55 protein-coding genes and 1 riboswitch (1 of these 56 cut by a window edge) are annotated in these 56311 nt (G+C 70.4%); of the genes, 21 read left to right on the plus strand and 34 right to left on the minus strand.

Annotation, left to right across the window (positions count from 1 at the left end; translation table 11 throughout):
• Positions 1-201 precede the first annotated feature (201 nt).
• A complete protein-coding gene (locus tag Pth03_RS33880; RefSeq protein WP_203948602.1) occupies positions 202-834 on the minus strand; it encodes a response regulator in 633 nt (210 codons plus the stop codon).
• A 122-nt stretch (positions 835-956) separates the two neighbouring features.
• Between Pth03_RS33880 and Pth03_RS33885 the strand changes: the two genes are divergently transcribed.
• Entirely contained in the window at positions 957-1166 is a 210-nt protein-coding gene (locus tag Pth03_RS33885) for an EF-hand domain-containing protein (protein ID WP_203948548.1), read from the plus strand.
• Here the strand turns inward: Pth03_RS33885 and Pth03_RS33890 are convergent.
• Positions 1126-2253 carry an NAD(P)/FAD-dependent oxidoreductase gene (locus Pth03_RS33890; RefSeq protein WP_203948549.1) on the minus strand — a complete coding sequence of 376 codons (1128 nt, stop codon included), beginning with the start codon at positions 2251-2253 and terminating at the stop codon, positions 1126-1128. The two genes, Pth03_RS33885 and Pth03_RS33890, sit on opposite strands and share 41 nt — an antisense overlap.
• 27 nt (positions 2254-2280) lie before the next feature.
• On the opposite strand from Pth03_RS33890, the gene Pth03_RS33895 reads away from it, so the two are divergent.
• From Pth03_RS33895 to Pth03_RS33920, 6 genes are all read left to right on the plus strand, one after another.
• Complete coding sequence (locus Pth03_RS33895; protein WP_239119571.1) at positions 2281-2937, plus strand: helix-turn-helix domain-containing protein; 657 nt, start codon at positions 2281-2283, stop codon at positions 2935-2937.
• Between the two features lie 87 nt (positions 2938-3024).
• Positions 3025-4197, plus strand: a complete 1173-nt coding sequence (locus tag Pth03_RS33900; RefSeq protein ID WP_203948550.1) for a homogentisate 1,2-dioxygenase — start codon at positions 3025-3027, stop codon at positions 4195-4197.
• A complete protein-coding gene (fahA, locus tag Pth03_RS33905; protein WP_203948551.1) occupies positions 4194-5303 on the plus strand; it encodes a fumarylacetoacetase in 1110 nt (369 codons plus the stop codon). Before Pth03_RS33900 ends, fahA begins: the two co-directional genes overlap by 4 nt.
• Positions 5304-5339: 36 nt before the next feature.
• Positions 5340-5675: an Ig-like domain-containing protein gene (locus tag Pth03_RS33910; RefSeq protein WP_239119572.1), complete on the plus strand. Its 336-nt coding sequence runs from the start codon at positions 5340-5342 to the stop codon at positions 5673-5675.
• Between the two features lie 80 nt (positions 5676-5755).
• Positions 5756-6205, plus strand: coding sequence for an NfeD family protein (locus tag Pth03_RS33915; RefSeq protein ID WP_203948552.1), 450 nt, complete (start codon positions 5756-5758; stop codon positions 6203-6205).
• Positions 6190-7287 carry an SPFH domain-containing protein gene (locus Pth03_RS33920; protein ID WP_203948553.1) on the plus strand — a complete coding sequence of 366 codons (1098 nt, stop codon included), beginning with the start codon at positions 6190-6192 and terminating at the stop codon, positions 7285-7287. Before Pth03_RS33915 ends, Pth03_RS33920 begins: the two co-directional genes overlap by 16 nt.
• Here the strand turns inward: Pth03_RS33920 and Pth03_RS33925 are convergent.
• From Pth03_RS33925 to Pth03_RS33965, 9 genes are all read right to left on the minus strand, one after another.
• Complete coding sequence (locus Pth03_RS33925) at positions 7248-8825, minus strand: GTPase (RefSeq protein WP_203948554.1); 1578 nt, start codon at positions 8823-8825, stop codon at positions 7248-7250. The genes Pth03_RS33920 and Pth03_RS33925 overlap by 40 nt on opposite strands.
• Positions 8822-10537, minus strand: a complete 1716-nt coding sequence (locus Pth03_RS33930; RefSeq protein ID WP_203948555.1) for a P-loop NTPase family protein — start codon at positions 10535-10537, stop codon at positions 8822-8824. The genes Pth03_RS33925 and Pth03_RS33930 overlap by 4 nt, the downstream gene beginning before the upstream one ends.
• Positions 10538-10616: 79 nt before the next feature.
• Positions 10617-11165: a hypothetical protein gene (locus tag Pth03_RS33935; RefSeq protein WP_203948556.1), complete on the minus strand. Its 549-nt coding sequence runs from the start codon at positions 11163-11165 to the stop codon at positions 10617-10619.
• Positions 11166-11174: 9 nt separating this feature from the next.
• Complete coding sequence (locus Pth03_RS33940; protein WP_239119573.1) at positions 11175-12605, minus strand: sensor histidine kinase; 1431 nt, start codon at positions 12603-12605, stop codon at positions 11175-11177.
• Positions 12589-13278, minus strand: coding sequence for a response regulator transcription factor (locus Pth03_RS33945; protein ID WP_203948558.1), 690 nt, complete (start codon positions 13276-13278; stop codon positions 12589-12591). The genes Pth03_RS33940 and Pth03_RS33945 overlap by 17 nt, the downstream gene beginning before the upstream one ends.
• Positions 13275-13862, minus strand: coding sequence for a hypothetical protein (locus Pth03_RS33950; RefSeq protein ID WP_203948559.1), 588 nt, complete (start codon positions 13860-13862; stop codon positions 13275-13277). Before Pth03_RS33950 ends, Pth03_RS33945 begins: the two co-directional genes overlap by 4 nt.
• A 16-nt stretch (positions 13863-13878) precedes the next feature.
• The gene (locus Pth03_RS33955; RefSeq protein ID WP_203948560.1) at positions 13879-15165 is read right to left on the minus strand and encodes an ABC transporter permease; all 1287 of its coding nucleotides are present in this window, start codon (positions 15163-15165) and stop codon (positions 13879-13881) included.
• On the minus strand, positions 15162-15911 hold the full coding sequence (locus Pth03_RS33960; protein ID WP_275413266.1) for an ABC transporter ATP-binding protein: 750 nt from the start codon (positions 15909-15911) through the stop codon (positions 15162-15164). Before Pth03_RS33960 ends, Pth03_RS33955 begins: the two co-directional genes overlap by 4 nt.
• Positions 15908-17092 (minus strand): efflux RND transporter periplasmic adaptor subunit, encoded by a 1185-nt coding sequence (locus Pth03_RS33965; RefSeq protein ID WP_203948561.1) that lies wholly within the window; start codon positions 17090-17092, stop codon positions 15908-15910. Before Pth03_RS33965 ends, Pth03_RS33960 begins: the two co-directional genes overlap by 4 nt.
• Positions 17093-17224: 132 nt before the next feature.
• On the opposite strand from Pth03_RS33965, the gene Pth03_RS33970 reads away from it, so the two are divergent.
• Complete coding sequence (locus Pth03_RS33970; protein WP_203948562.1) at positions 17225-18994, plus strand: efflux RND transporter periplasmic adaptor subunit; 1770 nt, start codon at positions 17225-17227, stop codon at positions 18992-18994.
• A 116-nt stretch (positions 18995-19110) separates the two neighbouring features.
• Here Pth03_RS33970 and Pth03_RS33975 read toward each other — a convergent pair whose 3' ends face one another.
• From Pth03_RS33975 to lhgD, 4 genes are all read right to left on the minus strand, one after another.
• On the minus strand, positions 19111-19470 hold the full coding sequence (locus tag Pth03_RS33975) for a hypothetical protein (RefSeq protein WP_203948563.1): 360 nt from the start codon (positions 19468-19470) through the stop codon (positions 19111-19113).
• A 313-nt stretch (positions 19471-19783) separates the two neighbouring features.
• The gene (locus Pth03_RS33980) at positions 19784-21352 is read right to left on the minus strand and encodes a HAMP domain-containing sensor histidine kinase (RefSeq protein WP_275413267.1); all 1569 of its coding nucleotides are present in this window, start codon (positions 21350-21352) and stop codon (positions 19784-19786) included.
• Positions 21353-21357: 5 nt separating this feature from the next.
• Entirely contained in the window at positions 21358-22068 is a 711-nt protein-coding gene (locus Pth03_RS33985) for a response regulator transcription factor (protein WP_203948564.1), read from the minus strand.
• Between the two features lie 13 nt (positions 22069-22081).
• Complete coding sequence (gene lhgD / locus Pth03_RS33990) at positions 22082-23272, minus strand: L-2-hydroxyglutarate dehydrogenase (RefSeq protein ID WP_203948565.1); 1191 nt, start codon at positions 23270-23272, stop codon at positions 22082-22084.
• Positions 23273-23400: 128 nt separating this feature from the next.
• On the opposite strand from lhgD, the gene Pth03_RS33995 reads away from it, so the two are divergent.
• Positions 23401-23763, plus strand: coding sequence for a hypothetical protein (locus Pth03_RS33995; protein ID WP_203948566.1), 363 nt, complete (start codon positions 23401-23403; stop codon positions 23761-23763).
• A 7-nt stretch (positions 23764-23770) separates the two neighbouring features.
• Here Pth03_RS33995 and Pth03_RS34000 read toward each other — a convergent pair whose 3' ends face one another.
• A complete protein-coding gene (locus tag Pth03_RS34000; protein WP_239119574.1) occupies positions 23771-24820 on the minus strand; it encodes a hypothetical protein in 1050 nt (349 codons plus the stop codon).
• Between the two features lie 56 nt (positions 24821-24876).
• Between Pth03_RS34000 and Pth03_RS34005 the strand changes: the two genes are divergently transcribed.
• Positions 24877-25848 carry an aldo/keto reductase gene (locus tag Pth03_RS34005; protein ID WP_203948567.1) on the plus strand — a complete coding sequence of 324 codons (972 nt, stop codon included), beginning with the start codon at positions 24877-24879 and terminating at the stop codon, positions 25846-25848.
• A 106-nt stretch (positions 25849-25954) separates the two neighbouring features.
• Here the strand turns inward: Pth03_RS34005 and thpR are convergent, their stop codons facing one another.
• From thpR to Pth03_RS34020, 3 genes are read right to left on the minus strand one after another with little or no spacing between them, the layout of a single operon-like run.
• Positions 25955-26530 carry an RNA 2',3'-cyclic phosphodiesterase gene (gene thpR, locus Pth03_RS34010; protein WP_203948568.1) on the minus strand — a complete coding sequence of 192 codons (576 nt, stop codon included), beginning with the start codon at positions 26528-26530 and terminating at the stop codon, positions 25955-25957.
• A complete protein-coding gene (locus Pth03_RS34015; RefSeq protein ID WP_203948569.1) occupies positions 26493-27746 on the minus strand; it encodes an MFS transporter in 1254 nt (417 codons plus the stop codon). The genes thpR and Pth03_RS34015 overlap by 38 nt, the downstream gene beginning before the upstream one ends.
• Before the next feature lie 5 nt (positions 27747-27751).
• A complete protein-coding gene (locus tag Pth03_RS34020; protein WP_203948570.1) occupies positions 27752-28192 on the minus strand; it encodes a MarR family winged helix-turn-helix transcriptional regulator in 441 nt (146 codons plus the stop codon).
• A gap of 181 nt (positions 28193-28373) precedes the next feature.
• Between Pth03_RS34020 and Pth03_RS34025 the strand changes: the two genes are divergently transcribed.
• A complete protein-coding gene (locus Pth03_RS34025) occupies positions 28374-28943 on the plus strand; it encodes a TetR/AcrR family transcriptional regulator (protein WP_203948571.1) in 570 nt (189 codons plus the stop codon).
• A gap of 26 nt (positions 28944-28969) precedes the next feature.
• Complete coding sequence (locus tag Pth03_RS34030; RefSeq protein ID WP_203948572.1) at positions 28970-29440, plus strand: hypothetical protein; 471 nt, start codon at positions 28970-28972, stop codon at positions 29438-29440.
• A 49-nt stretch (positions 29441-29489) separates the two neighbouring features.
• Here the strand turns inward: Pth03_RS34030 and Pth03_RS34035 are convergent, their stop codons facing one another.
• On the minus strand, positions 29490-30953 hold the full coding sequence (locus Pth03_RS34035) for an NCS2 family permease (protein WP_239119575.1): 1464 nt from the start codon (positions 30951-30953) through the stop codon (positions 29490-29492).
• Between the two features lie 121 nt (positions 30954-31074).
• Here Pth03_RS34035 and Pth03_RS34040 point away from each other — a divergent pair, with 121 nt between their 5' ends.
• Entirely contained in the window at positions 31075-31287 is a 213-nt protein-coding gene (locus Pth03_RS34040) for a DUF2530 domain-containing protein (RefSeq protein ID WP_203948574.1), read from the plus strand.
• A gap of 8 nt (positions 31288-31295) precedes the next feature.
• Here Pth03_RS34040 and Pth03_RS34045 read toward each other — a convergent pair whose 3' ends face one another.
• Together Pth03_RS34045 and Pth03_RS34050 are read right to left on the minus strand one after the other, a co-directional pair.
• On the minus strand, positions 31296-34220 hold the full coding sequence (locus Pth03_RS34045; protein WP_203948575.1) for a sacsin N-terminal ATP-binding-like domain-containing protein: 2925 nt from the start codon (positions 34218-34220) through the stop codon (positions 31296-31298).
• Between the two features lies 1 nt (position 34221).
• A complete protein-coding gene (locus Pth03_RS34050) occupies positions 34222-35019 on the minus strand; it encodes a DUF3027 domain-containing protein (RefSeq protein WP_239119576.1) in 798 nt (265 codons plus the stop codon).
• 107 nt (positions 35020-35126) lie between these two features.
• Here Pth03_RS34050 and Pth03_RS34055 point away from each other — a divergent pair, with 107 nt between their 5' ends.
• A complete protein-coding gene (locus Pth03_RS34055; RefSeq protein ID WP_239119577.1) occupies positions 35127-36395 on the plus strand; it encodes an MFS transporter in 1269 nt (422 codons plus the stop codon).
• Here Pth03_RS34055 and Pth03_RS34060 read toward each other — a convergent pair.
• Together Pth03_RS34060 and Pth03_RS34065 are read right to left on the minus strand one after the other, a co-directional pair.
• Positions 36392-36790: a cold-shock protein gene (locus Pth03_RS34060; RefSeq protein ID WP_203948609.1), complete on the minus strand. Its 399-nt coding sequence runs from the start codon at positions 36788-36790 to the stop codon at positions 36392-36394. The genes Pth03_RS34055 and Pth03_RS34060 overlap by 4 nt on opposite strands.
• 122 nt (positions 36791-36912) lie before the next feature.
• On the minus strand, positions 36913-37755 hold the full coding sequence (locus Pth03_RS34065; RefSeq protein WP_203948577.1) for a hypothetical protein: 843 nt from the start codon (positions 37753-37755) through the stop codon (positions 36913-36915).
• Between the two features lie 75 nt (positions 37756-37830).
• Between Pth03_RS34065 and Pth03_RS34070 the strand changes: the two genes are divergently transcribed.
• Positions 37831-40197 carry a helicase C-terminal domain-containing protein gene (locus Pth03_RS34070; RefSeq protein WP_203948610.1) on the plus strand — a complete coding sequence of 789 codons (2367 nt, stop codon included), beginning with the start codon at positions 37831-37833 and terminating at the stop codon, positions 40195-40197.
• Positions 40198-40248: 51 nt separating this feature from the next.
• Entirely contained in the window at positions 40249-41928 is a 1680-nt protein-coding gene (locus tag Pth03_RS34075; RefSeq protein ID WP_203948578.1) for a DNA repair helicase XPB, read from the plus strand.
• A 192-nt stretch (positions 41929-42120) separates the two neighbouring features.
• On the opposite strand, the gene Pth03_RS34080 is transcribed toward Pth03_RS34075, so the two are convergent.
• Positions 42121-42411 (minus strand): hypothetical protein, encoded by a 291-nt coding sequence (locus Pth03_RS34080; protein ID WP_203948579.1) that lies wholly within the window; start codon positions 42409-42411, stop codon positions 42121-42123.
• A 127-nt stretch (positions 42412-42538) separates the two neighbouring features.
• Here Pth03_RS34080 and Pth03_RS34085 point away from each other — a divergent pair, with 127 nt between their 5' ends.
• On the plus strand, positions 42539-44521 hold the full coding sequence (locus tag Pth03_RS34085) for a HelD family protein (RefSeq protein ID WP_203948580.1): 1983 nt from the start codon (positions 42539-42541) through the stop codon (positions 44519-44521).
• A gap of 9 nt (positions 44522-44530) precedes the next feature.
• Positions 44531-44953 (plus strand): GNAT family N-acetyltransferase, encoded by a 423-nt coding sequence (locus Pth03_RS34090; RefSeq protein WP_203948581.1) that lies wholly within the window; start codon positions 44531-44533, stop codon positions 44951-44953.
• Positions 44954-45016: 63 nt separating this feature from the next.
• Here the strand turns inward: Pth03_RS34090 and groL are convergent, their stop codons facing one another.
• The 5 genes from groL to Pth03_RS34115 form a co-directional block, all read right to left on the minus strand.
• Positions 45017-46642: a chaperonin GroEL gene (gene groL / locus Pth03_RS34095; RefSeq protein ID WP_203948582.1), complete on the minus strand. Its 1626-nt coding sequence runs from the start codon at positions 46640-46642 to the stop codon at positions 45017-45019.
• Positions 46643-46915: 273 nt separating this feature from the next.
• Positions 46916-47116 carry a cold-shock protein gene (locus tag Pth03_RS34100; RefSeq protein WP_066373698.1) on the minus strand — a complete coding sequence of 67 codons (201 nt, stop codon included), beginning with the start codon at positions 47114-47116 and terminating at the stop codon, positions 46916-46918.
• Between the two features lie 254 nt (positions 47117-47370).
• Positions 47371-47646: a MoaD/ThiS family protein gene (locus tag Pth03_RS34105; RefSeq protein WP_203948583.1), complete on the minus strand. Its 276-nt coding sequence runs from the start codon at positions 47644-47646 to the stop codon at positions 47371-47373.
• Positions 47647-47691: 45 nt separating this feature from the next.
• The gene (gene thrC / locus Pth03_RS34110; RefSeq protein WP_203948584.1) at positions 47692-48942 is read right to left on the minus strand and encodes a threonine synthase; all 1251 of its coding nucleotides are present in this window, start codon (positions 48940-48942) and stop codon (positions 47692-47694) included.
• 14 nt (positions 48943-48956) lie between these two features.
• A riboswitch (SAM riboswitch) is annotated at positions 48957-49095 on the minus strand.
• Between the two features lie 104 nt (positions 49096-49199).
• A complete protein-coding gene (locus tag Pth03_RS34115) occupies positions 49200-49751 on the minus strand; it encodes an RNA polymerase sigma factor (protein ID WP_203948585.1) in 552 nt (183 codons plus the stop codon).
• Positions 49752-49820: 69 nt separating this feature from the next.
• On the opposite strand from Pth03_RS34115, the gene Pth03_RS34120 reads away from it, so the two are divergent.
• A complete protein-coding gene (locus Pth03_RS34120; protein WP_203948586.1) occupies positions 49821-51251 on the plus strand; it encodes an alpha,alpha-trehalose-phosphate synthase (UDP-forming) in 1431 nt (476 codons plus the stop codon).
• A 56-nt stretch (positions 51252-51307) separates the two neighbouring features.
• Positions 51308-52489 carry an MFS transporter gene (locus Pth03_RS34125; RefSeq protein ID WP_275413268.1) on the plus strand — a complete coding sequence of 394 codons (1182 nt, stop codon included), beginning with the start codon at positions 51308-51310 and terminating at the stop codon, positions 52487-52489.
• On the opposite strand, the gene otsB is transcribed toward Pth03_RS34125, so the two are convergent.
• Together otsB and Pth03_RS34135 are read right to left on the minus strand one after the other, a co-directional pair.
• Complete coding sequence (gene otsB / locus Pth03_RS34130; protein ID WP_203948588.1) at positions 52464-53285, minus strand: trehalose-phosphatase; 822 nt, start codon at positions 53283-53285, stop codon at positions 52464-52466. The two genes, Pth03_RS34125 and otsB, sit on opposite strands and share 26 nt — an antisense overlap.
• A gap of 7 nt (positions 53286-53292) precedes the next feature.
• A complete protein-coding gene (locus Pth03_RS34135) occupies positions 53293-53583 on the minus strand; it encodes a DUF3263 domain-containing protein (RefSeq protein ID WP_203948611.1) in 291 nt (96 codons plus the stop codon).
• A gap of 95 nt (positions 53584-53678) precedes the next feature.
• Here Pth03_RS34135 and Pth03_RS34140 point away from each other — a divergent pair, with 95 nt between their 5' ends.
• A complete protein-coding gene (locus tag Pth03_RS34140; protein ID WP_239119578.1) occupies positions 53679-54494 on the plus strand; it encodes an SAM hydrolase/SAM-dependent halogenase family protein in 816 nt (271 codons plus the stop codon).
• Positions 54495-54527: 33 nt separating this feature from the next.
• On the opposite strand, the gene Pth03_RS34145 is transcribed toward Pth03_RS34140, so the two are convergent.
• Both Pth03_RS34145 and Pth03_RS34150 read right to left on the minus strand, forming a co-directional pair.
• Positions 54528-55544, minus strand: a complete 1017-nt coding sequence (locus tag Pth03_RS34145) for an ABC transporter ATP-binding protein (protein ID WP_203948590.1) — start codon at positions 55542-55544, stop codon at positions 54528-54530.
• Positions 55528-56311, minus strand: the 3' portion of a protein-coding gene (locus tag Pth03_RS34150) for an ABC transporter ATP-binding protein (RefSeq protein ID WP_203948591.1). The gene runs 263 nt beyond the window's last position; the window shows 784 of its 1047 coding nt (coding positions 264-1047); the start codon falls outside the window, past its right edge; it ends in the stop codon at positions 55528-55530. The genes Pth03_RS34145 and Pth03_RS34150 overlap by 17 nt, the downstream gene beginning before the upstream one ends.

A 56311-nucleotide genomic window follows, 5' to 3' on the forward strand; every position in this document is an offset into this window, starting at 1 on the left:
GACGCCGCCGGACACCCACCACCGGAACGACCACCACCGGACCGCCCCACAGCGGAGACCCACCCTGACGGCACCCCCAAGGCGGGCAAAGAGGTCATCGGCGCAGCCAACAAGGGCACCGGTGCCGGACGGACGCGCTCGACCATGATCCTGGCCGGCCCCGCGGCCGCAGGGCCTTCCGTCGTGCTGGGCAGCGCCCGTCTACGGCTGGAAGCGGTAGCCCATTCCAGGCTCGGTGAGCAAATGCTCTGGACGACCGGGGTTGGGCTCCAGCTTGCGGCGCAACTGGGCCATGTACTGCCGGAGGTAGTTGGTCTCCTTGTGGTACATCGGCCCCCACACCTGGCTCAGCAGTTGGCGCTGGGTGATGAGCTTGCCGGGATTGCGCAGCAGGATCTCCAGCAGATGCCACTCGGTGGGCGTCAGCCGTACACCGCTGGAGATCGTCTTGTTGGCCAGGTCGATCTCGAGGTCACCGAGAGTGATCTTCGCCTCGCCCGCCTCGTGGACGGTGGTCCGGCGGGTGACGGCCCGGATCCTTGCCAGCAGTTCATCGATGCCGAAGGGCTTGGTGACGTAGTCGTCGGCGCCGGCGTCGAGCGCGTCGACCTTGTCCGCGCTCTCCGGCCGCCCGGACAGCACGATGATCGGGACGCTCGTCCAGCCGCGCAGTCCGTGGATGACGTCGACGCCGTCCATGTCCGGGAGGCCGAGATCGAGCACGACCAGGTCAGGGCGCCAGTCGGCGGCCAGCCTGAGTGCGGCGGCACCGTCGGGCGCCACCTCGACCTCGTAGTGGCGTGCGGCCAGGTTGATGCGCAGCGCCCGCAGCATCTGCGGCTCGTCGTCGACGACGAGCACGCGAAACGAGCGGGTCGAAGGTTCACCCACAAGTTCAAGGCTACGACGTCTTTGATCGGCTATGGTGCTGAGCGCAAATCACCCGGGAGGACGATATGAGCGACTACACCACGACTTTTGATTTCATCGATGGAGACAACGACGGGCTGATCTCGGCCGCCGAACTCGTCCGCCTCATGGACGTGCTCGGCCAGCCGATCACCGCCGACGGCGCCCAGGAGGCGATCGCCAAGGTCGACGCGGACGGCGACGGCCGGATCAACTTCAAGGAGTTCGGCGTGTGGCTGGAAGGCCGCTCGTCCTGAGACCGCGGGACGCCTGCCGCTCGTGCAGGCCGAACCTCGGATCGGGCTCTGCCACGCCCTCGACGATCTCCGCGACGTAGGCGGCCAGCGCCGGGGCGTGCTTGAAGCCGTGACCGGAGTCCCCGCCGAGCAGCCAGACCCCGTCGGACACCTCTGCGATGATCCATTCGGCGTCCTTGGTCAGCGCATACTGGCAGACCTGGGTGAACAGGACGGGAGCGCCGGTGAGCGCGGGGAAACGCCGAGCGATGTAGTCGCGGGCCTGCTGCTCGGTGCGGGCCAGCACATGGCGGCTGCCCGTCTCCGGGTCGTACGGCTCGCCCTCGAGATCGCTGGTGACCTTCATCCCCGCGCCGCCGATGTCGCCGTGGCCGTACGCCGACAGGTCGTAGTCGCAGAAGGCCGGCAGGGGCGGAGAGGACCATTCGCGGGGCACGGCGAAATGGAACGTGTCCTGCCGGGTCACCTCCATCGGCACGTCGAACAGGCCGGGCAGCCAGGCTCCGCACGCCCACACGACCCGGTCCGCCGTCAGCACCTGCCCGTCGGCCACGACGCCAGTGGCCTCGCCGTACGGCACGGCCTTGGCGCGCACGAACGTGACGCCGGCGCCCCGGGCGAGCCTGGCGGTCGCGAGCGTGGCGTCGCGCGCCCGGACGACACCCGCCTTGGGCTCCCAGAGCACGAAGGCGAGGTCGTCGACCCTCATGCCGGGAAACCGGCTGGCCGCGTCGGCCGGCTCGAGCAACTCATGAGGTATTTCTAGATTTTTCAGTGCTTGGGCGCTTTGTCGTTCCCAGCCGTCCTCGCGATAGGCGAACCACATCAGCCCCGACTCCACCAGGAGTTCTTCGCCTGCCCGCTCGCCCAGAGCACGCCACCCGTCGCGGGCCTGCCAGGCCATGCGGGCGTACCACTCGTCAGCCCCGTGCGAGCTGCGCAGCAGGCGGGTGTGCCCTGAGCTGGCCTGGCGGACGTGGCCGGGGGCGTACTGCTCGACGAGCGTCACCGCCCAGCCGCTTTCCGCCAGCCGCAGGGCGACCGACAGACCCCAGATGCCCGCACCGACCACGATCACCGACTTCACGGTCTCATTGTGGCGATAATCGGGACCATGATGGCGGCCGAGTCTGCACAGACCCTTGAACGCGGATTGCGGCTGCTCAGGCTGCTCGCGGAGGGGCATCGGGGGCGCACGCCGACGGAGCTGGCCCACGAGCTGGGCTTGAGCCGGCCGGCCGTCTACAGGCTGATCACGACCCTCCAGGAGGAGGGTTTCGCCCGCCGCGACGCGGAGGGCAAGGTGCATCTGGGCTTCGGGGTGCTGGTGCTCGCCCAGGCCGTGCAGCCGCTGTTGCGGGCGGCGGCCCTTCCCGCCCTGCGCACGCTGGCCGAGCGGGCCGGGGCCACGGCCCATCTCACGGTGGCCGAGGGAGGCGACGGCCTGGCCGTGGCGGTGGTGGAGCCCTCCTGGACCGACTTCCACGTGGCCTACCGGGAGGGCTCCCGGCATCCCCTCACGCGCGGCGCGGCGGGCCTCGCCCTGCTGGCGCTGCGCTCGGGGAGCGAGGAACCGGCGCTCCACATGACCAGGGATCAGCTGCAGGAGGGCGCCCGGGGCCTGGCCGCGCCCGTGCGCGGACTGTCCGACCTGGAGGCGTCCGTCGGCGTGGTGTCCTTCGGCGAGATCGACGTGGATCGGATCGGCCCGCTGGTGCTCACGGCCGCCGCGGACATCGCCGCCACACTAAATCCGGATTTTCACCCATAGGCAATGGTTTGACATCTGGTGCCCATTGGCGGATCGTCGTACGTATAGAGGACGCTAGCGTCCGATATCCGGACATGGAGGGTCGCCATGCCGTACTACCGTGTCGTCGGAGAGGTACCGGAGAAGCGCCACGTGCAGTTCCGCAGGCCTGACGGCGGCCTCTATCAGGAAGAACTCATGGGCGAGGAGGGGTTCTCCTCCGATTCCTCGCTCCTGTACCACCGATATGCACCGACCGCGATCGTCAAGGCGGAGACGGTCGACGTCGGCCCCTCGGGGCTGACCCCGAACCTGCCGCTGTCGCCGCGCCACTTCCGGACGCAGGACCTGCGGCCCGACGGGGACCTGGTCTCCGGCCGCATGCTGCTGGCCGGCAACTCCGACGTCCGCATCTCGTACGCCGCCACCAGCGTGCCGAGCGAGCTCTACCGCGACTCGATGGGCGACGAGTGCGTCTACATCGCGAGCGGGCGGGCCCGTTTCGAGTCCGCGTACGGCGCCATGGACGTCGGCGAGGGCGACTACGTCGTCGTGCCGACCGGCGCGATCCACCGCTGGGTGCCCGACGGCCCGGTGACCGCGCTGGTCATCGAGGCGTCCGGGCACATCCGCCCGCCGAAGCGCTATCTGTCCCAGTACGGCCAGTTCCTGGAGCACGCGCCCTACTCCGAGCGCGACCTGCGGGCCCCGTCCGAGCCGTTCCTGGTGGACGGCGAGGAGGTCCCGGTGCTCGTGCGCACCCGCGGCGGGCTGACCAGGCTGACCTATGCCCGGCACCCCTTCGACGTGGTGGGCTGGGACGGCTACCTGTACCCGTACGTCTTCAACATCCACGACTTCGAGCCGATCGTGAAGCGCACGCACGCGCCGCCGCCCGTCCACCAGACGTTCGAGGGGCCCGGGTTCGTGATCTGCTCGTTCTGCCCTCGGCCGCTGGACTTCCACCCGGAGGCCGTGCCGATCCCCTACAACCACCACAACGTGGACTCCGACGAGTTCATGTTCTACGTAGGCGGCGACTACTCCGCCCGCAAGGGCTCGGGCATCGACATCGGGTCGATCTCGCTCCACCCGGCCGGTTTCACGCACGGCCCGCAGCCGGGCGCGGTCGAGGCGGTCGTCGAGGCCGTACGGCAGGGCCTGTCCACGACCAGCGAGATGGCCGTCATGCTCGACACCTTCCGCCCACTCGACCTGGGCCCGGCAGCCCTGGCGTGTGAGGAGCCCGGATACGCCTGGACGTGGGCGGTGCAGGCGTGACCTTCGGGGTGGAGAACCTGCCCTACGGCGTGTTCTCCCTCCCCGGTCAGAGCCCTCGTGTGGGTGTGCGGATCGGCGACGACGTGCTCGACCTCGCCGCCGCCCTCGGCGACGAGGTCTTCGCCATGCCGTACCTCAACCCCTTCATGGCGCTCGGCCGTACGGCATGGCGGGAGGCACGGGAGCGGGTCAAGGAGGCGGCGCCGACCGGCGGTCACCGCGTGCCGCTCGACCAGGTCACCCTGCACCTGCCGATCGAGGTGGCCGACTACGTCGACTTCTACGCGTCGCTGGAGCACGCGACCAACGTCGGCCTGATGTTCCGCCCGGGCGAGGAGCCGCTGAAGCCGAACTGGCGCCATCTGCCGGTGGGCTACCACGGCCGGGCGGGCACCGTCGTGGTGTCGGGCACGCCCGTGCGGCGGCCGTGCGGGCAGCGCCTCGTCAACGGCCGGCCGGAATTCGGGCCGTCGCTGAAGCTCGACGTGGAGGCGGAGATGGGCTTCGTCGTGGGCGTGCCCACAGCGCTCGGCGAGCGCGCCGGGGCGTTCGAGGACCACGTGTTCGGGGTGACGCTGGTCAACGACTGGAGCGCCCGGGACATCCAGTCCTGGGAGTACGTGCCGCTGGGGCCCTTCCTCGGCAAGTCGTTCGCCACCTCGATCTCGCCGTGGATCACCCCGCTGGAGGCCCTGGAGGAGGCCCGGGTCGACGGTCCGGCCCAGGATCCCGTGCCCCTTCCCTACCTGCGCAGGGCCGCCCCCTGGGCGCTGGACCTCACGCTGGCGATCGAGGTCGACGGCGAGCCGGTCTCGGCCCCGCCGTACCGGGAGATGTACTGGACGCCCGACCAGATGCTGGCGCACCTGACGGTCAACGGGGCGTCGTTGCGCACCGGCGACCTGTTCGCCAGCGGCACGGTGTCCGGCGGCGGGCAGCGGGGCTCGCTCCTGGAGCTGACCTGGAACGGAGCCGAGCCGATCAAGCTTTCCGGCGGGCAGACCCGGACCTTCCTGGAGGACGGCGACATCGTGACGATCAGCGCGGTGACCCGGGGCGGCCTCAGCCTCGGTGAGGTCTCCGGACAGATACTTCCCGCTACATAACGTGTTCTTGTCGTCACCCGTCGCTACTCTGGGGCGGTGCGTCACGCCGTAACGATCACGATGTTGCTTTTACTGGCGGCATGCGCGCGGGTCGTTCCCCCCGCTCCCCGCATCGCCGTGTCTGCCGCCGTGTCCCCCGCCGAGTCACAGGGCCTGTCGGTCACGGCAGACGGAGGAAGGCTGACCAGCGTGCTGGTCTACGCGGGCCGCGACCCCGTGCCCGGCTCCTTCGACGCCTCCCGCACGCGATGGCGCTCGTCCGGGTCGCTGCGGCCCGGCACCGACTACGTCGTGGACGCGATCGCGACGGGTCGTGACGGCGTCACCGCGCATACGGCCACCACGCTTCACACCGCGCCGGTTCGGGGGTAGCGCATCAGGCGGGCGGAGTTACCGTAAAAAGGAGGAACCCTGCCCGATCGGGATCCGTTCATTGCTATGGAGGCGAGGCAATGGACTCGTGGATCATCTGGCTCATCCTGGCCGCGGTGTTGGGCGTGGCCGAGATCTTCACGCTGACCGCCGCACTCGGGATTCTCTCTGTCGCGGCACTCCTCACCGTGGGGGTGGCCGCCGTCGGATTCCCGCCCGCTCTTCAGCTCGTCGTCTTCGCCATCGCCTCCGCAGCCGGGCTTCTCGGTGTGCGGCCGATCGCGATGCGGCACATCAAGCAGCCTCCGTCCCAGCGCTTCGGGGTGTCCGCGCTGGTCGGCAAGCCGGCATACGTGACCAAGGAGGTGACCGGCCGGGACGGCCGGGTTCGCATCGGGGGCGAAGAGTGGTCCGCGAGGTCCTACGACGAGACGCTGGTCATCCCGCCGGGGGCAACGGTGGACGTCATTGAGATCGAGGGCGCCACCGCCCTCGTCTATCCACGGGAGCAAGCATGGACACAGCCGTGATCGGCCTGATCGTTCTCGTCGTCGTCGTGGTGTTCACGGTGTTGCGAGCGGTCCGCATCGTGCCGCAGGCCAGAGCCGCGAACATCGAGCGCCTGGGCCGCTACTTCCGCACACTGGCGCCGGGGCTGAACTTCGTCATCCCCTTCGTCGACCGCGTCCGGCCGTTGATCGACCTGCGCGAACAGGTCGTGTCGTTCAAGCCGCAACCCGTGATCACCGAGGACAACCTGGTCGTCGACATCGACACGGTGCTGTATTTCCAGGTCACCGACCCCAGGGCCGCCGAGTACGAGATCGCCAACTTCATCCAGGGCGTGGAACAGCTCACCGTGACCACCTTGCGCAACGTGGTGGGCGGGATGGACCTGGAGAGCACCCTGACCTCTCGCGACACCATCAACAGCCAGCTGCGGGGTGTGCTCGACGAGGCCACCGGCAAGTGGGGCATCCGGGTCAACCGGGTCGAGATCAAGGCGATCGACCCGCCGAAGACCATCAAGGAGGCCATGGAGAAGCAGATGCGGGCCGAGCGGGACAAGCGTGCCGCGATCCTCACGGCCGAGGGCCAGCGGCAGTCGCAGATCCTGACCGCCGAGGGCGAGAAGCAGAGCGCGATCCTGCGGGCCGAGGGTGAGCGGACCTCGCAGATCCTCAAGGCCGAGGGCCAGTCGCAGGCGATCGACGAGGTCTTCCAGGCCGTGCACCGCAACGACCCCGACCCGAAGCTGCTCGCCTACCAGTACCTCCAGGTGCTGCCGCAGCTCGCCCAGGGATCCGGCAACACGTTCTGGGTGATCCCGAGCGAGGTCACCTCCGCTCTGCAGGGGGTCTCCAAGGCGTTCACCGAGGCGCTGCCCGCCTCGCCGGCCACCCGCGAGCGTACGGCGAGCACCGCGGGGAGCACCGCGGGGAGCGAGGCGGTGGCCGAGGCCGAGCGCGCAGCGGCGGAGGCGAAGGCGGAGGCCGAGGACAGCGAGACTCTCGGGCCCCGCGAGATCGGCCCCGGGCAGGCGCCTCTCAGCGACGCCGCCAAGACGGCCGCTCAGCCCGCCGAGGTCACCCGCTCGACGAACCGGGCATAACGCGACCGTTCCTCGAAGGCGGGGGTGACCACCAGCTCTTCGCCGACCTGGCCGATGGCGGCCCGCAGGGCTCTGGCGGCCTTGCGGGCCCTGCGCCGCCCGCCGATCCATGCCGCCAGCCGTGACAGCAGCGCGATGAGCACCCCGGCCGCCGCACCGCCGACGAGCAGCAGGGTCGGCCAGGGGACCCGCCCGGCCGTGGGGGTCGGCGGCTTCGGCAGCAGCAGGTAGTCGAGGGCGAACAACGCCAGCAGCCACAACGCGCCCGCCGCCATCACCGCTGTCACGAGCCACTGCAGTACCCCGACCGCCTTCCACCAGCGGGGCGGCTTGGACGCGCCCAGCGAGGCGTGGGCCACCGCACGGTCCAGCGCGTCTCCCAGCTCCGCGGCGCGTGAGCGTGCCGCATGCCGTACGGCGGAGGCCCACGGCTCGGGCACGCCGCCGCCGGCCGCTTCCCCCACGTCTCTCACCGCGGTGTCGACCGCCGTGAGCTGCACGGCCGTGGGCGGCGGCAACGACGTGCGGGCCGTACCCGGCCCGCGGGTGAGGTGCAGGCGGCGCAGCGGGTCGGGGCGCAGGCGTCTCAGCCACCGGGTGAGCGGCCATCCAGTGGCCGCGACCGCGCGGTGCCGGTGCGCCTTGGCGACGGACTCCACCACCAGCGGGACGGCGGCCGCCTGCGACAACGCCCTCGACAACGGCCGGGCCAGGTCCGCCCGCGAGACGGAGGCGGGAGCCGTACCGGCGGACGGCCCCGCCAGGGCGTCGGCGGCCGCTCCGGCGTCGGCGGCCAGCCGGGAGGCCCACGCGGCCCGCCGGGAGACCTTGCGGTCGAGCGCGACCCGCAACTCGGACAGGCCCTGGCCGGTACGCGCCGACACGCCGACGACCGGAACGCCCTCGAGCCCGTCGTCGGCCAGCAGGCCCCGCAGGTCGTCGAGGCAGCGTTTGACCGCCCGCTCGGGCAGCCGGTCGATCTGGTTGAGCACCACGAGCACGACGTCGCGGTGGCGGCCGAGGGCTTTGAGGTAGCGCTCGTGGACCGCCGCGTCGGCGTATTTCTGCGGGTCCAGCACCCAGACCAGCAGGTCGACCACCCCGACGAGCCGGTCGACCTCCAGCCGGTGGGCGGACACGATCGAGTCGTGGTCGGGCAGGTCGAGCAGGACCAGCCCGGAGCCGTCGCCCACCACGTGACGCAGGGGCACGTCCAGCCAGTCCAGCAGCGGACCCGAGCCGTCGGGCCCCCACAATGCGGCCTGGGCCGCGGACGTGGTGGGCCGGGTGGGGCCGACCTCCGCGAGATCGCACCCGGCCAGGGCGTTGAACAGCGACGACTTGCCACTGCCGGTGGCCCCGGCGAGGGCGACCGCCGTGTGGTCCACCGACAGGTTGCGCCGCGCGCCCGCCCGCTCGGCCACGGCCCTGGCCCGCTCGACGAGCTGCCGGTCCAGGCGGCCCTCGGCCAGGTCGGCCGCCTCGGACAGCGCGGCCAGCCGCTCGTCCAGGGACGCGGCCGCCTTTGCGAGCTTCACCGCACGCCCCTTTCCTGTACGGCTTTCGCGTCGTCTCTCAGGAGCGCGGCCGTGTCGTCGGCCGGCCCGATGCCGTCGAGCATCGAGGTGAACCGGGTGAGCTCCTGGTCGAAGATCTCCCTGACTCTGCGCCGCAGGTCGTCGCGGGCGTTCTGGGTGAGCGCGCGGACAGCCTGGTCGCCGAAGATCGCCTCGAGCAGCTTCTGGCTCAGCACGCCGGTGCCGCCGGCGATGCCGATCTCGAGGCCGGTGATGCCTCCCGTGGACGAGAAGACCGCGAGCATGACCAGCACGCCCAGGCTGTTGACGCCGAAGGAGGCGGCCCTGGCGATCGAGCGCCGGTCGGCGCCCTCCGACCTGACCAGGTCGAGCACGTATCCCTGCCAGGCCCGGACCGCGCCACCCACCCGCTCCTGCAGGTCGGCGGAGGCGCGCCCGATGCGCCCGCTGACCGCGACACCCGACCGTTCGAGCAGGTCACGGCCGGCGGGCATGGCCAGCCACGACTCCATGGCCCGGTCGGCGGCCCCGTCGGCGGTGGAGCGGATGAGCGACTCGATCCCGCTCTCCAGGGCCGAGCGCAGCTCGCGCTCCGGCGCGGGCCGCCCGGTGATGATCGCGGTGATGCGGTCGCGGAGCCGCCCGACACGCGACTCCAGCGAGCGCATCAGGTCGCCGGTGCCGACGAAGTCCTGCCAGCGGGCGAGGACCTCGCCGCGCAGGAGCAGGCCGTCGCGCATGCCCTCGTCGAAGGCCGACAACCCCGAGTCGTAGGACCGCTCGGCCACGGCGCGCAGCTCCGCGATTCCGGCCCGCTGCCGGTCGACCCGGTCGGCGAGCGCGGGCACTCGCGTGCCGAGGCTGTCCAGCGCCCCGGTCAGCGTGCGCCGTACGACGTCGGCGCGGGAGCGTGCGTCGGCCGACAGCCGGCCGAGCCAGGTGGCGATCGGTTGTACGGCATGGGCCGGAAGCCGGGCACGCTCGGACGGCAGTTCGAGCTCGGGGACGACGAACAGCGGGGTGCCGCCGAGCCCGTTCTCCTGGAGCAGGCGGGTGAGGTCGGCGGTGACCGGGTCGCCCGCCTCCGCCGGCACCCGCTGCAGGATGACGGCGAGGGCGGTGCTGCGCTCGCGGGCCAGCCGCAGGAACCCCCAGGGCACCTCGTCGGCGTAGCGAGCGGCCGTGGTGACGAACAACCACAGGTCGGCCGCCGCAAGCAGTTGCGCGGCCAGTTCGCGATTGGCGGTGACGATCGAGTCGATGTCGGGGGCGTCGAGCAGGGCGAGCCCCTCCGGCAGGCAGCCGGCGGTCGCGATGCTGAGGGTGCCCGGTTCGCCCCGGCCGTCGCCGGTCACGCGGGGCAGGCCGGGCAGCACGTTCGCCGAGGTGAACCAGGCCACGTCGGCCGGGTTGGCCACCAGGGTCGGGGCGAGCGTGGTCGGCCGGAGCACCCCCGGCTCGGTCACGCTGTCCCCGACGAGCGAATTGACCAGCGTCGACTTGCCTGCCCCGGTGGAGCCGCCGACCACCGCGAGCAGCGGCGCGTCGACGGCGGCGACCCGGGGCAGCAGGTAGTCGTCGAGTTGCCCGCGCAACTCTTTCAGGGCACGGCGGTCGGCCGCGACGTCACCGATCGCCAGGGGGAACAGATCGGGATCGAGGTGCTGCCGCAAACTCTGGAGAGCCGCGAGGAGCCCTTCGTTTCCCTCCATATCCCCGGCTTTCCCGTGGCCGGGCCCCTCCAACGCCGCACATGCCGACAATTTTCGGCGAAGAGGGACGAAACCGGCCTCAGGCGCTCGGCGAGGGGGCCGGGCTGGGCAGCAGCAGGCTGCACTTCTTGTACGCCTTGGCCACCTTGGGGTCGCTTTGGTCGAGGTTGCGGAAGTTCGTGCCCTGGGCCATGTCGACCCCGTTGTCCTTCATACACGTGCGGAAGGCCGTCAGCGCGGCGCCGAAGTTGCCACCGCCTCCGCCGTTCCGGTTGCCGCCGCCGAACCCGCCCTGGGGCATCAGAGAGCGGCAGGCCTCGTACGCCTTCTGCATCTCCGGCGACATCGAGCGGAAACCCCCGCCGAAGCCACCGCTGGGGCGCCCGCTCGGCCGTCCGCTCGGCCGTCCGCTCGGCCGTCCGCTGGGGCGCACGCCCGGTGCGCGGCTGGGGAGGGTGACCCCGTTCTTCTGGAGGCAGGCGGTGAAGGCCGCCATCTGGTTGCCGCTCGACGCGCCGGAGGGCGCAGCCGAGGGCGCGGCGCCGGCCGCGTTCGTGTCACCGCCTCCACCGCATGCGGAGACCGCGAAAGCGAGGGCCGCGAGCACCACAACCTGGGCGTAACGCATGAGATCTACCTAGCCTTTCGTTACGGACGAACTGGACGGGAGGCGGACGCGGAAGACCGCGCCGTGGCCCGGTTCGCTCTCCGCCGTGATGGTGCCGCCGTGGGCGTGGACGAGTGCGGCGACGATGGACAGGCCGAGACCTGTTCCGCCCGAGTCCGCACGGCTGCGGGCCGGGTCGGCCCGGTAGAAGCGCTCGAAGACGCGCTCGACGTCCCCCGGCGGAAGGCCGGGCCCGTCGTCGGCCACTTCGAGCACCGCGACCGGGTCGGCGTCAGGGACGACCCCGACGCCGACCCGGAAGGCCGTGCCCGGCGGCGTGTGCCGCAGGGCGTTCTGCATGAGGTTTCCGATGACCTGGCGCAGCCGCGCCTCGTCACCGAGCACCCGCACCGGCTGGTCGGATCCGTCCAGCCGATGGAGGTCGATCTCGCGGTCGGGGGCGAGGGTCTGCGCGTCAAGCACCGCCCCGGCGGCCAGGCTGAGCAGGTCGACCGGCTGCCGGGCAAGGGGCCGCTGCTGGTCGAGCCGGGCGAGCAGCAGCAGATCTTCCACGAGCAGGCCCATCCGGGCGGCCTCGTCCTCGATCCTGCGGACGAGCTTGACCGGGTCGGCCGACCCCTGCTGCCGGTAGAGCTCGGCGAACCCGCGGATCGAGGTGAGCGGGGTGCGCAGCTCGTGAGAGGCGTCCGCCATGAACCGGCGCATCCTCTCCTGCGACGCCTCCCTGTCGCGGAAGGCGGCCTCGATCTGGGCGAGCATGCCGTTGATCGAACGGCCCAGCCGGCCCATCTCGGTGCGGGGATGCCGCAGCGGCACCCGCCGGGACAGGTCGCCCGACGCGATCGCCTCGGCGGTCCGCTCGATCTCGCCCAGCGGGCGCAGGCTTCGCCGTACGAGCAGGTAGCAGGCGGCGCCCAGGGCGGCCAGTACGGCGAAGCCGACGCCCGACACAATGATGACCAGACGCGAGACCGTGCCGTCGATCTCGTTCAGGTTCATGGCGACGACCCGGAAGCCGCCCGCACCGTCGTCCACCGAGATCGCCCGCCATCGTGAGCCGGACGGAGACTCGGCTGTGAACAGCTTCTTCGCCCCGGCCGCGGGCTTGGGCAGCGGCGGCAGGTCCGCGGTCGGAGGGGCCTGGATGACCCGCAGGACGGCACCGCTCGCGTCCAGCTGGACGATGTAGAACGAGCCGACCAGCCGGAGGGGCCCGAACTGCTCGACACCGCGCGGCACCCCGTCGAACCCCGGCGGCCTGCGGCCCATCGTCAGCAACTGGGTGTCGACCCGCTGCACGAGATAGCCCCGCAGCAGCAGGGCGGCGAACCCCCCGGTCAGCGTGATGGCCAGCGTGACCAGCAGAAGCGTGCCCCCGACGAGGCGGAGCCACAGCGGGGTGCGTGCCGCCCGGCGTTTGAGTTCACTGACGTGGAGCACGGAGAACATAGCCCACGCCGCGAAGCGTGTGGATGAGCTTGGGGTCAGCCGTGTCGATCTTGCGCCTGAGATAGGAGACGTACGACTCGACGACGTTACGGTCGCCGCCGAAGTCGTAGTGCCACACGTGGTCGAGGATCTGCGCCTTCGACAACACCCTGCCCTGGTTGGTCATGAAGTAGTGCAGCAGCTTGAACTCGGTCGGCGACAGCCGTACCGGCCTGCCGCCGCGCCACACCTGGTGGGCGTCCTGGTCCAACTCCAGGTCGGCGACGCGCAGCCGGGGCGGGGTGGCTGCTTCGCCGCGGGTACGGCGCAGCACCGCCCGGATCCGGGCGAGCACCTCGTCCAGGCTGAACGGCTTGGTGACGTAGTCGTCGCCGAGCGCCAGACCGGTGATCTTGTCGTCGGTCGCGTCCCTGGCGGTGAGGAAGACGGCCGGGATGCGCCGCCCCGCCGAGCGCAGCCGGCTGGCGACGGCGAAGCCGTCCATGTCGGGCAGCATGACGTCGAGCACGATCAGATCCGGCCGGGCGCGCTCGGCGAGTTGCACCGCCTCCTTGCCGTCGGAGGCGGTGACCACGTCGAATCCGGCGTAGCGCAGGCTCGCCGACAACAACTCCCTGATGTTCGGCTCGTCGTCCACCACGAGCAGACGCGCCTCCGGGCTCATGATCCCGCCCCCCTGCCGCCGAGGGCGGAGCTCTGGGTGACGGAGGTCGCGTCCACGATGCCCTGGGAGTCCTTGTCTCCGGCGACCACGATGACGCTGCCCGTCTTGAGGTCCTTGGCCTTACCCGCCTTGCTCACCTGGATCTTCGTGGATGAGGTGGTCTTCACGGTGACGACGTCGCCGGCCACGGTCTGGACGTAGATCTTGTCGCCGTCGACGAGCTTGACCGTCCCGAAGGTCGCGTTGGCCCCGGCTGCTCCGCCGAAGCCTCCACCGCCTCCTCCGCCTCCTCCGCCTCCTCCTGCGAAGCCTCCCCCGCCGCGGCCGAAGCCGCCGCCCTGGCCTCCCGCTTGCCGCCCGGCGGCCTGCCCGGACAGCAACCCCGAGGGCACGTCGTGGGACGAGCCGCCGGCGGCCTTCTGCACCTGGACGCCCCCGAGGAACCCGGCCACGAGCACGACGCCGGCGGCGAGTGTCAGGGTCAGTTTCGAGGGCCCGCGCCTGACCGGCCCGGCGAGCTCGGCCTGGAGATCGTCGTCGAACGGCGAGACCTCCAGGAGATCTTCAGCCTTGTGCCTGCTCACATTCATCTCCTGGCTGTCACTCGAACCGAAGGGCTTCGATCGGCCGCAACTTCGCGGCCCGGTTGGCGGGATAGCTGCCGAAGAACAGGCCGATCGCGACCGACACCGCCAGCGCCAGCACGATCGAGGCCGGCACGAGCACCGGCTTGACCCCCGCGATCGTGAACTGCGCCCCGATCACGGCGATGGCCACCCCTAATAGGCCGCCCACCAGGCTCAGCACCGTCGCCTCGACCAGGAACTGCCCGAGGATCGCCCCCCGCGGCGCACCGATGGCCTTGCGGATGCCGATCTCCCTGGTCCGCTCGGTGACGGTGACCAGCATGATGTTGGTGATCCCGATGCCTCCGACCAGCAGGCTGATCGCGGCCACCGCGCCCAGCAGCACCGTGAACGTCCCGGTCGCGGCGCTGACCGTCTCCTGCAACGTCGCCTGATTCAAGATCCGGTAGTCCGCGCTCGCCGTCCCGGTGATCCCGTGCCGCTGATTGAGGATGTCGGTCACCTCGGCCTGCGCCTCGTCCACCTCTGCGGCGCTCTTGGCCTGCACCAGGACCTGGCTCAGCTGCCCGAATCCGGTCAGGCTCTGCTGCACCGCAGGCAACGGCGCGATCGCCAGGTCGTCGGCGTCCTGGAACCCCGACGACCCGGCCTCCTTGAGCACCCCCACGACCGTGAACGGCACCCCTGACACCACGATCTGCTTGCCCACCGGATCGGCCGCGCCGAACAGGTCCTGCGCCACCGTGTTCCCGATGACGACCACCTTGCGCGCCGCCAGCACATCGGCGTTGTAGAAGTAGGTGCCCTTGACCACCGGCTTGTTCGACGCCTCGAAATAGCTCGGATAGGTGCCGACGAACTGCTGGATGGCGTGGCTGGCCCCCTCATAGGTGGCCGTCTGCGACGACGCCGTCACCACCGGCGAGACGCTCTTCACCGACGGCGCGCTGGTCGGGTCGGCCAGTGCCTTCGCGTCGGCCACCGTAAGCTGCTTGGCCTGGGTGCGCGGCCCCGAGCCCTGCTGACCCGCCGCGCCGCCGCCGAGCAGCCGGGCGAACCCGCCGCCACCGCCGCCGCGCCCGCCACCGCCGCCGCCGCTTGTGGACGGCGAGATGGTCAGCGAGTTGGCGCCCAGCCGCTGGATGTTGTCCTGGATCTGCTGCGACGATCCCTGACCCACCGCGACCAGCAAGATCACCGCACCGACGCCGATCAAGATGCCCAGCATCGTCAGCGCGCTGCGCAGCTTGTTGGCCGTCAGCCCGCGCAACGCGAACCGCACCACCTCCACCGGGTTCACGCGCCCACCTCGGCCATCCGCGGCGGAAGACCGCCCACCGGCGCCCGGCGCACGTCCTCGACCACCTGACCGTCCACCAGACGGACCACCCGCTTGGCATGCTCGGCCACATCGTCTTCGTGGGTGATCAACACGATCGTCCGGCCGCTCGCCGACAACCCGTCGAAGATCCGCATCACGTCGTCACTCGACCGCGAGTCCAGCGCACCCGTCGGCTCGTCGGCCAGCAGCAATGTCGGCACCGTCACCAGCGCCCGCGCCAGCGCCACTCGCTGCTGCTGACCACCCGACAACTCGTTCGGCTGATGAGCGACCCGCTCGGCCAGCCCCACCTCATCCAGCGCCGCCAAAGCCCGCCGGCGCCTCTCGGCCGCCTTCACGCCCCCGTACGCCAGCGGCAACTCCACATTGGCCAGCGCGCTCATCCGCGGAATCAGGTTGAACGACTGGAACACGAACCCGATCTTCCGGTTCCGCACGATCGCCAGCCGGGCATCGTCCAGCACACCCACATTCGTGCCGTCCAGCAGGTAACCCCCCGACGACGGCACATCCAGGCACCCGATGATGTTCATCAGCGTCGACTTGCCCGACCCCGACGTCCCCATGATCGCCACATAGTCGCCCCGCTCCACCCGCAACGACACCCCGCGCAAGGCGTGAACCGCCGTCTCGCCCTCGCCGTAGACCTTGGCCACGTTCCTGATGTCCAGGACCGGTGGCCGTGCCTGTGTCATCTCGGTCATCCCCGGCCTCCTCGGAAACCGCCGCCACCGCCGCCGCCGAAGCCGCCTCCGCCACCGAGGCCGCCTCCGCCGCCGCCGAACGGGAGTCCCCCGCCGGTGCCCGTCGTCGTGGGCAGGTTGCGAACCACCTGGTCACCCTCCTGGAGCCCCGACTTGATCTCGGTGGTGGTGTCGCCCTTGATGCCGATCTGCACGGGCTTCACGACCTGCTTGCCGTTCTCCAGGACCTTGACCGTGCTCTGGCCGCCCGCCGTCGTGATGGAGGAGCTCGGAACGGCGAGCGCGTTGTCCGCCCTGCTCACGATCACCTGGAGGCTGGCCGTCTGGCCGAGCCGTACGGTGGCGGGCACGCCGCTCAGGGAGATCGTCACGGCGTACTGCACGACGTTGTTGTTCGTCTGCGGCTGCGGATCGATCACGCTCACCTTGCCGGTGGCCGTCACCCCGGTCAGCGCGTCGAAGGAGACGGTGGCCGCCTGGCCGACCTTCAGCTTGGTCACGTCCGACTCGGTGAACTGCCCGACGATCTGCAGCTTCGCCGGATCGGCGATCTCGATGAAACCGCTGCCCGTGCTCGTCGAGGCCGAGCTCGACGAGCCGCCGCCTCCGCCACTTCCGCCGGCCCCCGCTCCGGTGGCCGAACCGCTGGACGAACCCGAGGAGGAGCCGCCGCCCCCTGACGAGCCGCCCACCGACCCGTTGACCGCGATGATCGTTCCGGCGAACGGCGCTTTGATGACCGTGCCGGCGACCGCCCGCTTGGCGGCGTTGTAGGCGTTTCTCGCGCTGATGTACTGCGAGTAGCCCGACGGCGTCGAGGTGTCGGCGTCGTCGGCGGCGTCCAGGCTCGCTTTGGCGGCGTCCAGGCTCTCCTGGGCCGCGGTGTCGTCGATCCTGGCCAGCACCCGGCCCTTCTTCACCTTGTCGCCCGACTCGACCGCGATCGACTCGACCGTGCCGCTCGTTCCGAAGTCCAGCGACCTTGTCCTGGCGCTCTCGACGGAGCCGGAGGCCGACACCGACGACACCACCGTCCCCCGCGTCACGCGGGTCGTCAGCGGAGCCGCCTGGCTGGACGACCCGTTTCCGAGGGAGGCGTAGGCCACGCCCGCTCCCCCGACCAGCAGCACTCCCAGAACGCCGTTGATGATGAGCGCTCTGCGCTTCGTCGACAGCTTCACGACCGTGAACCCTGTCGGACCCCGCTTCGGGCAACCTCGGCCGATGCTGACAGTTTCCTGGAAGTCGCATTTTCAGATAACTCTCAGGTACGGCCAAGCGGGCGATGACATGGCATCACCAGGATGTCCGCTATGACACCGAGCACCACGATCCGCGTCGGGGGACTGGCCCTCGCCGGCATCGCCGTCGCGAGCGCCGCCATCGCCTACGTCAGTCGCGGAGACTCCGCGACGGCTGAACGGATCTCGCTCGCCGCGGCAAAGCGCGGCACCGTCTCCGCCTACGTGTCGGCCGCGGGCAACACCGTGAACGACGGGGTCAGCGACCTGGCGTTCGGCGCGGCGGGCACGGTGCAGAAGGTGTACGTCACAGTCGGGCAGAAGGTCAAGAAGGGCCACGTCCTGGCTCGCATCGACGACACGATCGCCCGGGAGGACTACGACGCGGCCAAGGCCGCGCTCGCCGCGGCCGACGACACCCTGGACAAGGTCGAGAGCGGCACGTCGGTGACGACGACATCCGGAGGCGCGGGCGGCTCCGGCGGGGTCGTCCCGGCGGTCGCCAGAACGTCGGCCGGCACATCGGCCGGCACATCGGCCGGCACATCGGCGCGGACGTCGGGGTCGCGGGCGGGATCCGGCTCCTCTTCGGGCGGCACGAGCGGTGCGGGCGGCTCCGGCTGCGCGACGACGCGCCCGGCGAGCGAGTCGGCCGGCGAGGGCTGGCTGCCCCTCAACGTGACGCTGGTCTCCGCGGAGAGCGGCGGCCGCAACCATCCTCCGCTTCTGCTGTCCGCCGCCGGCTCCACCCCCACGCCCACGCGGACCTCGGTGAAGACGCAGGTGAAGACGCACACGTCCGGCGGGAGCCCCCAGAGCACGGCGTACGGCAGCGGGACGGCCGGCACACGCCAGACATGGACGAAACACCCGAGCCCGTCACCGAGCCCCTCGCCGAGCCCGACGCCCACAGCGAGCCCGTCGCCGTCGCCGACTCCCAGCGTGACGCCCACACGCCCGACACCCACGCCCACGCCGACCTGCACGCCGGGAGGAGGCCAGGGGTCTGCCCCCGGCTCCGGACAAGGCGGCGGCCAGGGTGGCGGGCAAGGCGGCGGACCCGGCGGTGGCCAGGGTGGTGGACCGGGCGGTGGCCAGGGCGGCGCGGGCCAGGGCCGCGGCGGCTTCGGCGGTGGTTCCGGCGGCGGCGCGGGTGGGGCCGGGGGCGCGGGCGGGCGCGGTGGAACGCCGATGACCGAGGCCGAGGCCCAGGCGGCCGTGGCCAAGGCCACGACCGACCTCGCCGACGCCAAGCAGGCGCTCGACGGTGTGACGATCAAGGCTTCCGACGACGGCACCGTCCTGTCGATCGCGGGGACGGCAGGCACGCAGTACACGGCCGGCGCCTTCATCACGCTCGGCGACCTCGCCGACCTTCAACTGCAGGCGATGGTCACCCAGTCGGACATCCAGTTCCTCAAGGTCGGGCAGAAGGCGACGATCACGCTGGCCACCCACGCGGGACAGGAGTACGACGGCACCGTCGCCCACATCGACCCGACCGCGACGACCGACGGCCAGCTCGTCCGGTACGGCGTGACCGTCTCCTTCGACGACCGCCCCGCCAACCTGCTGCTCGGCCAGAGCGCGAGCGTGCGGGTGACCACACGTGAGGCGAACGACGCCCTGTACGTCCCTGTGCAGGCGGTGAAGACCCTCGACGACGGCACGACGACGGTGACGGTCAAGCAGGGGGACAACCAGGTGCAGCGGGGGGTGAAGACGGGGGTGCGCGGTGATCAGTACGTCCAGATCACCGGCGGCCTGACCGATGGCGACCAGGTGGTGCTGCCGGGCGGCGCGGCGACGCAGGGCTTCCCGCAGGAGGGCTTCCCCGGCTGACGCCGGCGCCTCTGCCGGTACGGCTTTGTGGCCGGCCTCCCGGGAACCGCGCGGGAGACCGGCCACGTTCAGATCACTGCTTCCTCACGGCAGACGTGGCAGCGAGAGCTCGGGCCTCAGTAGCTCTTCGCCTTCGACTCGGAGTCGGAGTCGGAGTCGTCGTCCTGCCTCTGCCACGGGTTGGACTCGTTCTGCTCCTTCTGGAACGGCGTCACGACCAGCGTGAAGTCGCGCAGCAGGTGCTGGCGCTGGAACTCGTGCTGACGCGCGTGCTGGAACTCGTGCAGGCGGTTCGAGTTGCGGTTGTGGTTCCGGCCACCCCGGCCAAAGCCGCCGCCGCAACCGCCGCCGCAGCCGCCGCCCATGACGACAGCGGCGTTCGCGGAGGTGCTCACCGCGGTGCCGAGGGCGACGGCGCCACCGGTCAGCGCGGTGCCGATGGCGAGAACCCCGACGAGGCTCTTGAAGTTGCGCATTTCATATCCCCCTTGAAAGGACACCTGTCCTGTGCTCCGATTTCATCCCGATAACCGGGAAATGCGTTTCCGATGGCCCTTATCGGACCATTCCGCATTGTCTTGCTTCCGCAGGCGACGAGGCGATAAACGGCAGCGAGGGGCTTTTGCATCACGCTTATCTCTTTATTGACCGCGTTAAATCAGTACGAAGCACTTTAGTGCCAAATGCTATTTATGTCCGATTAGAGATGTCCGAATAGAGGTGATATATCAGCCTTTAGTGCCAGGAATTCGCTGGCATGGCCGTAGGGCAGAGCAGCGACGGGTACGCCTACCGGCGGGCTTCTGGCTCGGCCGGCAACGCCTCGGGATCGATGAGAAGCGTCTCGGATTCCGGCAGGAACTCCTCGGGTTCACCCGCCAGGCCCTCGGATGGGTCCTCGGATTCCGGCAGGAACTCCTCGGGTTCATCCGCCAGGCCCTCGGATGGGTCCTCGGATTCCGGGAGGAGCGCCTCAGGCGAGAGCGGCAGCATGATGCGGAACGCGGCGCCTTCACCCGGCGCGGTCTCGACGGTGACCCGCCCGCCATGGGCCCGCACGAGCGAGTCGACGATCGCCAGGCCGAGCCCGCTGCCGGCCCCGGCGGGCCGCGTCCTCGACGGGTCGGCGCGATAGAACCGCTCGAAGACCCGCTCGGCCTGCTCGCGGGTGAGCCCGGGACCGTGGTCGGCGACCTCGACGACCGCCAGCGTGCCCTCCACGCCCAGCCTGACGGTGATCGGCGTGCCCTCGGGCGTGTGGATTCTGGCGTTGCTCAACAGGTTGCCGATGACCTGGCGCAGCCGCACATCGTCTCCCAGGACGATGAGCGCCGCGTCGCCGTCGATGCTCAGCCGGACGTCGCGGTCAGGGCACAGGATCGACGTGTCGTGCACCGCGTCGGCGGCGAGGGCGAGCAGGTCGACCGGCTCCGACTGAAGCGGTCTTTGCTGGTCGAGCCGGGCGAGCAGCAGCAGGTCCTCGACGAGCAGGCCCATGCGTGCGGCCTCGCTCTCGATCCTGCGCATCAGCCGATTCACGTCGGCGTCCGGCACCTGCCGGTGGAACTCCGCGAATCCCCTGATCGACGTGAGGGGCGTCCTCAGCTCGTGGGACGCGTCGGCGACGAAACGCCGCATCCGCGCCTCCGACTCCCGGGCCGAGGCCTCCGACGCCGCGCGCGCCGCGAACGCCGCCTCGATCTGGGCGAGCATGCCGTTGAGCGAGCGGGCCAGGCGGCCGACCTCGGTCCTGGGGTCGCGATCGGGGATGCGGCTGCTGAGGTGTCCTTCGGCGATGTCCTGCGCGGTCTTCTCGATCTCGGTGAGCGGGCGCAGACTGCGCCGTACGATCACGACGGCGACGACGGCGAGGACGACCATCACGGCGCCGCCGACCAGCAGTTCGATGAGCGCGAGCCGGCCGGTGATCTGCCGCACCGACGCGAAGTCGACGGCGACGACCACGCTGCCGAGGCCGCTGACCGGAACCGCCCGGGCGCGCCACAGACCGTCGCCCGACACCGCCGCGACGGTCTGGGGCGTCTGCAAGGTGACGGCGGCGGGGCCGGGCAGATTCTCGACGGCCAGCCCCGCCTGCGCGGCGACCAGCTTCCCGGTGTCGTCGTGAACCTCGACACGGCCCTCCGGGGGCACGCGGAGCCGGGCCAGCACGGTGGGCCCGCGTTGCAGGCGCAGCACCACGTCGTCGGTGACCATGCCGAGCTGCATGTCGACCCGGGAGACGAGGTAGTGGCGCAACAGCGAGACGCTGCCCAGGCCGATGACGGTCATGGCCACGGCCACGAGCGCGAGCATGGCCGCAGTCAGCCGGATCCGCAGCGGCGTGCGCCCCGACACGGCGCTCAGGCGGTGCTCGGCGGCGTCCGCATGACGTATCCGACGCCCCGCAGGGTGTGGATGAGCCGCGGATGGGCGTTGTCGAGCTTGCGGCGGAGCACCGAGACATAGGACTCGACGATTCCGGCGTCGCCCCGGAAGTCGTAGTCCCACACGTGGTCGAGGATCTGCGCCTTGGACAGGACCCGCCCGGCGTTGGCCATGAAGTAGCGCAACAGCTTGAACTCCGTCGGCGACAGCGGCACGGCGGCCCCCGCCCGCCAGACCTCGTGCGACTCCTCGTCGAGCTCGATGTCGGCGAAGGTCAGCCGGGGCGCAACGGCCATCGGGTCGCCGCTCGTACGGCGGAGCACCGCCCTGATCCGCGCGACGACCTCTTCGAGGCTGAAGGGCTTGGTCACGTAGTCGTCCCCGCCGAGGGTCAGACCACGGATCTTGTCCTCCGTCGCGTCCCGGGCGGTCAGGAAGACCACCGGCGTGTGGGTGCCGCCACCACGCAGCCTGCGCACGATGTCGAAGCCGTCCATGTCGGGCAGCATGACGTCGAGAACGATCAGGTCAGGCCGGTGACGCTGGGCGGCCGTGACCGCCTCGCCTCCGTTTGAGGCGGTGTTGACCTCGAACCCCGCGAACCGCAGGCTGGCGGCGAGGAGTTCCAAGATGTTGGGCTCGTCTTCGACGACGAGCAGCCGGGCTTCTGGAGATGCTGTGACCATGGCAGACAGAACTCTAGGAGTTCGGAGTTAAGGGAGCCGTTAAGGCGATATGTCGGGCGATCGCCAGGCTCGACGTCGCGGCCGGCGAGGGCGCGTTCCTGACCAGGACGACTCGTCCCTGCACGTCGATCGCGAAGTCGTCGAGCAGCTTGCCGTCCCTTGCCACGGCCTGGGCCCGCACTCCGCCGCGCGTCTTGACGATGTCGGCCGAGGTCAGCGCGGGCACGTACCGCCGGGCCGCCGACAGGAACGCCCGCTTCGCCAACGAGCCGTACACCTCGCGCACGCCGGTCTTCCAGTGCTCGGCGGCCATCCGCCGGGTGCCGGGCCAGGTGACGATCCGGCGCAGGTCCCGCACGGAGACGTCGCCCCACGAGTAGCCCTCCAGGGCGAGCGCCAGCACCGCGTTGGGCCCGACCAGCACCTCGTCGTCGATCCTCCGGGTCAGGTGGACGCCGAGGAAGGGGTAACGCGGATCGGGCACCGGATAGATCAGTCCGCGCACCATGGCCTTCGCCGTGTCGGTCAGCTTGTAGTACTCGCCCCTGAAGGGAATGATCCGCAGGTCTCCCGGCGCCTTGGCCATCGCGGCCACCCGGTCTGTGCCGAGCCCCGCGCACGAGATCACCCGATCGAAGGTGAACCGGGACGTGCCGGCCACCACCTCGACGCCGCGTGAGGTCTCCCGAAGCGCCCGCACCGGATGCGAGAGCCGTACGGAGCCACCCGTCTCGGCCACGTCGGCGGCGAGGCGGCGCGCGATGGCGGGGAAGTCGGTGATCGCGGTGTGCGGCGAGTGGACCGCGGCGACGCCGACGGCGTCCGGCTCGATCTCGCGCAACCCGAGCGCGTCGAGTTCGGCGATGCCGGGCACCTGGTTCTCCCTGGCCCGCTCGGCGATCCTGCGCAGCCCGGCCATCTCGCCGCGGGTCGAGGCGATCACGAGCTTGCCCACCTCGTCGTACGGCAGGCGGTGCTCGGCGCAATATTCGCGGAGCATCGCCATGCCGTCACGGCAGAGGGTGGCCTTGAGCGATCCAGGGGTGTAATAGATCCCCGCGTGCACGACGCCGCTGTTGTGCCCGGTCTGGTGGGCGGCGACCTCGGATTCCTTGTCGAGCACGGTCACCTCGGCGCCCGACTGCGCCAGCTCCCGGGCGACGGCGAGGCCCAGGATTCCCGCGCCGATGATTCCCAGCTTCATTTCGCTCCGGTGGTCATGCGGCGGTTTATGGGCACCATGCCGTCATTGTCCCCTAGCGGTATACGCGGCGTCTCCCACTCGGCGGAGATCCATTCATGATCGAACTGTTGTTCGGTAGCCTGGATCGCATGTATGTGCCGCCAGGATGGCCGCCGGAGGTCAGCCCGCCGGGCAGCCCCGACTGGGAGAGGTCCGCGACGGCATGGCTCCTCGACGCCGTGCCGCCCGACTACCGGGCCTACGAGGTGCTGCGCCGCCACCCGGTGGCGCTGGCCAGGATGGCCGGCCGGCACGTCCGGGCGGCGATCGAGGCGGCAAGGGAGGGGTACCGCGGCGCCGCCGTCGACCTGAAGGACCACCTGCCGCCGCACGCGGTCGAGGCGGTGCTGGAGGTCTACCGGCGCGAGGGTCCCCGGCTCGTACGGCTGGCCGGGGCCGTGGACCTCGTGGAGCGCGCCCTGCGCGGGGAGCACTTCGTCGAGAGGTTCTAGGCACTCTCTAGCGCGCGGTGCGCCAGGCGATCAGCGCGATGACGCCGATGGCCCCGGCGGCGACCGCCGCCCATAAGGCGATCATCAGGCCCGAGACTCCGCCGTCCCCGGACGTGGCCGGCGCCGCCTCCGGGGTGGTGTCCGGCCGTGCCGTGCCGTCCGGCCGGGGTGTGGCGGTCGGGGTGACGCGCGGGCGCGCATCGGCGGGCAGCGGCACCTCGTAGACCGGGCTGTCTTCACCTTCAGAGCCCGTGAGCAGGTCGGCGCCGTCCCGCGTGTAGGTGATCGACTCGGCCTGGTCGAGCGGCGGCATCGAGACGCGTGCGATCTGGCGGCCGGGCGAGCGATACACGGTGGCGGAGAAGTACGTGCGGATCACGAAGCTCGACCCGTCGGGGGCGAAGGCCGCGTCGGTGGCCATGATGGGCGCCGGCCCCACCCGGCGCAGCACGTTGACCTGGTCGGTCCGCAGTTTCGCCGGAGCCTGGTAGATCGATCCGGAGAACTCCTTGCTGACGATGTAGAGCCGGTTCGTGCGGGGATCGACCATGAGGCCCTCGGCGTTGCGGGCCCCGTCCTTGTAGCGGAAGCGGTAGCGGATCGCGGGCAGCGTCGCGTCGGCCATCGTGCGCGGCTCCATCACCTTGTAGACGGAGATGTCGGACCAGGCGCCCTCGAGGTTGTCCCCGATGTCGCCGATCCACAACACGCCTCTGCCCGTCTTGGGGTCGGTGGTGGCCGCCATTCCCTCCCAGTCGCGGGCGGTCGCCCCTGCGAGGGTGAACGCCGCTCGCGTGCGGCCGTCCGGCCCGACAGCGAAGACCTGCGGGCTCCCGCCGCTGTCGTTGTGGGTGTAGACGATGCCCTTGTGCGTGGGCGAGACCGCGAGCCCGCTCGACTCGGTGATCCTCGAGTCCTTGATGGTGAAGAGCCGATGCCCGTCGTCGGCGTGGGCGCTCGCGGGGACGAGCGGCCCGGCGAGGGACGCCACAAGGACGATCATCACCGGCCGTGCGATCCGTGCGATGCGATCCGCCCCCGGCCGTGATGTCCCCATGCGCGCCATCATCCCCGATGGATCACCTTCCACGCGCGGATGCATAGTCTGGGCGAATGGAATATCAACAACTTGGTCGTACCGGTCTGCTGGTCAGCAAGCTGTGCCTCGGCACCATGAACTTCGGTCCGCAGACGAGCGAAGAAGACTCCCACGCGATCATGGATCGCGCCCATGAGCTTGGCGTCAACTTCTTCGACACGGCCAACGTCTACGGCCAGAAGAAGGGCGAAGGCGTCACCGAGCAGATCATCGGCCGTTGGTTCGCCAAGGGCGGCGGCCGGCGTGAGCGCACGGTCATCGCGACCAAGGTGCACAACCCCATGGGCGACTGGCCGAACGAGAGCCGGTTGTCGGCCCTGAGCATCAGGCGGTCGGCCGACGCCTCGCTGAAGCGCCTGCAGACCGACTACATCGACATCTACCAGGCCCACCACGTCGACAGGAACACGCCTTTCGAGGAGTTCTGGGAGGCCATGGAGGTCCTGCGGCAGCAGGGCAAGATCCTCTACGTCGGTTCCTCGAACTTCGCCGGCTGGCACCTCGCCAAGGCCCAGGAGATCGCCAACCGGCGCAACTTCCTCGGCCTGGTCAGCGAGCAGACGCACTACAACCTGCTCACCCGTACGGCCGAGCTCGAGGTCCTGCCCGCCGCGGAGGACTACGGCATGGGCGTGATCCCGTGGAGCCCGCTCGGCGGCGGCCTGCTCGGCGGCGTGCTGAGGAAGCTGGAGAAGGGGCGTTCGGGTTCGGAGAACATGCTCCGCGAGCTGGACAAGCACCGGGACAAGATCGAGCAGTACGAGGCGCTCTGCGACGAACTCGGCGAGGAGCCGGCCGTCGTGGCGCTCGCCTGGCTGCTCCGGCAGCGCGCGGTCGTGGCGCCGATCATCGGCCCGCGTACGGCGGAGCAGCTCGACGGCACGCTCCGGGTGCTGGAGGTCACGCTGGACGACAAGGCGCTGGCCCGTCTCGACGAGATCTTCCCCGGCCCGGGCGGGACGGCTCCCGAGGCCTACGCCTGGTAGCCCTCCCGGCGGCTACGCGAACAACGTGCCGACCACCACGATGAGCACGAGCAACCCGAGCACCGTGGGCAGCAGCCAGCGACGAGGACGATCCACGCCATGGAGCCTAGTCGCGACCGCCGAGTGAATACGCCTCGACGGGTTCGTAACGAACGTGCGGACCGAGGTGGCTTCGCATCAGGTGGATGGCTTTCGCCTCCCATGGGCGGCCGTTGAAGCCGCTCAGAGCGTGGACGAGCGGCCAAAGGTCGGCCCCCTCGCGGGCGCGGGCCAGGGTCAGGTGGGGATGGAACCGCATGCGGTCCTTCTCCACCGCCCCGGCCCGCCGCGCGCCCGCGGCGACCGAGTCGGCCAGCTTCTTCAACGGCGGCCCGGACGGCAGGCCGACCCACAGGACGCGCCCTCTGCCCGGCGAGGGAAAGGCGCCGGAGCCCGCGAACGACAACGTCAGGGACGGATGGCGGGAGGCCGCCCTGGCCAGCCGTACATGCAGGCCGGGCAGCACCCGGTCGGGCACCTCGCCGAGGAAGGCGAGGGTCACGTGCCAGAGTGCCCGGTCGATCCAGCGCAGACCCGGCGGACCGGCCGCACCCTCCTGGCCGGCCCGCACGCGGTCGACGGCGACCGCGATCTCGGACAACGCCTCAGGCGGCGGTAGCAGCGCCACGAACAACCTGCTCACGCGCCGATTGTTCCCCAGCCGACGCCTTGGCGGCGATCGCCCGGGTCAGCAGTACGGCCAGGCCCGCCCCGGCCACGCTCAGCAGGCCTGTGGTGATGACCGCGACCCGCGGCCCCGCCGACTCGGCCAGCCAGCCGACGAGCGGCGACCCGACGGGCGCCCCCGCGGTGAAGACGAGCACGTAGATCCCCATGACGCGGCCCCGCATGTCCGGCGACGAGCCGAGTTGGACCATGGTGTTGGCCGTCGTGTTGACCGTGATCATGGCCATGCCGGCCGGGATCAGCAGGATCAGGAAGGCGGGGTAGACCGGCGCCACGCCGGCCGCGATCTGGAACACCCCGAACGCCGCCGCGCCGACGAGGAGGAACCTGCGGCTCGGCTTGACCCGGCGGGCCGCCAGCAGCGCGCCGCCGAAGGCCCCCACCGCGAACGCGCTGGACGCGATGCCGAACGACGAGGCGCCCGCGCCGTACACCTGCGTGGCCATGAGGGCGATGCTGGTGGAGAAGCTCTGCGCGAAGACCGCCATGAAGGCGACGATCAGCAGGGGCAGCACCAGGTCGGGCCGGTCACGGACGTACCGCAGGCCCTCTCTGAGCTGGCCCTTGGCCCGGGGCACGGGCTCCGGCGTGCGCAGCTCCCAGGTCCGCATCAGCAGCAGCCCGGTGATCACGGCGGCGAAGGAGGCGGCGTTGATCAGGAAGATCGGGCCGGTGCCCACCCAGTAGATCAGCACGCCCGCGACGGCGGGGCCCACGACCCTGGCCAGGTTGAACGTCGAGCTGTTGAGCGCGATCGCGTTCGACAGGTCCTGGCGGCCCACCATCTCGACGACGAAGGACTGCCGGGTGGGAACCTCGACGCAGGAGACCAGCCCGAGGGTGAAGGCCATCACGTAGACGTGCCACACCTGGGCGGAGCCCGTAAGGATCAGCAGACCCATGGACAGCGCCAGCAGGCCCATCAGCGTCTGGGCGACCATGAGGACGCGCCGCTTGGGGTAGCGGTCGGCGAGCATCCCGCCCCAGAGCCCGAACAGCATCACGGGCAGGAACTGCAGGGCCACGGTCACGCCGAGGGCCGAGCCGCTGCCGTGCGTGAGGTCGAGGACCAGCCAGTCCTGCGCGGTGCGCTGCATCCAGGTGCCGACGTTGGAGACCACGCCGCCGGCCGCGAACAACCGGTAGTTGTGGTTGCGGAGAGAGCGGAACATCCCTCCTACATCTGCGACAGCTTCTCCAGGATCGGAGCGGCCACCCGCAGCGCCGCCCGCTCCTCCGGGGTCAGCTCCTTGAGTTGCCGCGCCAGCCAGGCTTCCTTCATCCGGCGCTCCTCCTTGAGAAGCTCCGTCCCCGCCTCCGTGAGGCGGACGGTCACCTGCCGGCGGTCGGTCGGATGGGGCTTGCGCAGCAGCAGGCCCCTCTCCTCCAGTTTGGCGATCACCCGGGTCATCGAGGGCGGTTGCACCTTCTCGTGCTCCGCGAGCTCCCCGGGGGTCATCTCGGTGTGGGTCTCGACAGCCGCCAGTGTCGCGAGCTGGGTGGCCGTCAGCGAATGATGGGCGCCCTGCTTGCGCAGCCGCCGGTTCAGCCGCGCGAGCGAGACGCGCAACGCCGAGGCGAGGCCGGCGTCGCTGCGAAGGTTCTCTGTTCTTAGCATGACTCATTACCTTCGCTAACTTTATGTGGGGCCGCGGTATTCCGCAATCACAGTCCAAGCATGCTCGTTCTTCCGGCGCGCCGCGAAACGCCGGCGACGACCGGCGGCGAAGAGGGCGGCTTGCGGAGCCATTCTAACGCTGTTAGCTTGTGCCTAACACCGTTAGAATGGAGCACACACGATGTCACCCGCGCCGCGCATCGACGCCGAGGCGATCCTCCGTGCCACGTTCGAGGTGCTCGACCAGGAGGGCTTCGCCGCGCTCTCGATGCGCACGCTGGCCGCCCGCCTCCAGGTGAAGGCCGCGTCGCTCTACTACCACGTGCCCAACAAGGCCGCACTGCTCCGCCTGGTCGCCGACCGCGTCGCGGCGCAGGTCATCGCCGCCCTGCCCCCCGAGCGGGAATGGCGCGGCCTGCTCGACGGCATGGCACGCGTCCTGCGGGAGACCCTGCGCGCCCACCCCGGCGCCGCCGCGGTCGTCGCCGTTCAGGACACCTCACCCGAGGTGTTCGAGCCTGCCGTCCCCCTGGTGCTGTCGTCGATGCGTGCCGGCCTGCGCGTGACCGACGAGGAGGCGCTGCACCTCGTCCAGTCCCTCTACGTCCTCGTGACCGGGCTCGCCCTGGCCGAGTTCGGCAACGCACCCGAACCGCCCGCCGCACCCGCCGCCTACTACGACACCTGGTTCGACATCGCCGTCTCGACCTTCCTCGCCGGAGTCGAGGCGAGGTACGGCACAGCAGGCTGACCCCCCGAAACAGAAGGAATCACGGCGTGTTTCTCACAGCGCTCATCCTGATCGTGTTCGCCGACGCCTATTTCGTCTTCACCACGCTCGTGGACGTCTTCCCCTTCAACAACGTGCGGGAGGCGAAGAGGAGAGAGAAGATCACCGAGGTCGCCGCCAACGCACCGGTCATGCTCCTCCCGGCCGTGCTGCTGCTCATCGCCCATGCCGTACAGGTGGAGGCGCTCGCCTACGCCGGCGCGGGCCTGGAGTTGCTCATCGTCGCGGGCGGCCTGGCCCTGTGGTGGCTGCCCTATCTGGCCGGGGTCACCGTGCCCTGGGCGACGGCGGGCACGGGAGAGAGCTGGGCCGGCCTGCACGCACGGACCTATGCCAAGACCGTCATCGTGTTGCCCGCCCGGGGCGACCGGCCGCGCCCGAATCTCGAGCACATGATCCTGCACACGCTCATCCTCGCGGCAGCGATCTGCGCGTTCGCCGCCGCGGGAACCGTCTGATCCTGTAAGTCGCGGCCGCCATGACGACGTCGGCATGGCGGCCCGCATGTCAGCCGATCCCGAAAAGGTTCTTGATCGGGTCGAGCGCGAAGTAGACGACGAAGAGCACGCCGACCAGCCAGAGCAGCGGGTGGACCTCCTTCGCCTTGCCGCGCACGGCCTTGATCACGATGTAGCTGACGAACCCCGCGCCGATGCCCACCGTGATCGAGTAGGTGAACGGCATCAGCACGATCATCAGGAACGAGGGGATCGCGACCTCGAGGTCGGTGAAGTCGATCTCCTTGATCTGGGTCATCATCAGGAAGCCGACGATCACGAGGGCGGGAGTGGCCGCCTCGAACGGCACGATGTCGGTCAGCGGCGCGAAGAACATGGCGAGCAGGAAGAGCACGCCGGTGACCACGCTGGCCAGGCCCGTACGGGCGCCCTCGCCGACACCGGACGCCGACTCGACGTACGTGGTGTTCGACGAGACGCTCGCCGCGCCGCCCGCCATGGCCGCGACCGAGTCGACGAGCAGGATCTCGCGGGTGCGCTCCAGAGTGCCGTCCTCCCGCACGAGGCCGGCCTGCCGGCCCACGCCGACGATCGTGCCCATGGTGTCGAAGAAGTCGGCCAGCATCAGCGTGAAGACGAGCAGCACGGCGGCCAGCGCCCCGATACGGGAGAAGCTGCCGAACAGGCTGAACTGGCCGAGCAGCGACAGGTCGGGCAGCCCGACGAAGGGGCCGTGCAGCGTGGGCACGTTGAGGCTCCACCCGTTCGGGTGGCCCGGCTGGGAGCCGACCTTGCCGATCGCCTCGACCACGATCGCGAAGACCGTCGTCCCGGCGATGCCGATAAGAATCGCACCCCGCATCTTGCGCGCGACCATGACGGCGGTCGCGAGCAGGCCGACCACGAAGACCAGGCTGGGCCACCCGGTCAGCGAGCCGTTGCCGAGCGAACCGAGTTGCACGGGGACGGTGGTGCCCGCCGCGTCGGGGATGCGCCGGACGAATCCGGCGTCCACGAATCCGATGAGCGCGATGAACAGGCCGATGCCGACACTGATCGCGGTCTTCAGCTGCGCGGGGATCGCATTGAAGACGGCCACCCGGAAGCCCGTCACCACCAGGATGGTGATGACGATGCCCTCCAGCACGATCAGGCCCATGGCGTCTTCCCACGACATCTGGCTCGCGATGCCGAAGGCGACGAAGGCGTTCAGGCCGAGCCCGGTGGCCAGGGCGAACGGCACCCTGCCGAAGACGCCCATCGCGATCGTGACGATGCCCGCCACGAACGCCGTGGCGGCGGCGACGAGGGGAAGGTTGGGGTTGGCGCCGTCGCCGAGATACTGGCCGGTCTTGTCGACGGCGGTTCCGATGATGATGGGGTTGAGCACGACGATGTAGGCCATCGTGAAGAAGGTCGCGGCCCCGCCGCGGATCTCCTGTGCGACGGTCGATCCCCGTGCCGAGATGGAAAAGTAGCGATCAAGCTTGCTGGTTGTAGCGATCTGACTCACGCGCGCAGAGTGGCAGGCGTTACCACCATCGGAAAGACCATGTTGGGCAGAGTTGTTCTTTTGTGATGGATTTGTCACAAGGTGCCGGTGCGGCCCGGGCCTGATCTCCTAAGCTTGGTGCGTGAACCAGCCGCGCCGACCCGATCCAGAGCCGCTCAAGACCAACGACACGCTCACGTTCCTCGTGGGAACCGCACTGTGGGCGATCGCCCTGGTCGTGCTGCTGGTCATCCGGCCCGTCCACACCTGGTCGATCTGGACCTGCGTGGTCGGAATCGGCCTCGGCCTGTTCGGCGTCTACTACGTCCGCCGCCGCGACAGCAGGCGCCGCTGAGCCACCGCTCAGCCGAGCGCCGTCACAGGGTCGAGATCGGCCTCCGCGAGCAGCAGCGGAACCCTGCCCGGGTCGCGCAGGAGCGCGGCGACCGCGAGCCTGTCGCCCCACTGCCCGGCCGCCCACGCCAGGCCCCTGGCCAGGCCTTCGACCCCCGAGGCGTGCACCTTGCCCTCGAAGAACCGCCACGGCACCGGCCTGCCGTCCACGAGCAGATCGTCGTGCGCTACATAGCTCGCCGGAGCCGACGGCAGCAGCGACCGCACCTCCGCCGGCACCGGGCGCTCCTCTCCCGTCGACGTCACCGCGCCCGTGACCGCCTCGCCCACCAGCGGCAGGTCGAGCACCTCTGACAACGCCTCCGCAAGGTCGAACGGCGCGAGCACCAGCGGCCTGTCCTCGACCAGCGGCAGCAGGTCGGGCGCCTCCACGACGACCGGGCCCTCCTCGGCGTCCGCGACGACGATCGAGCCCTTCAGCACCGCTCTGACCGCGTCCGGCGGGCTCACACGGGACGGGTCCACGGCGGCCAGCGCGATCCACAGGGAGCGCAGCTGGGCCCGGTCGACCTCGATCGAGGAGTCCGCCAGCAGGTCGAGCAGTTCATCCGGGCCGCCGTGCGACGCCAGCAACTCGTCGAGCGACGACCGCACGCCGATCATCGTCAGCGCGGCCTCGTCGATGCCCGTGGGGGCTTCGCCGTACAGGCCGAACAGGAGGGGGTCCCCGGAGGGGAGGCGCAGCGCCGTGGGCGGGCGCCCGTCGAGCACCGGGTGCGTCGACAACCACCACGACGTGTACGACGGCACCTCGTACGGCTCGCCGGCGACCAGCACGCGCAGCGGGCGCAGGGCGGCGCGCAGCGGCGGGCGGGACAGCAGCCCCAGGGCCGACGCCCAGTCCGCGACGTATTCGAGATCGCGGACGGCGGTGAACTCCCTGGCCACCGGCGGCACGTCCACGTCCGGAAGCAGGTCGAGCACGGCCTCGATCCACTCGTCCTCGAGATCGAGGTCGTGATCGCATTCGGCGGCGTCGAGCAGCACGTCGGCGTCGTCGACCACGGCGAACCCGTCGAGCACCCCCGCGGCGGCGAGCACGTGCGCACCGAACTTGTCCACCAGGTCAGGCGCCGCGACGCCGAAGGGCACCTCCTGATCGATCAGCCCGGCCAGCGAGCCCCCGGCCAGCAACATCTCACCCGCGGCGTACAGCTCGCCGTCCGCGCCGCGCAGCGCGAGCTCGGCCAGCCACGGGGCCTCACCGGCCGTGAGCCCGGCCGCCTCGACCAGGGCGAGCACTGCCTGGGACACCGGCTCGGGATCCGCGCTGTCCAGCGACTCGCTCACCGCGGCGTGGGTGAGCGGATCCTCCAGGACCGTGCGCGGCGTCGCCTCGGCCGCCCCGAGCCGAAGCAGCAGCGGATGCACCGCGTCGGGATGCACGATCCGCAGCCCGAGCGGCGCGATCAGCGCGGGGTCGAGGCCGCCCGACAACACCAGCGTGCCGCGCGGGCCTCGCACCAGCCGCCCGTCGGCGAGCGGCACCGGGATCGCCCCGATGGCCTCGGTGTCGTCGGCGGGCAGCACCTCGTACAGCGCCCGCCACCACGCCGGGTCCTTGTCCTGTACGGCGTCGCCGGACAACATGTCCACGACGTCGGCAAGCTCCACCCGCCGCACGCCCAGGGTGGTGAGGGCGGGGCTGCGCGACTCCCAGCCCGCGGGCAGCAGCCCCGGGACGATGCCGGCGATCTTGTCGAGGAACTCCTGCGATCCCACGACCGCCCGCGCCTGCTCGCCGGGCACGATCTCCTCCGAGCCGGTCACGGGGAGCAGCGGAGCACCGGGCAGCAGTTTGACGATCTCGCGCCGGATGGCGGCGTCGAGCTCGCCCTTGCCCATCATCCCGGGCACGAGACGCAGGAGGGCCGGAGTCCTCGGCAGCTCCTGGAGCAGCCGCACGTACGCCTCCGCGGCCCGCGCGATCAGGAAGCCGGTCAGCGGCCCGGGCGCCACGTGCCTGCGGTCGGTGGTCAGCGGGAAGGTCGCGATCAGCAGCGCCGGAAGGTCGAGAGGCTCGTCGCTCGGCGTCGGCGCGTGCACGACGCCCGAGGTGCTCTCCTCGGGGTGCACGGCCCAGCGGACCTCCCAGTACGGCCGGGCCCGCTCCTCCGTGGGGCGCCCCGCGAACAGCTCGGCGACCTGCTCGGGCGTGAACGTGCCCGACTCGGTCACGACCCGCCAACCGGAGGTGGAGATCGTCCGTGCCTGCCCGTCGACCTCGATCTCGACGGTCTCCAGCGCCGGCATCGCCAGCGGCAGGGCGGGGCCCGCCTCGGCCAGCATCCGCCGTACGGCCTGCTCGGCCGCCTCGTCGCGCAGCGGGAGCCGTACGAGGGTGTCGAAGCCCTCGGGGACCTCCAGGGAGTCTTCGGGGAACGGCAGGCGCAGCAGCGGCACGTGGCCGTCCCGGCCGGTCAGCTCGGCGGCCAATTCGGGCAGGGCCGCCACGAGGGTGCCGGTCTCCTCACGCGACCAGCGCACGCCTCCGGTCTCCCGCGAGACGATCGAGGGCTCGTCGCAGACCGACACCACGGCGGCGAACCCGACGCCGAAGCGTCCGGCGGCGCCCGTCTCGCCCCTCTTCCCCGAGACGCGGAGCGTGGACAGGCCCTCGACGCCGGCTTCGTCCAGTGGGGCGCCGGTGTTGGCGGCCAGCAGCACGCCGTCGCGCAGCGACAACCTCAGGCGGCCGGGCACCCCGGCGCGCAGGGCCGCGTCCGCGGCGTTCTGGGCCAGCTCGACGACCAGCCGGTCCCGGTAGCCGCCGAGCGCGAAGTCCTCCTCGGCGTTGGCGTCCTCACGGAAACGCGCGGGCGACGCCGTCCAGGCCGCGAGGACGGCCTCGCGCAGTCGTGTGGTGTCGAACATGTCAGGAGTGACCGAGGGGCTCTGAGCCGGTCTCGTCGACCGAGCCGGTTTCCAGTTCGTCATAGCCCATGTCGTCGAGGATCGGCGGGGCGGGCTCCACGACCATGGAGGGCATCGTGGTGGCCTCCGAGTGGGCGCCGCACCCGTGGTCGGCGGCGACCACGCGGCCGTCGTCGGGGGCGTATTCGTTGGCGCAGACCCCGAAGCCCAGCCGCAGCGTGCCCGCGAGCGGCCAGAAGAACCCGCAGGTCGAGCACTGGGCGGGGGCCGCGTGAGCCAGCGGGGTGTGCGGGCCCGCCTCCCCGGAGTGCCAGCGCCGCACGGCCAGGTCCCTGCCGAAGGGCGAGAGGACCCGCGCGCGGCCCAGGCCGTACTCGAAGATCATCTGCTCGTCTGCGTCGTCGCCGGTCGCGGTGTAGCCCGGCGTCAGCCTGTCGTCGTCCGCCTCGGTCGGCAGCAGGTCGCCCACCCCGAGATCGCCGGGGCGCAGCCGCTCGTTCCACGGAACCCACTGGGGGGCCAGCAGCGCCCCCGACCCCGGCAGGAGCACGGTCTCGCTCACGGTGACGGCCTTGGCGCGCGAGGCCCGGGTGACCGTGATCGCCCAGCGCCAGCCGGTGTAGGCCCGGTCCAGGCACTCGAAGTGATGGGTGACGAGCCGGTCCCCCTCGCCGTCGAAGCCCAGATGCCGTCCCACCTCACCGGGGCGGGCCATCTCCTCGGCAGCCGCCCTGGCCAGATCGACGGCCTCGGCACACGCCTGGTCGACTGGAGTGCTTCGGATTCGGGTAGGACTCACACTCCATTTTCACCTACGCCGAGAGCAGACCGCACCGGCTTGATGGGGTAACACTGAAAGGGATGTCGGTGCCTATGGTGGATTTTTGGCCGAAAGTTGTGCGTGGTGTGAGAGCGCCAGGCCGGGTGATCCGGCGGCTCGCCCACGCCAACGGCGCCGACCGGACGGGACTCGGCCGGTTGATCGAGCTGTCCGCCACGCACTCGGCGGGCGACGCGCTCATCACGGTCTCGCTGGCGGGCGCGCTGCTCTTCCAGCTCCCCGTCGGGCAGGCGCGCGGCCAGGTCGCGCTCTACCTGCTGATCACCATGGTGCCGTTCGCCGTCGTCGCCCCCTTCGTGGGCCCGGTCCTCGACCGGTTCCGCTCCGGGCGCCGCTACATCATGGCGGGCACGCTGTTCGCCCGCGGCCTGCTCTGCTGGGGCATGGCCGGCGCCGTCCACTCCTCCGACGCGCTCACCCTGTTCCCGTCCGCGCTGGCCATCCTGGTGTTGTCGAAGGCCTACAACGTGTCCCGGGCGGCGATCATGCCGAGCGTTCTGCCCGCCGACATCGCCCTGGTGAGCGCCAACGCCAGAGTCTCGTTGTTCGCCCTCGTCTCCGCGGCCGCCGGAGCCGCCGTCGGCACCGGAGTGGCCGCGCTCATCGGGCCTGAATGGGTGCTGCGCGCCACCATGCCGCTCTTCCTCGCCGCCGGCGTCGGAGCCGTACGGCTCCCGCGGCACGTCGACTCCCCCGACGTCGAACTGGAGGCGGAGGAACGCCCGTCGAGATGGCGGACCATCCTGGGCGTGGGCCCCGTCGTGACCGAGGCGGTGATCGCCAACGTGGTCATCCGGGTGCAGGCCGGGTTCCTGGTGTTCTTCCTGCTGTTCCTGGTGCAGGACCACCACCTGCACGGGCTCGGCCCGCAGGCCTCCCTCACGCTCCTTGCCGTGGCGGCGGGCGGCGGCGGGTTCGCCGGAGCCGCCGCGGCGTCCTGGTCGCGTTCCCGCTCGCCCCTGCTGACGGTGCTGGCCACCCTCGCCGTGACGACCGTGACGACGGTCGCGACGGCCTTCTTCTTCAACCTGTGGACGGCACTCGTCGTCGCCCTGGTCGGTGCCTTCTCCCAGAGCCTCGGCAAGCTCGCCCTCGACGCGATCGTGCAGCGCGAGATCGGCGAGGAGGTCCGCTCGTCGACCTTCGGCGTCGTGGAGACGCTGCTGCAGCTCGCCTGGGTCTTCGGTGGTCTCCTCGGCCTGGTGATGTCGCTGTTCGCGCCCGGCCCCACGGGCATCGCCGTGATCTCCGCCGGGCTCGCCTTCTGTTTCGTCTGGCTCCTCACGCTCAGGCGCCGCCGGCTCGCCGCCGTGACGCCCGAGCCGGCGAGTTAGGCGTCCAGGTCGTCCGCCACGGCGCGAAGCACAGTCGCCACCTTCTTGGCGTGCACGGCGTCCGGATGCTTGCCCCTCTGGTAGGAGTTCGAGACGTCGTCCAGGAGCTTGATCAGGTCCTCGACGATGACCACCATCTCATCGGGGTTCTTCCGCTTCCCCTTGGGCCTGGCCGTCTTCGCCAGGGTGGGGGGCTGCTCCAGGACCCTGACCGACAGGGCCTGCTGACCGCGACGCCCCTCGGCCACACCGAACTCGACCCGCTGCCCCGGCTTCAGCGCTTCAGCGCCTTTGGGAAGCGCCGAGGAATGCACGAATACCTCACCGCCGTCGTCGCGCGTGAGAAAGCCGAAACCCTTGTCGGCGTCGTACCACTTGACCTTGCCACTCGGCACAGGGGTGACCTCGTTCAGACTGTCGTTAAGTGATTGCATGTAGGTTATGCCCTGAGAGGGCCCCTGCGGACCCCCAGTTTGGGAAGTAAGCCTGCACATCATGAGATTGATGTGCGAGTGGTTTATCGGCCCTTCTTTCCGCTATCTGCCAATGGCGGATCGAGCAGGCGGTAGGCCAGCCATGACACACCCGCGGCGGTTCCCAGAATGAACATCACACCGCTCACGTTGTGGAAAGAGACCATGAACGTCTGGACGCCCCCGCCCGTGTTCCTGGCGGTGCCGAGCAGCACTCCGCCGACGGCGTAGGTGACGACCGGGGCGGCCAGGCCGGTCAGGCGGTCGCCCATCGACCACTCCTGGCAGGAGAGCACGACCAGCGCCGCCACCGCCCACACGATCCCCGGAATCGGGAAGATCACCAGTGTCGGCAGGCGGAACGGAACCAGCAGGGCGGCCGCCACCAGCAGCGCGAGCGCCAACGTCTCTCTCCGATTGTTCAGGAAGATGGTCCGCGCGTCCCGCCCGCCGGTCGCCATGGGGTTCCCCCCGGCCATCGCCGCCCGTCGCAGGCGCATCAGCGGAGCGGGCCGGTCGGCCCTGCGGCCCAGCCGCTCGCGGGCCAGGCGTCTGCCGAGAGTCACCCCGGGCGGAACCGTGCGGGGGTCGGGCTCGTCGGCGATGACGGGGAAGACGCTGGTCGCACGCTCCTCCACCGGCGGCGTCGCCTGCTGGGCGGCGGCGATCCTGCGCAGCTCCCCCTCGATCAGTTCGGCGGGGCTGCCGAAACCGGCGATGATCTTCGCCACCCGCCGGGGGTCCTCACTGCCGCCGCGAGCACGCTCGACGCTCTCGCGGAGCCGCTGGACGAAATCAAGCCGCTGCTCTGGGCGCAGCCTGCCGTGCGCGGCGTCTGCCACCCTGCTGACGAACTCGAGAACGAGCTGGTCCGCACGCTCGATCATGCTCGTCATACTGCCTCAGCGCCCGCCCCCGTGCGAGCGATGCTCGAAAAATGCGGCCCTACGATGGAACGGATGATGAGCACCGAGTTCACTGAGTGGCTGCGCGGCCGTACGGACGAGCAGCTGCGCGCGCTCGTCACGGCGCGGCCTGAGCTCATCACGCCCGTGCCCGCCCACATCGAAGGCCTCGCCTCCCGCGCGGGCACCCCCTCGGCCATCGGCCGCGCCCTCGACCGGCTCGACCGGTTCACCCTCGCCGTCCTGGAGACCCTGACCCTCCAGCCGGGCCCGGTCACCCGTACGGCATTGCGGTCCCTGCTCTCCAAGGCCACGGCCGGTACGGCCGGCAGGAAGCAGCTCGACGAGGCGCTCGGGACGGCGGTCGAACGGCTCAGGGACACCGGCCTGGCGTTCGGGCGGGACAACGCCCTGCGACCCGCGCCGGGGGTCGCCGAGGCCCTCGACCCGCCCGCCGGTCTCGGGCCCCTCGCGGCCGACGTCTTCCGGCATCACTCCCCCGAGGAGCTGGAGACGCTCCTCGGCGACATCGGGGCCCCCGAGAGCCCGGGATCGCCCCGGGAGCGGCTGACGGAGCTCCTCGGCGACCCTGCCGCGGTGGGCCGCCTGCTCGACGAGGTGTCGCCGCAGGCGCGCGCGGCCCTCGACGAGCTGGCGTGGGGCCCGCCCAGCGGGCGGCTGCCCAACGCCAGGCGCGAGGTGCGGGCGGCGACCGCACAGTCCCCGATCGAGGAACTCCTCGCACGCGGGCTGCTCGGCGCGACCGGCGAGGAGAGCGTGGCGCTCCCGCGCGAGGTCGGCCTGTTCCTGCGCGAGGGGCGTGTCCACCGCGACCTGTCCCCTGCCCCGCCCGAGCTGGAGGGCGCGACACGCGACCAGGCCCTCGCGGACCGCACGGCGGCCGGGCAGGCGTTCACGCTCGTGCGCACGGTGGAGGAGCTGTGCGAGCGCTGGAGCGTCGACCCGCCCGGGGTCCTGCGCACGGGCGGCCTCGCCATCCGCGACCTGAAACGCACGGCGCAGCTGCTCGACCTGCCCGAGTGGGCCGCCGGGCTGGTCGTGGAGATCGCCTTCGCCGCCGGGCTGATCGCGGCGGGCGGGTCCGTCGATGAGGAGTGGCTGCCGACTGCGGCCTACGACGGCTGGCGGGTGAAGTCGGCCGACGACCAGTGGGTCTTGCTGGCCTCCGCGTGGGCGGGCATGGACCGCGTCCCTGGCTTGATCGGCGAACGCGACGACCGCGACCGGCCGCTCAACGCCCTGCACCCCGACCTGCGCAGACCGCCCGCCGCGCAGGTCCGCACGCAGACGCTGAGCGTGCTCGCCTCCACACCCCTGGGGCTCGCGCCGTCCGCCGCGTCCGTGCTCGCACGGCTGGCCTGGGAGCGGCCCCGGCGCCGGGGCGCCTACCGCGACCGCCTGGCCGAGTTCACGCTGCGCGAGGCCGAGCAGATCGGCCTGACCGGGCTCGGGGTCATGTCCGACCACGGCCGCGGGCTGGTGCGCGGAGACGGGACCGCGGCCGGCCTGCTGGCGCCCCTGCTTCCCGAACCCGTCGACCACGTGCTGCTCCAGGCCGACCTGACCGCCGTCGCCCCCGGCCCGCTGACCAGCGACCTCGGGCGCTGGATCGCGCTGGCGGCCGACGTGGAGTCCAAGGGCGGCGCGACCGTGTACCGCTTCGGCGAGCACTCCATCCGGCGGGCGCTCGACTCGGGGCACTCGGCTGACGACCTGCTCGCGATCCTGGAGCGGCATTCGACCACCCCCGTGCCTCAGCCGCTGCGCTATCTGATCACCGACGTCGCCCGCCGGCACGGCCGCATCCGCGTCGGCACGGCCTCGGCCTACGTGCGCTGCGACGACCCTTCCGTGCTCGACGAGGTGATCGCCGACAAGCGGTCCGCGCTGCTGCGCCTGCGGCGGCTCGCGCCGACCGTGCTGGCTTCCAAGACCTCCAGGGCGACTTTGCTCGACTCGTTGCGCGCGATGGGCTACGCCCCGGTCGCCGAGTCGCTCGAGGGCGATCTCCTGGTCTCCCGGGCCGAGAGCCGCAGGACCGAGGGCCCGCCCGTCGCCCGCACTCCCGGCCCCTCCGGGCCTGAGCCGGACGTCGCCGCGGCCGCCGTCAGGGCCATGCGTGCGGGAGACGAGGCGCACCGCAAGCGCCGCCGCCCCTCACGCGGGCAGGACGGCCAGGTGCCGCGCTCGTCGTCGACGACCACCATCCACGCCCTTCAGGAGGCGATCCGCCAGGGGTCGCGGGTCTGGATCGGCTACCTGGACGCGCAGGGACACGCCACCAGCCGCATCCTCGAACCGGCCCGGATGGAGGGCGGTTACCTCACCGCCTACGACGAGACCCGGGCCGCCGTCCACCGGTTCGCCCTGCACCGGATCACCGGCATCGCCGACGTGAGCTGACGGGAACTGCCGGGAACAGGCCGGGCACCCGCCCGCGCTCGGTAGTTTGTTATGTCGGAAGAAGGGAGCGGGCATTTGAATGACGGACCGCTGATCGTTCAGTCGGACAAGACGCTGCTGCTCGAGGTCGACCACGAACGCGCCGACGAGTGCCGCAAGGCGATCGCCCCGTTCGCCGAGCTCGAACGGGCTCCCGAGCACGTGCACACCTACCGCGTCACCCCGCTCGCCCTGTGGAACGCGCGTGCCGCCGGGCACGACGCCGAGCAGGTCGTCGACGCGCTGATCGGTTTCAGCCGCTACCCCGTGCCCCACGCGCTGCTCGTCGACGTGGCCGAGACCATGTCCCGGTACGGCAGGCTGCGGCTGGAGAAGCACCCCTCGCACGGGCTCGTGCTCACCAGCACCGACCGGGCGGTGCTGGAGGAGGTGCTGCGCTCCAAGAAGGTCCAGCCGCTGCTGGGTGAGCGGATCGGGCCCGACTCGGTGGCCGTGCACCCCTCCGAGCGCGGCAACATCAAGCAACTGCTGCTCAAGCTCGGCTGGCCGGCCGAAGACCTCGCCGGCTACGTCGACGGCGAGCACCACCCCGTCGATCTGGACGAGGACGGCTGGGCCCTGCGGCCGTACCAGAAGGAGGCGGCGGACGCCTTCTGGCACGGCGGTTCGGGCGTCGTGGTGCTGCCCTGCGGCGCGGGCAAGACGATCGTCGGCGCGGCCGCGATCGCGCATGCCAAGGCGACCACCCTGATCCTGGTCACCAACACCGTCTCTGCCCACCAGTGGAAGCAGGAGCTGATCAAGCGGACGTCGCTGACCGCCGACGAGATCGGCGAGTACACGGGCACGAAGAAGGAGATCCGCCCCGTCACCATCGCCACCTACCAGGTGATGACCACCCGTCGGCAGGGCGTCTACCGGCACCTTGAGCTGTTCGACGCGCGCGACTGGGGCCTGGTCATCTACGACGAGGTCCATCTGCTGCCGGCGCCGATCTTCCGTATGACGGCCGACCTGCAGGCCCGCCGCCGCATAGGCCTGACGGCGACGCTGATCCGCGAGGACGGCCGCGAGGGCGACGTGTTCTCCCTCATCGGGCCCAAGCGCTACGACGCGCCCTGGAAGGAGATGGAGTCGCAAGGCTGGATCGCGCCCGCCGACTGCGTGGAGGTCAGGGTGACGCTGACCGACGAGGAGCGGCTGGCCTATGCGATGGCCGACTCCGACGAGCGCTACCGGTTCTGCTCCACCACGCCGTCGAAGACCCGGGTGACCGAGGCCCTCGTCGGCCGGCACGCGGGCGAGCAGGTGCTGGTGATCGGCCAGTACATCGACCAGCTCGACGAGCTGGGCGAGCACCTCGACGCCCCGGTGATCAAGGGGGAGACCCGGGTCAAGGAGCGGGAGCGCCTGTTCCAGGCATTCCGCGACAAGGAGATCCAGGTGCTGGTGGTGTCGAAGGTGGCGAATTTCTCCATCGACCTGCCGGAGGCGTCGATCGCGATCCAGGTGTCGGGCACCTTCGGGTCACGGCAGGAGGAGGCACAGCGGCTCGGGCGCGTCCTGCGGCCGAAGGCGGACGGCGGCGGCGCACGCTTCTACTCCATCGTGAGCCGTGACACGGTCGACCAGGACTTCGCCGCGCATCGTCAGCGGTTCCTGGCGGAGCAGGGCTACGCCTATCGCATCGTGGACGCCGACGACGTGGGTGAGGAGAACCCGGCGAGGTGATCTCGCCGGGTGCGGATGCCAGGTCAGGTCCAGGAAACACCCTTCGTGCCGGACAACCGCATCACCCCCTCGCGCATGTGCCCCCACTCCTCAACAGCAGAGATGCCCATACCCCATCTTTACGGCAAATCACACAATTCGGCCCTGCCCAAGCCATGCCAATTCGGTAGAAATCGCAGCGTATCGGACTGATTACTGGGCGATCACCCCGCCAAGGAACAGCGCCGCCTCGGCCGCCACCCACGCGAGCACCGCGACACCCAGCAGCTCCTCTTTGCGCGTCCACCACGCCGCCGCCGTGGCCGACGCCGCGAAGAGCGCGATCACGCTGGAGAAGGCCGCTACGGTGGCGAGCCGGTCGGCGCACTCGGCGGGTGAGGCCGCCGTCGGGCAGAAGGCCTCGACTCCCCAGCCTCCGAAGACCGACAGTCCCCAGAGCAGCCCCAGCAGCACGCTCACCAGGGTCGGGATGGCAGGTGGCACCGACGTCCGCGTCACCCCGATACAGGTACCCGGACAGATAGGGCGACACGCACAAGAAAACCATTTGGGTCGTTCGATCGGACGTCGCTAGGCTCTTGTCTTTCCCACTCCTGGAGGAGCTTTCCGCATGCCCGAGAACGTCCTGGAGGCCGAGCGCGCGCACCTCGCGGTCGCCCGGGCCGCACTCACGTCGATGCGCGAGCACGCCGAGTCGCTGTCGGCAGACGCCGCCGGCGACTGGGTCTCCCAGCAGGTGCTTCAGGGACTGCTCGACCAGCGGGTCGCCGCTTTGGCCGACCACCGCGACACCCCGTTGTTCTTCGGCCGTCTCGACCGCGACGCCGGAGACGACCTGCCGTCCACGATCTACGTCGGCCGCCGGCACGTCCACGACGACAACAGCCGCGCCCTCGTCATCGACTGGCGGGCACCCGTCTCCCGCGCCTTCTACCAGGCGGGACCGGCCGACCCGATGGGCGTCGCGCTGCGGCGCCGGTTCGGCTACCAGGGTGGGGACCTGACCGCCTACGAAGACGAACCGCTCGACGGCAGGCAGCTCGGGGAGAGCAGACTGCTCGCCGAGGAGATCGAACGCCCCCGCACCGGCCCCATGCGCGACATCGTCGCGACCATCCAGCCCGACCAGGACGAGATCGTGCGATCGGGCCTCGACGTGACGGTGTGCGTCCAGGGGGCGCCCGGCACGGGGAAGACCGCGGTCGGCCTCCACCGCGCCGCCTACCTGCTGTTCACCCACCGCGAGAAGCTGTCCCGGCACGGCGTGATGATCGTCGGGCCCAACCGTGCCTTCCTCTCCTACATCTCCTCCGTGCTGCCCGCGCTCGGAGAGGTCAAGGTCGACCAGACCACCCTCGCAGGCGTCCTGGGCGACCACTCCTTCCCCGAAGACCCGATCCGGGCGGCGCTCAAGGGGGACGTCCGGATGGCCACCGTGCTGAAGCGCGCCCTCTGGCTCCACGTGACCAAACCGGAAGAGGGCGTGCTCTACACCAAGGGCATCAATCGCTACCGCGTCGCCGACCACGAGGTGCGTGAGATCGTCGCATCGCTGCGCGGCACGGTCCGGTACGCCCCCGGCCGCGAGTCCCTCGCCCAGCGGCTGGCCCATGCCGTACTCGTCCAGATGGAGCGGCGCGGCGAGTCACCCGACGACCGCACGCAGGCCGCAGTCGCCCGCTCCGCGTCCGTCAAGCGGGTCCTCGACGCCGCCTGGCCCAAGCTCACCCCAGAGCAGGTGCTCTTCCGGCTGCTGTCCGACGCCGCCTTCCTCAGCCGCGCCGCCAGATCCGACCTGTCCCCGGCGGAGCAGGAGACGCTCCTGTGGGACAAGCCGACCAAGTCGTACAGATCGGCGAAGTGGTCGGCCGCCGACGCGGCGCTGCTCGACGAGATCGCCGGCCTGATCGAGCGCATCCCCTCACACGGGCACGTCGTCGTAGACGAGGCCCAGGACCTGTCCGCGATGCAGCTGCGGGCGCTGGGGCGGCGGTGCCGTACGGGATCGGCGACGGTGCTGGGCGACCTCGCGCAGGGCACCACGCCGTGGTCGGCCCGGTCGTGGACGACCGTGCTCGAGCACCTCGGCCAGCCGTCCGGCGAGGTGACGGAGCTGACCATGGGTTTCCGCGTGCCGCGCGAGATCCTCGACTACGCGGCCCGCCTGCTCCCCTCGGTCGCACCCGAGCTCGCCGTCCCGCGCTCGCTCCGTCCCGGCGCCGGGTCCCTGACCGTACGGCACGCGCCCGACGCGGCCGCGGCGCTTCCCGACGCCGTACGGCAGGCCGCGGAACGCGACGGATCCGTCGGCGTCATCGTCGCGGACTCCGCGGTCGCCGCGGTCTCCGCAGCCCTGGCCGGCGTCCCGCACGCCGTGCTCGGCGCAGAATCCCCGGGCCGGGAGCGTGTGCTGGTCGTCCCCGCAGGGCTCGCCAAAGGCCTGGAATACGACCACGTCATCGTGCTCGAGCCCGCCGACATCGTCGCCGCGGAGGACCGGGGGCTGGCCCGCCTCTATGTGGTCCTCACCCGCGCCGTGACGTCGCTGACCGTCCTGCACTCCCGCGACCTCCCCGACCAGCTCACGATCTGAGGAGATCAGATGGCCGATGTTCTTGTCCGGCACGGCGGCCTCGACGACGTCGGGGCGGTGCTCGCGTTCTGGCTCGACGCGGCGGAGGGCACCGACCGTCACGACGACCCGGAGAAGGTCGCCGCCCTCATCGAACGCGACCCGGAGGCCCTCCTGATCGCCGAACTCGACGGGCGCATGGTGGGCACCCTGATCGCCGGATGGGACGGATGGCGCGCGCATCTCTACCGGCTCGCCGTCGATCCCGCGCACCGGCGGCAAGGCATCGGGTCGCTGTTGATCCAGGCCGCCGAGGAACGATTCACGGCATTCGGCGCGTTCCGCGTGGACGCGATGGTCCTCCACGACAACGAGCCGGCACATCACGCCTGGTCGGCCGCGGGTTACGGCGTCCAGCCCCAGTGGGGCCGATGGGTCAAGCCACTCGCCTGACATACGACGCGAAGAAGGGGCGGTTCCGGCCGGGAACCGCCCCTTCTCGGGTGTTGCGAAGACTTAGAAGTCCATGTCGCCGCCGCCGGGCATGGCGGGAGCGGCCGGGGTCTTCTCGGGCTTCTCAGCGATGACGGCCTCGGTCGTGAGGAACAGGGCCGCGATCGACGACGCGTTCTGCAGAGCGGAGCGCGTCACCTTCGCCGGGTCGATGATGCCCGACTCGAACATGTTGACGTACTCGCCGGTGGCGGCGTTGAGGCCCTCGCCCGCGGGCAGGTTGCGGACCTTCTCCACCACGACGCCGCCCTCGAGGCCGGCGTTGACGGCGATCTGCTTCAGCGGCTCCTCGAGCGCCTTGCGGACGATCGACGCGCCGGTGGCCTCGTCACCGTTGACCTCGAGCTTGTCGAACGCGTTGGCGCCGGCCTGCAGCAGGGCCACGCCACCGCCGGGGACGATGCCCTCCTCGACGGCCGCCTTCGCGTTGCGCACGGCGTCCTCGATGCGGTGCTTGCGCTCCTTGAGCTCGACCTCGGTGGCCGCGCCGGCCTTGATGACGGCGACGCCGCCGGCCAGCTTGGCGAGGCGCTCCTGGAGCTTCTCGCGGTCGTAGTCGGAGTCGGTGCTCTCGATCTCGGCGCGGATCTGGTTGACCCGGCCCGCGATCTGCTCGGCGTCGCCGGCGCCGTCCACGATGGTGGTCTCGTCCTTGGTCACGACGACCTTGCGGGCGCGGCCCAGCAGGTCGAGGCCCGCGTTCTCCAGCTTGAGGCCCAGCTCCTCGCTGATGACCTGGCCGCCGGCGAGGGTGGCGATGTCGCCGAGCATGGCCTTGCGGCGGTCGCCGAAGCCGGGGGCCTTCACGGCCACCGAGCGGAACAGGCCACGGATCTTGTTGACCACCAGGGTCGCCAGGGCCTCGCCCTCGACGTCCTCAGCGATGATCAGCAGCGGCTTGCCGGCCTGCACGACCTTGTCGAGCAGCGGCAGCAGGTCCTTGTTGGCCGAGATCTTCTGGTTGGCGATGAGGATGTACGGGTCCTCGAGGACGGCCTCCATGCGCTCGGGGTCCGTCACGAAGTACATCGAGATCAGGCCCTTGTCGAAGCGCATACCCTCGGTGAGCTCGAGCTCAAGGCCGAAGGTGTTGCTCTCCTCGACGGTGATGACGCCTTCCTTGCCGACCTTGTCCATCGCCTCGGCGATCATCTCGCCGATCTGCGCGTCGCCGGCGGAGATGGAGGCGGTGGAGGCGATCTGCGCCTTGGTCTCCACGTCCTTGGCGAGCTTGGACAGCTCCTCGCTGACGCGCTCGACGGCGGCCTCGATGCCCTTCTTCAGGGACATCGGGTTGGCGCCGGCGGCCACGTTGCGCAGGCCCTCGCGGACCAGGGCCTGCGCCAGCACGGTCGCGGTGGTGGTGCCGTCACCCGCGACGTCGTCGGTCTTCTTCGCGACTTCCTTGACGAGCTCGGCCCCGATCTTCTCCCACGGGTCCTCGAGCTCGATCTCCTTGGCGATGGAGACGCCGTCGTTGGTGATGGTGGGAGCGCCCCACTTCTTCTCCAGCACGACGTTGCGGCCCTTGGGGCCGAGGGTCACCTTGACGGCGTCGGCGAGCTGGTTCATGCCGCGCTCGAGACCGCGCCGGGCGTCCTCGTCAAACGCGATCATCTTGGCTGCCATAAGGCTAGACCTCCCAGTAGCAGGGTGGTTTAAGCGGACCGAGCCGACGCCCGCGACGGCACGGGCCTGCTTTCCTTTCGCAGGCCCCATCGCCTCGATCCCGTGTGTTGTCACTCTCGACCTCAGAGTGCCAAGCACGTGTTTAGCACTCTACCCCTGCGAGTGCAAGCGGAAGCCATGCTGACCAGCTTGTACGGGTAAGTCCGGCCAACAAGCGATCAAGCGAGAGGCCCGGCTCGCGAACGAGCCGGGCCTCCCCTACGTACCGTGAGATCAGACGGTCCGGACGCCTTCCGCCTGCGGGCCCTTCTGACCCTGCGTGATGTCGAACTCGACTCGCTGGCCCTGCTCCAAGGCCTTGTACCCGTCCATCATGATTGCCGAGTAATGGACGAACACGTCCTTACCACCGTCTACCGCGATGAAGCCGTAGCCCTTGTCCGCGTTAAACCATTTGACGGTGCCCTGCGCCACTTTCCGACTCCTCTTGCTGGGCTGGGGACCACCAAGAAGCCCCCGATTACGTCGATCGTCCTCGACCATACCCGTGTCAAGCCGTAGGACAACAGAGTCAATCAGCAAACTACTTCATGGCGTTCGCTCAAAGCAGGACCGGCGAATATTCAGTTTAGGCGACCAGATAGTTGACTATTGCACCATTTCTCGCGAGCGATTCACTTCGATAACGATAGAACCGCATGTCAAACGCGTATGGCGCGAGGAAGGGCTCAGCCTCCGGCCACGGCGGGGATGACGGAGACCTGGCTGCCCTGCGGAGTGGGCGTATCGAGGCCCTCCGTGAATCGGACATCCTCTTCGCCGACGTAGACGTTCACAAAACGGCGAATCTTGCCCGTTTCATCCAGGATGCGCCCTCCGATGCCGGGATAGTCGGCATCGAGCTTCTGGAGGACTTCGCGGAGCGTCGCCCCCTCGGCGGATACCTCGGCGGCGCCGTTCGTGTAAGTGCGCAAAATCGTCGGAATCCGCACTGAAACGCTCATTTATGGCTCGCTTTCGTTGCTGCGGTTGGGCTGGGAGAAACGACTTCAGTTGGCGAATGCCGTACGGAATGCCTCGAGCGAGGGCCGGATGACGGCCGTCGGGCGGGCCTCGGCGGCGACCGCGTCGAGGGTCTTGAGTCCGTCGCCCGTGTTCAGCACGACGGTCTCGGCCTCGGGGTCGAGCACGCCGTTTCTAACCAGCTTATGCAGGACGCCCACGGTCACGCCGCCGGCCGTCTCCGCGAAGACGCCCTCCGTGCGGGCGAGCAGGCGGATGGCCTCGACGATCTCACGGTCGTCGACGTCCTCGACCGCGCCGCCCGTGCGCCGGGCGATGTCCAGCACGTACGGACCGTCGGCCGGGTTGCCGATGGCCAGGGACTTGGCGATCGTGTCCGGCTTGACCGGGCGCACGACGTCCTGGCCCGCCTTGAACGCCGCGGAGACCGGCGAGCATCCCTCGGCCTGGGCGCCGAAGACGCGGTACGGCTTGTCCTCGACGAGCCCCAGCTTGATCAGCTCGCGGAAACCCTTGTCAATCTTGGTGAGCTGCGAACCCGACGCGATCGGAATGACGATCTGGTCGGGAAGCCGCCAGCCGAGCTGCTCGGCGATCTCGTAGGCCAGCGTCTTGGAGCCTTCGGCGTAATACGGCCGGAGGTTGACGTTGACGAAGCCCCACTTCTCCCCCAGCTCGTCGCCGATCAGCTCGGAGCAGAAACGGTTCACCTCGTCATAGGTGCCGTCGATGCCGACGAGACGGCCGCCGTAGACGGCGGCCATGGTGATCTTGGCTTCTTCGAGGTTGGCGGGGATGAAGACGCACGAGTCGAGCCCGGCGCGGGCCGCGGCCGCGCCCACCGCGCCGGCGAGGTTGCCCGTGGAGGAGCAGGAGAGCGTGTGGAACCCGAAGGTCCTGGCCGCTTCGACCGCGATGGACACCACGCGGTCCTTGAACGAATGGGTGGGGTTGCCGGAGTCGTCCTTGACGTGCAGCGAACGCAGGCCGAGCTCGGCGGCGAGGTTGTCGGCCTTGACCAGCTTCGTCCAGCCCGGCTGGAGGTTGGGCTTGGAGGCCACGTCAGCGGGGACGGGGAGCAGCGCCCGATAGCGCCAGATGTTGGTGGGACCAGATTCGATGTCCTGCCGGCGGACCTCGCCGAAGTCGTAGGCGACCTCGAGCGGCCCGAAACACTCAGAACAGGCGAAGATCGGACCGAGTTCGTAGACGGTGCCGCATTCCCGGCACGACAGACCGGTGGCGGGGCCGAACGGGCGGGCATCCTTAAGCACCATGAAGCGAGGCCTTTCCCTCATCTTCGCTCGCGACCACCCTGATCACGAGCCGGAATTGGCACCTGTCCCGGCCGGCCTCGTGGTCACGAGTCGGACGCCGGGAAGGTTGCCGGGGCTTCGCAGGGCCGGTCCCTCCACCCCTCTGGATGAGCAATATTCAGTTGTCGACCTGATCGACAGGTTCCTTGCACTGTACCTTGCCGTCCCGCTTGTCCGATCCGTCGTCTCACGATCCGGGATCGCAGCGTCCACGGGGGTCAGCGATACTCGTCCCCAAGCGTCGTCTGGATGAACTTCCTGGCCTGGTGAATCCGCGATTTCGCGGTGCCGACGGGAATGCCGAGCTGCACGGCGATCTCCGCGTAGTCGAGCTCGCAGATGTCGCGTAACACCAGCGCGTGGGCCAGGTCGGGCTTGTCGGCCTCCAGCGCCTCCATCGCGTCGAGCAGGTCGAGCCGCGAACCCGCGATCACGCTGACCCGGCGCGGGTCCGGCCGCTGGTCGGGCAGTTCCTCCGCCTGCTCCGACGACCGCCGCTTCAGCGAGCGGTAGGTGGACCTGGCGCAGTTGACGGTCACGATGTGCAGCCAGGTGCCGAATCGCGAGCGGCCCTCGAACCTGCCGATGTTCCTGGCGACGGCCAGCAGCGTGTCCTGCGCCGCCTCCTCCGCGTCCTGCCGGTACGGCAGAAGCCGCTCGCAATGCCGGATCACGTCGTGCTCGATCCTGCGTAGCAATTCACCCAGCGCACGATGATCGCCCTGAGCCGCCGATCGGGCCAGGTCGTCGACCGCCTCGTCCAGTGCCATTACGGATCAAGCCCTCCTGCCATTGACGGGATCCTATTGATCGCTGCCAGGTTTGATTAATCTTCCTGCATGCGCGCCCATTCAGTCTTGATCGCCTCCAACCGAGGACCAGTGGCATTCACGCTGTCCGACAACGGGGCGCCGACGATGCGCAGAGGCGGCGGCGGCCTGGTCTCCGGCCTTTCCGACGTGGCCAGGGAAACGGAATTCCTGTGGGTCTGCGCCGCCCTCTCCGACGGCGACCGCGGAATCGTACGGCAGGCCCCGGGAGGGCGGATCGACGAGGCAGGCTATGACACCGGACCGGTGCGAATGCTCGACATCCCGCCGGCGGTCTTCCACCGGGCCTACAACGCGGTGGCCAACTCGACCCTGTGGTTCGTCAACCATCTCCTGTACAACACGCCGGTCAGCCCGCAGTTCGACACGCGGTTCCGCAGGGAGTGGGAGTCCTACCGCGAATACAACGGCGCGTTCGCGCTCGCGCTGGCGGAGGACGCGGCGCACGGCGCCCGGGTGATGGTGCAGGACTACCACCTCACGCTGACGCCCGCCCTGCTGCGGGTCGAGCGGCCCGACCTGCGCATCGCGCATTTCTCCCACACGCCGTGGGCGCCGCCGGAGTATTTCTCGCTGCTTCCCGGCGACGTGGCGGCTGAGGTGCTGTCCGGCGTCCTCGGCGCCGACCACGCCGGTTTCCTCACCTCGCGGTGGGCCGGCGCCTTCATGGACTGCTGCGAGGCCTTCCTCGGCGCCCGGGTCGACCGTACGGAGCGAACCGTCACCTACGAGGGCAGGACCACCCGGATCGGGGTCCACAGCCTGGGCGTCGACGGCGAGGCGCTGCGGGCCCGGGCGGCCGAGCCCGACGTCGAGTCGCACATGGCGGCCATCCGCGAGCTCGCCGGCGACCGCAAGCTGATCGTCCGCATCGACAGGACCGAGCTGTCCAAGAACATCGTGCGCGGCCTGGCCGCATACCGGGAGTTCCTGAGCAGGCATCCGGAGTGGCACGGCAAGGTCGTCCATCTGGCGTTCGCCTATCCCTCCCGGCACGACCTGCCCGAATACCGGGAGTACACCGCCGCGGTGCAACGGTGCGCCAAGGAGATCGAGGACGAGTTCGCCACGGAGGACTGGGATCCGCTGATCCTCAACGTGCACGACGACTATCCCCGGTCGCTCGCCGCCTACCGGCTGGCCGACGTGCTGCTGGTCAATCCGATCCGCGACGGCATGAACCTGGTCGCCAAGGAGGGTCCGATCCTGTCCCCGCGGTGCGCCTTGGTGCTCTCGCGGGAGGCGGGCGCGGCGGCCGAGCTCGGGCCCGACTCGCTGCTGGTCAATCCGTTCGACGTCTCCGCCACGGCCGCGGCGCTCCACGAGGCGCTGGTCCTGCCCGAGGACGAACGGGTCAAGCGGTGCGCCCGGCTGAGGGAGGCGGCGACCGCCCTGCCGCCGCGCCGCTGGTTCGAAGACCAATTGACCGCTCTCCTCTGATAAAGGCAAAAATGCTAACCTTTACCTAGATTTGAACCGAAAATTCGGGGGATTGCGTGGGCACTGCCACGTCCGTTCCAACATTGCGTCTCACTCGCGATCGTCCCACCTGGTTCATCTATCTGCTGCTCTGCACTTTCGCGACATCTTTGTATGGCCTGTCGGCCGCGCTTCCCACGATCCGGGCGGAACTCGGCGTCTCCCAGGCCGTCGGCGGGCTCCACGGCACGGGGATGGCGATCGGCGGCGTCGCCGCAGGGCTGGCACTGCCCCTGCTCACCGCCCGTTTCGGCCGGAGGGCCACCGTCTGGGCCGGCCTCGTGGGCATGAACGCGGGCCTGCTCGTCATCGTGGTCCTCGGCCACTCCCTGCCGTACACCCTGCTCGGATACACGCTGGCCGGCGGTGCGGGCTCGGTCGCGCTCTACGTCTCGATGGCGGCACTCAGCGACCATCAGGGACCGGCCGGGCCGGCCGCTCTCAGTGAGGCCAACGCCGTGGGCGTGACGGCGGGCATCGCGGTGTCCTACCTGTTCAGCGTGGTCGCCGGCTCCACGCTGGGATGGCGGGCGGCGCTGCTCGTCCCGCTCGCGGCCACGACGCTGCTCTTCGCGACCATGGGCCGTGTGCGGGTCCCCGCCGTGCCGGTGGTCACCCACGCCGCGCCGGTCGAGGCGCCCAGAGTCCCGTACGGCTGGCGCTTCCACGTGTCCGGCGCGGTGATCATGTGCACGGTGGGCCTGGAGTTCACCTTCAACCTCTGGGCGGCCGAACTGTTGGCCCAGCGCACCGGGCTCACTGCCGCCGCCGCCGCGACCGGGCTGACGGCGATGCTGACCGGCATGGCGGTGGGACGCTTCTGCGGCACTCCGCTGGCTCTGCGCATCAAGCCGGCCCCGCTGTTCCTCGGGGCGCTCGCGGTGACGCTCGCCGGATGGGCGCTTTTCTGGACGGGCACGTCGGAGCTCGCGGGCTACGCCGGGCTCGCGGTCAGCGGGCTGGGCATGTCGCTGCAGTTCCCGCTCGCGCTGACACAGATCATCGACGCATCCGGGCAACGACCCGACCAGGCGTCGGGCACCGCCTCCATCTGGGCGTCGGTCGGCTCGGGCGGCGGGCCGTTCGTCCTCGGCGCGCTCGGCGACGGATTCGGCACCCACACGGCGTTCCTGCTCGCGCCCGCCCTGATCGGGCTGGCGGTCGTGGGCATCCTCAGCTCTCGCCCAGCCTCCGCCTGATCTCCTCCGCGATCTCCCGCAGGAGCTCCACCACACCGGAGGGGCCGTCGACCACGATGTCGGCCCGCTCGGCCAGCTCACTCACCTCCGGCGAGCGGCTGCACACCCGCACGCCCGGCACGGGAGCGGCCACGACCGCCTCGAACGCGGCCAGATCGCCCAGGTCGTCTCCGACGAACATCACCGACCGGGCTCGCCGCTCGGCCAGGAAACGCGAGAGGGCACGGCCCTTGTCCATGCCTGCGGGCCGCAACTCCAGGACGAGCCGGCCGGGCTCCACGACCAGCCCCGCCTCCGCGGCGAGTCCGGCGACCGGGGCGCTCAGCGCCGTCAAGGCCGCCTCCGGATCAGGGCTTCGGCGCGTGTGCACGGCCACGGCCTGCCCTTTGTCCTCGATCAGCACGCCGTCCAGGCCGAGGCTCCGGACGAGCTCGGGCAGCCGGGTGCGCACCCGGTCGAGCCCCGGCGTGGGGGGCGGCGCGGTGATCCGGCCCGCCTCCCATCGCTCCCTGCCGTAGTGGCCGAGGATCACCAGGCCGGGCACGTCCGCGAGCGAGGCTCCTCCCTCCGCCGTCCCGAGGGCGAGAGCCGTACCAGGTGGCCGGCCCGTCACGATGACCACGGCGCCCACCAGTTTCGCCAGCCCCGCGAGCACCTCCGGCGCCTCCGGATGGACTCGCGCGGCGGCCGGGTCGGCCACGATGGGCGCGATCGTGCCGTCGTAGTCGAGCCCGATCACCGCCCCGGACGGGTCGGACAGGAGGGCATCGAGCCCGGGATGCGTGGGAAGCGTCATGGCGGCGTCACGGCCTCATTCCGAAACGACGGGCGGCCCGGTCACGGCGGCGCCCTGCTCTCATCCTGCGTAAACGCTTGACCAGCATGGGATCGTGCTCCAGGGCCTCCGGCCTGTCGATCAGCTCACCGAGAAGCTGGTAATAGCGGGTCGCGGAGATGCCGAAGGCCTCACGGATGGCCTGTTCCTTGGCTCCGGCGTAGCGCCACCACTGGCGTTCGAACGCGAGGATCTCGCGGTCTCGATCCGATATGGGCGGGACGGACAGCCCGTCGCCGTCGGCCGGTTCGGTTTCCATCCGCTCCTCCTCGGTGGGCTCGCGGGGCCCGCCCTCATCGTAGTAGGCGATCCCGGGGTGTTCAGGCCCGATCGGCAGTCGTAATGTCACGAGGTGTGACCTCTGTAATCACGCTTCTGACTGACTACGGGCTGGAGGACGGCTTCGTCGCCGCCTGCCACGGAGTGATCGTCGGGATAGCGCCGGAAGCGAGGATCATCGACGTCGGCCACCTCGTCCCCGCCGGGGACGTGCGGCGCGGCGCGGCCATCCTCGCCCAGACCATGCCGTATCTGCCGGCCGGGGTGCATCTCGCCTGCGTCGATCCGACCGCCTGCGGCGCCGGCCGCGCGGTCGCGGTGGAGGCGGGCGACCGGGTGTTCATCGGGCCGGACAACGGCGTCCTGTCGTGGGCCATCCAGGCCGCGGGAGGCGCCGACTCCGCCTATGAGATCGCCAACAAGGACCTGTTCCTGCAACCGGTCTCGCCGACCTTCTACGGGCGGGACGTCTTCGCGCCGGTGGCGGCGCACCTGTGCACCGGGGTGGCGACGGCCGACGTCGGGCCGCCGGTACCGGCCGACGGCCTCGTGATTCTGCCCGCGCCCATGTGCCGGCTGCGGGACGGCGCGGCCGAAGGGGAGGTGCTGTCGGTCGACAGGCACGGCAACGTCCAGCTGTCGATCACCGCCGCCGACGTGTCGACGCTCGGGGTGCGGGTCGGCGACATGCTGACGGTCTGGCTGGGCCGGCGCCAGGTCAATGTGCCCTTCAGGGACACGTTCACCGCCGTTCCGCCGGGCGACCTCGTCGCCTTCGCCGACTCGGCCGGTCTGGTGGCCGTGGCGATCAACTTCGGCGACGCCGCCGAACGGCTCGGCCTCCCGCCCGGAGCACACGTACGGCTCTCGCCTATCCGCCAGCAGGTGTGACAGGGGCGAGAGCCGTACGAGAGATGGCTCCGCTTACTGGGCGTGCACCACGTCGTGCGCCTCCGCGAAGTGGCACGCGCTGAGGTGGTCGGTGCCAGGCCGGATCTGGAGGAGCGGTTCCTCCTTGGCGCAGATGTCCTGCGCCTTCCAGCAGCGGGTGCGGAAACGGCAGCCCGTGGGCGGGTTGGCCGGTGACGGCGGGTCGCCCTGCAGGATGATCCGCTCCCGGGACTCGCGTCCGTCCGGGTTGGGCACGGGCACCGCCGACAGCAGCGCCTGCGTGTACGGGTGCGACGGCTTCTCGTAGATCTCGTTGTCCTTGCCCAGCTCCACGATCTTGCCGAGGTACATGACCGCGACCCGGTCGGAGATGTGGCGCACGACCGATAGGTCGTGGGCAATGAAGATGTACGCCAGGTTGAACTCTTTCTGGAGGCGGTCCAGCAGGTTCATGACCTGGGCCTGGATCGACACGTCGAGCGCGGAGACCGGCTCGTCGCAGATGATGATCTCAGGCTGGAGGGCCAGACCACGGGCGATGCCGATGCGCTGCCGCTGGCCACCGGAGAACTGGTGGGGGTAGCGGTTGATGTGGTCGGGGTTGAGGCCAACCACCTCGAGCAGCTCCTGCACCCGCTGGCGGCGCCCGTCCTTGGGAACCACGTCCGAGTGGATCTCGAAGGGCTCGCCCACGATGTCGCCGACGGTCATCCGGGGGTTCAGCGAGGTGTACGGGTCCTGCATCACCATCTGGATGTTGCGGCGCATGCGCTTGAGCTCGGAGCCCCTGGCCTTGCCGATGTCCTTGCCGTCGATCGTGACCGAGCCGGAGGTGGGCCGCTCCAGCGCCATCAGCACCTTGGCGAGGGTCGACTTGCCGCAGCCGGACTCGCCGACCACACCCAGCGTCTCGCCCCTGCGCAGGTCGAAGGAGACCCCGTCGACCGCCTTGATCGCGCCGACCTGCCGCTTGAAGACGATGCCCTGCGTCAGAGGGAAGTGCTTGACCAGGTCACGGACTTCGAGGATGGTCTCACCGTGAGCCGCCATCGAAAACCTCCCTCCAGTAGTGGCAGGCGCTGCTGCGCGTGCCACTGATCGAGTACAGCGGCGGAACCGCGGTGGCGCACTCGTCGCGCCGGTAGGGGCAGCGCGGGTGGAACGCGCAGCCGCTCGGCATCTCCAACAGGTTAGGGGGCATGCCCTTGATCGCGTAGAGCTCCTGGCCCTTGAGGTCGACCCGGGGGATCGACTCCAGCAGTCCCTTGGTGTAGGGATGCCCCGGGTTCCGGTAGAGATCGTGGACGGGGGCGTTCTCGACGATGCGGCCGCCGTACATCACGGCGATCTTGTCGGCGACGTCCGCGACCACGCCGAGGTCGTGCGTGATCAGGATCAGGCCCATGTTGCTCTCCTGCCGAAGCTCGGCGAGCAGCTCCATGATCTGCGCCTGGACCGTCACGTCGAGGGCGGTCGTGGGCTCGTCCGCGATCAGCACCTCGGGGTCGAGCGCGATCGACATGGCGATCATGATGCGCTGGCGCATACCGCCGGAGAACTGGTGCGGATAGTCGTCGATCCGCTGCTTGGCGCCGGGGATGCGCACCCGGTCCATGAGCTCGACGGCCTTCTTCCTGGCATCCCCCCGGGACATGCCCCGGTGCACGCGGAACATCTCGGCGATCTGCCAGCCCACGGTGAACACCGGGTTGAGCGCGGACAGCGCGTCCTGGAAGACCATCGCGATCCGCTGGCCCCTGATCTGGCTGCGGTCCTTGTCGGACAGCTTCAGCAGATCGGTGCCGTGGAAGCGGATC

It is taken from the genome of Planotetraspora thailandica, from assembly GCF_016863335.1.
Taxonomy (GTDB): Bacteria; Actinomycetota; Actinomycetes; order Streptosporangiales; family Streptosporangiaceae; genus Planotetraspora; species Planotetraspora thailandica.

Excerpts from the sequence above, each read along its gene's own strand:
- Pth03_RS33880 (WP_203948602.1), bottom strand. The coding sequence starts at position 834 with ATGCTGCGGGCGCTGCGCATCAACCTGGCCGCACGCCACTACGAGGTC.
- Pth03_RS33885 (WP_203948548.1), top strand. The coding sequence starts at position 957 with ATGAGCGACTACACCACGACTTTTGATTTCATCGATGGAGACAACGAC.
- Pth03_RS33895 (WP_239119571.1), top strand. The coding sequence starts at position 2,281 with ATGATGGCGGCCGAGTCTGCACAGACCCTTGAACGCGGATTGCGGCTG.
- Pth03_RS33900 (WP_203948550.1), top strand. The coding sequence starts at position 3,025 with ATGCCGTACTACCGTGTCGTCGGAGAGGTACCGGAGAAGCGCCACGTG.
- Pth03_RS33915 (WP_203948552.1), top strand. The coding sequence starts at position 5,756 with ATGGACTCGTGGATCATCTGGCTCATCCTGGCCGCGGTGTTGGGCGTG.
- Pth03_RS33920 (WP_203948553.1), top strand. The coding sequence starts at position 6,190 with ATGGACACAGCCGTGATCGGCCTGATCGTTCTCGTCGTCGTCGTGGTG.
- Pth03_RS33930 (WP_203948555.1), bottom strand. The coding sequence starts at position 10,537 with ATGGAGGGAAACGAAGGGCTCCTCGCGGCTCTCCAGAGTTTGCGGCAG.
- Pth03_RS33935 (WP_203948556.1), bottom strand. The coding sequence starts at position 11,165 with ATGCGTTACGCCCAGGTTGTGGTGCTCGCGGCCCTCGCTTTCGCGGTC.
- Pth03_RS33945 (WP_203948558.1), bottom strand. The coding sequence starts at position 13,278 with ATGAGCCCGGAGGCGCGTCTGCTCGTGGTGGACGACGAGCCGAACATC.
- Pth03_RS33960 (WP_275413266.1), bottom strand. The coding sequence starts at position 15,911 with ATGACCGAGATGACACAGGCACGGCCACCGGTCCTGGACATCAGGAAC.
- Pth03_RS33970 (WP_203948562.1), top strand. The coding sequence starts at position 17,225 with ATGACACCGAGCACCACGATCCGCGTCGGGGGACTGGCCCTCGCCGGC.
- Pth03_RS33975 (WP_203948563.1), bottom strand. The coding sequence starts at position 19,470 with ATGCGCAACTTCAAGAGCCTCGTCGGGGTTCTCGCCATCGGCACCGCG.
- Pth03_RS33985 (WP_203948564.1), bottom strand. The coding sequence starts at position 22,068 with ATGGTCACAGCATCTCCAGAAGCCCGGCTGCTCGTCGTCGAAGACGAG.
- lhgD (WP_203948565.1), bottom strand. The coding sequence starts at position 23,272 with ATGAAGCTGGGAATCATCGGCGCGGGAATCCTGGGCCTCGCCGTCGCC.
- Pth03_RS33995 (WP_203948566.1), top strand. The coding sequence starts at position 23,401 with ATGTATGTGCCGCCAGGATGGCCGCCGGAGGTCAGCCCGCCGGGCAGC.
- Pth03_RS34000 (WP_239119574.1), bottom strand. The coding sequence starts at position 24,820 with ATGGGGACATCACGGCCGGGGGCGGATCGCATCGCACGGATCGCACGG.
- Pth03_RS34005 (WP_203948567.1), top strand. The coding sequence starts at position 24,877 with ATGGAATATCAACAACTTGGTCGTACCGGTCTGCTGGTCAGCAAGCTG.
- Pth03_RS34015 (WP_203948569.1), bottom strand. The coding sequence starts at position 27,746 with ATGTTCCGCTCTCTCCGCAACCACAACTACCGGTTGTTCGCGGCCGGC.
- Pth03_RS34020 (WP_203948570.1), bottom strand. The coding sequence starts at position 28,192 with ATGCTAAGAACAGAGAACCTTCGCAGCGACGCCGGCCTCGCCTCGGCG.
- Pth03_RS34025 (WP_203948571.1), top strand. The coding sequence starts at position 28,374 with ATGTCACCCGCGCCGCGCATCGACGCCGAGGCGATCCTCCGTGCCACG.
- Pth03_RS34045 (WP_203948575.1), bottom strand. The coding sequence starts at position 34,220 with ATGTTCGACACCACACGACTGCGCGAGGCCGTCCTCGCGGCCTGGACG.
- Pth03_RS34065 (WP_203948577.1), bottom strand. The coding sequence starts at position 37,755 with ATGATCGAGCGTGCGGACCAGCTCGTTCTCGAGTTCGTCAGCAGGGTG.
- Pth03_RS34070 (WP_203948610.1), top strand. The coding sequence starts at position 37,831 with ATGAGCACCGAGTTCACTGAGTGGCTGCGCGGCCGTACGGACGAGCAG.
- Pth03_RS34075 (WP_203948578.1), top strand. The coding sequence starts at position 40,249 with ATGTCGGAAGAAGGGAGCGGGCATTTGAATGACGGACCGCTGATCGTT.
- Pth03_RS34085 (WP_203948580.1), top strand. The coding sequence starts at position 42,539 with ATGCCCGAGAACGTCCTGGAGGCCGAGCGCGCGCACCTCGCGGTCGCC.
- Pth03_RS34090 (WP_203948581.1), top strand. The coding sequence starts at position 44,531 with ATGGCCGATGTTCTTGTCCGGCACGGCGGCCTCGACGACGTCGGGGCG.
- groL (WP_203948582.1), bottom strand. The coding sequence starts at position 46,642 with ATGGCAGCCAAGATGATCGCGTTTGACGAGGACGCCCGGCGCGGTCTC.
- Pth03_RS34105 (WP_203948583.1), bottom strand. The coding sequence starts at position 47,646 with ATGAGCGTTTCAGTGCGGATTCCGACGATTTTGCGCACTTACACGAAC.
- thrC (WP_203948584.1), bottom strand. The coding sequence starts at position 48,942 with ATGGTGCTTAAGGATGCCCGCCCGTTCGGCCCCGCCACCGGTCTGTCG.
- Pth03_RS34115 (WP_203948585.1), bottom strand. The coding sequence starts at position 49,751 with ATGGCACTGGACGAGGCGGTCGACGACCTGGCCCGATCGGCGGCTCAG.
- Pth03_RS34120 (WP_203948586.1), top strand. The coding sequence starts at position 49,821 with ATGCGCGCCCATTCAGTCTTGATCGCCTCCAACCGAGGACCAGTGGCA.
- otsB (WP_203948588.1), bottom strand. The coding sequence starts at position 53,285 with ATGACGCTTCCCACGCATCCCGGGCTCGATGCCCTCCTGTCCGACCCG.
- Pth03_RS34135 (WP_203948611.1), bottom strand. The coding sequence starts at position 53,583 with ATGGAAACCGAACCGGCCGACGGCGACGGGCTGTCCGTCCCGCCCATA.
- Pth03_RS34145 (WP_203948590.1), bottom strand. The coding sequence starts at position 55,544 with ATGGCGGCTCACGGTGAGACCATCCTCGAAGTCCGTGACCTGGTCAAG.